This window comes from Pseudonocardia aurantiaca, from assembly GCF_039526725.1.
Taxonomy (GTDB): domain Bacteria; phylum Actinomycetota; class Actinomycetes; order Mycobacteriales; family Pseudonocardiaceae; genus Pseudonocardia; species Pseudonocardia aurantiaca.
The window spans coordinates 178,203-235,189 of the sequence record NZ_BAAAJG010000003.1; the positions used below are offsets into that span (position 1 = coordinate 178,203).

Below are 56,987 nucleotides of genomic sequence, written 5' to 3' on the forward strand. Positions count from 1 at the left end.
GCGCTCGGCGCCTACCTGCTCCTGCGCGCGGGGCTCGCCCTGAGTGCCATCGGCCTCGACCGCAGGCAGCCCGGCCGGGACGCGCTGGGGGCGGCCGGGCTCGCCGCGCTGATCGGCGTGCCCGGCCTCGGCCTCTACCTCGTGGCACAGGCGATCGGCGTCAGCGTGACGATCGCTCCGACGACCCTGACCGACACCTGGTGGCGGGTGCCCGTGCTCGTCGCCGCCGCGGCCGCGAACGCATGGGCCGAGGAGGTGGTGATGGTGGGCTACCTGCTCACCCGCCTCCGCCAGCTCGGCTGGTCGGAGAACCGTGCCCTCGTGGCCCAGGCCCTGCTCCGCGGCAGCTATCACCTCTACCAGGGGCTCGGCGGGTTCTTCGGAAACCTCGTGATGGGCCTGGTGTTCGGGCGCGTCTGGCAGCGCACGAACCGGCTGTGGATGCTCGTTGGCGCCCACACGCTGATCGATGTGGTGGCGTTCCTCGGCTACGCGGCGCTCTCCGGACGGGTGGGCTGGCTTCCCTGATCCGGGGCCGCCAACGCCTTGAACTCGGCCCACGCGATGCGCGGACGGGGGAGGTCGCGGCGGGCGAGGTAGCGCGCGGCCGTCCGGCGCAGGGTCATGATCCCGCGCATCAGGGCCAGCGGAGAGCTGTCCTCTCCGCCGATCGAGCGCGTGGGCTCGAACGTCCACGCCCCGTCCGCACCGCGCAGGTCACCGAGGAGCACCGTGCGGCGGAGGTTCCACAGCCGCTCGTCGTGCGAGTGGGCGAGCAGGCTCGCCGGGCCCGGCCGCACCTGGGCGCCGTCCGGCACCCCGACGGTGACGGCTTCGTCTGTGGCCGCGCCGAGGCCGACCCGCAGGAGCGTCGGCATGCCGTCGGCGTCGAGAGTGCCGAGCACCGCACTGGCGAAGCCGGCCAGTGGGCCCGCCGTGCTCGCGGCACCGGCCCGCAGCGGCGGGCGTGTGCTGATCGCCGTGGGCGTCGTGGTGATGTGCAGCCGCATGTAGTACCAGTCCATGAGCTGCCGGGACACGACGTTAGCGCTGTAGGCCCGGCTGGCGGGCTGGCGCTCGTACAGGCGTCGCCATAGCTCCTCCGCACCTGCCGGACCCGCCAGGATCTCGTCGGGGCAACTCGCCGTGCCCTGTACCAGCAGCTCGGGCGCCCCGTCGAGACCGCTCGCCGTCGGGTCCGAGAAGAGGAGCGCGACGCGCGGGTCGCGGCGGACGTTGAACGCCTTCTGCGGCAGCGCGATCGAGGTCGTGACGAGGAACGTGCCGTCAGGCTGTCGCAGCGGACTGAGTGGCCATGCGATCGGCACGCCCGCGCGGCTCATCGTGGCGAACTCGCAGGTGCGGTACCGCTCGACGACGGCGAGCTGGTCGGGATCGAGCGTCGGTACGTTCATCGTTGTGCTCCTCGGATCAGAGATCGGGCGGGCAGCATCTGCGATGACGATCTTGCCGGGCACTGGACGATGCGCACCAAGCCGGCGTCCAGCGATCGTCAAGCGGTCTGGCCACCGTCGTCACGACGGCCGGGAGCACCCGGCCACCGACGCCCGGAGCCCGGAGCCCGGAGCCCGGAGCCCGGAGCCGCGCACCATGCCCCACCGGCCAACTGCTCCTCCCCGGACAAGCAGCCGCCCCCGACGCGGCACGCTACCGGCCCAGCGTCCGTTGTGGACTACCTCAGCGTGACCTGCTTGCCTGCGAGGGCATCGCGGGCCCGCCGCTCGGCGTCGGTGAGCTGCGCCGTCTCGGCCAGCGCGGCGTCGAGCCGGGCGGCGAACGCGGCGACCGGCTCGCTCCACTCCTTGGCGTGCAGCTCGCGGTCGAGGTCCCACACCGGCACGAGCAGCCCGTGTGCGCGGAACGAACCCGCGTAGCGGGCATCGTCGCTGAGCCCGAGCTCGCCGCGGGCCTGCAGCCGGGCCAGCGCCGCGAGCAGCTCCTCCTCCGGCTCCGGCCGCACCCAGCGCAGGTGCGCCTTCGAACCCGTGTCCACCCAGTACGCGGCTCGCACCCCGGCCGCAGACACCGGCTCCGTCGGCAGGATCACGGCGTTCGCGCGCTCGAGCGACGCGGCAACGTCGGGCGCGGGCTCCGAGCCGTCCTCGGCCGGCGGGATCCACCAGCCGAAGTCCGGGTGCAGTGTCAGGTCCAACGTGGCGGCCGGGTCGAGCACGTCCTGGAGCCTGACGAGGTCGCCGCCGACACCGGGCCCGACGACGGGCAACGCCGTGCCCGGCACGGCCTCCTGCGCCCAGCGAAGGGCGCGGGCGAGGTCGGCGGACAGGTCGCCGGAGCGCGTCTGCACCTGCATGCCGAGCAGGATCGACCCATCGGGCCGCACGAGGGCGGCCGCGGCGCCGGGCAGCACCGTCGCGAGCGTGACGGCGACGCCGGACGGCTCGCGCAGCGGCAGCGGCGCTGTGGCCGACGGCAGGAACTCGCGCATCGCCACAAGGTCGCACTCGGCGACGAGCCCCTCGAACGGCCGGATGACGATGACGTCGTCGCCCGCACCGTGGCAGGCCTTGTACCGCTTGCCCGAGCCGCAGGGACAGGGGCGGCGGGGGTTCTCACCCGCCGGCGCCGCCGCTCGGCCGCTTCTGTCGCGTGTCTTCTTGGCCATGGTCCGACAAACGGTATCGGGTGCGGCGGGGAGACTATGGAGCAGGCACTACTCGATGTTGGGAGGCGCCCTGACCCCGTTCGACCCGCGCGACCCGGAGTTCCTGGCCGACCCCTACCCCACCTTCGCCGCGTTGCGGGCCCTCGGCGCGGTGCACTCCCACGACCTCCTCGACATGCCCGTCGCCGTCTCGCACGCCGCCTGCTCCGAGGTGCTGCGCGGTCGCGACCTCGGCCGGATCTGGGCCGACGCCGAGCCGGCGGCCGACTTCCCGGCGTTCAACCTGCTGCACCGCAACTCCCTGCTCGAACGGGAGGGTCCGACGCACGCCCGGCTGCGGGCGCTCGTGGCAGGCGCGTTCAACCGCGGCCACACCGCGCGCCTCGAGCCATGGGTGCGCCAGCTGGCCGACCGGCTCGTCGACGACCTGGTCGATCAGGTCCACGCGGACGGCGGCGCCGACCTGATCGCCGGCGTGGCCGCGTGGCTGCCTGTCGAGGTGATCGCGGAGCTGCTCGGGATGCCGGAGTCGGAGCGCTCGGCGCTGCGCGGCTGGTCCAACACGATCGTGACGATGTACGAGCCCGATCCCGGCCGGGTGCGGCGCGCGGCGGCCGAGCAGGCGGCGGCCGAGTTCGTCGAGGCACTGCGCGGGCTCGCGGCACACCGGGAGCGACACCCGGGCAGCGATCTCGTGACCGACCTCCTGGCCGCCGACCTCGGCCGGGACGAGCTGGTGGGCACCGCCGCGCTGCTGTTCATGGCCGGGCACGAGGCCACCGTCAACGTGATCGGCAACGGCGTTCTCGCGCTCTTACGCCATCCCGACCAATGGGAGCGGCTGCGGGCCGACCCCGGGCTCGACGCGACGGCCGTCGAGGAGCTGATCCGGTACGACCCGCCGCTGCAGCTCTTCGAACGAACGGCCGTGGTGGACACGGTGGTGGCCGGCCAGACGGTACCGGCAGGCTCGAAGATCGCGGCCTTGCTCGGCGCCGCGGCCCGAGACTCCCAGGTGTTCGACTGCCCCGACGAGCTGGACGTCGGCAGGTCGCCGAACCCGCACCTCGGCTTCGGCGCGGGTGTGCACTACTGCCTGGGCGCCCCGCTCGCCCGCCTCGAGGTGGCCGCCACCGTGGACGCGCTGCGCCGCAAGCTGCCCGGGATGCAGCTGGCGGCCGAGCCACCGCGCCGCCCCGACTTCGTCATGCGGGGGCTGCGGGAGCTGTGGTTGACGGACCGACCCGCACCAGCACCTCGCGCCTGCGGGGGGCCGACGGCGCCAGCAGCCGGGTGAGCAGCAGGACCACCCGCGCGGTGACCGCTGCGGTGACCGCGGCGAGCAGGTCGAGCACGGCGTGCAGCACCACCCCGTCGGCGCGGGCCTGCACTCCGGTGCGCAGGGACCACAACAGCACCACGACCGACAGCACCACCCCGCCCGCCCACAGCACCCACCACGCCAACAGCAGGCGGGACGGGCGCGGCCGCAGGCCGGGCGGCAGTCCGAGCGCGCTGTGCTCGATCTCGGCGAACACCGACCCGGGGACGGACAGGTTCAGCCCCGGCACGAGCCAGCCGGCCACGATCGCGCGCCTCGACCGGGCGGGGCGAACATCCGCCCGGTCCGCCGCAGCCTGGGCGGCCCGCACCGTCCAGAGGACGAGCAGCGCGCCGGACACCGCGGTGAGGACCGGCGCCACCGTGCCCGCCGACGCGACCAGCGCATCCGACGCGGCCACGGCCCCGGCCGACAACGCGCCGTCGCGGCTGGCCAGCAGCAGCACGTAACGCCACACCTCGGCACCCGCCGCTAGCAGCGCCACGGCCGATGTGGCCCACAGCAGCGGCACCAGCGTGCCGATCAGCGACCGGGCCGTCTGCAGCGGCCCTGGCGGCGCCGGCGCCTCGGAGCGGGCGGGGTCTTTCCACGCACCCAGCGGGAATCCCCAACGTGGCAGTACGCGGTAGCGCGGCGGCCCCGTGTACCTGACGTGGAGCCGGGCCGTGGCCGGCTCGCTCCCCGGTGTGCCGGGCGGCGGCTCGGCCACCCATCGCAGCGCGGCTAGGTAACGCCCGCAGTACGGGCAGAACGGCCCGCCGCCCACGGGAGCGCGGCGGGCACAGCGCGGGCACGGCGGCCCGGCCTGGGCCGCCAACGTCTCGGAGACCGGCGGGTGCACGCTAAATGATCTGCGGCGCGCTGCCGCCCTCGGCGACGACGTCGCGGCCCTGCGCGGCCCACAACTGCATGCCGCCCTCGACGTTGACGGCCGGGTAGCCCTGGCCCGCAAGGAAGGCCACCACCCGCGCGGAGCGCCCGCCGGAGCGGCACACGACGTAGAGCGGCTCGGCGTCGGGAAGCTCGGCGATCCGGCCGGTGAGCTCGGACATCGGCAGGTGCTGCGCGTTGGGAGCGTGACCCGCGGCCCACTCGTCGGACTCGCGGACGTCGAGAAGCGCGGCGTCGGCGGGGAGATCCGCCACCGAGACCGCCGGTACGGCTGGACCAGTCATACCTGAATCCTGCCACGGGGTGGCGTGACGAGCCGGTGAGCAGCGCGTCACGCGGTCGAGAGGATCCGCCGAGCGGAGTTTCAAGCGGCTGAAGGGGCCGACAAGGAACGCCTCCTCGCGGTGCACCCACCGGGCAGGGTAGATCTCCTCCGTTACGGTGAGTCCTCGTGGAGTACCGGGGCGGGGTCACCGCGGATTGGGCTGCTGCCGTCCTGCGCGGTGTCCACCGCCGGTCCCTCGACCTGCCGCCCCCGTCGATCGACGAGACGTGGCTCGACGCCGAGCTGGTGCTCTACGTCCGCTACCGGCTCGGCCGCAAGAAGCTCGCCGGGCGGTTCCGGCTGGACGTCGACCCTGAGTCCGGTGGGCCGCCGGTCGATTCCGACGGCCTCGCCGCGAGCCTTTTCCATGGCCTGGGCACCGCGCACACCGACGGGTTCGTCGACCGGGACGGCTACCGGTGGTGGGGCGACGAGCCGCCGGGCGCGAACTGGGCCGGGGCCCTGTTCGGCGTCCGGATCATGACGATCTCCTGAGACGCCGACCGGGGCGGGTCCATGGAGGACCCGCCCCGTTTCGGGGAACCGTCGCTTCTAGGGCGTGTCCGGTGGATCTTGTTCGATGAGAGCCGTGATGCAGGTGGTTCCTGGCGGCGCCGCCGGATCGCCCTCATACCGGGCGTATCCGGGCGATCCGGCGGTGTCGACAGGGGCCGCCTGGGCGCGGCTATCGCGGACGAAGATCCGCCGGACACGCCCTAGTGTGCGGTCGCCTTCTCGGAACCTGCGCCCGTGATCGCCCGGACCTCCATCTCGGCGAACTTGCCCTCCTCGGCGGGGCGCCGCCCGCCGATGTAGGTGCCGATGATGCCCAGGAGGAACGACGCCGGGATCGACACGAGGCCCGGGTTGTCCAGCGGGAACCAGTGGAAGTCCACGCCCTGGATCATCGAGGCGCTGCGACCGGTGGCCGGGGAGATCGGCTTCCCGGACACCGCAGGCGAGAAGATGATCAGCGCGATGCAGATCCCCAGCCCGCCGTAGATGCTGAACAGCGCGCCCGTGGTGTTGAACTTCTTCCAGAACAGCGAGTACAGGATCGTCGGCAGGTTCGCCGACGCCGCCACGGCGAACGCGAGCGCCACGAGGAACGCGATGTTCTGCCCGTTGGCGATGATCCCGCCCGCGATCGCCACCACGCCGATGACGAGCGCGGTGGTCCTGGCCACCCGCACCTCGGAGTCCGGCGTGGCCTGACCGTGCTTGATCACATTGGCGTAGACGTCGTGCGCGAAGGACGCCGACGCCGTGATCGTCAGGCCCGCGACGACCGCGAGGATCGTCGCGAACGCCACCGCGGAGATGATGCCGAGCAGAAGCTCCCCGCCGAGCTGGTAGGCCAGCAGCGGCGCTGCGCTGTTCTGCGTGGCCGAGGTGATCGTGCCCTCCGGCAGCAGGGCCGCCGCGCCATACCCGAGCACCAGCGTGAACAGATAGAACAGCCCGATCAGCCAGATCGCCCACACCACGGAGCGACGGGCCTCCTTGGCCGAGGGCACCGTGTAGAAGCGCATCAGGATGTGCGGCAGCCCCGCCGTGCCGAGCACCAGCGCCAGGCCCAGCGACACGAAGTCGATCGGATTCGTGTACTGCAGGCCGGGGGCGAGCACGGCTTCGCCGCGCGGGCTGTTCTCCGCTGCGCTCCCGAGCAGCGCCGAGAGGTCGAAGCCGAAGGCCCCGAGCACCCACGCCGTCATCACCGCGGCGCCGATGATCAGCAGCACCGCCTTGATGATCTGGACGTACGTGGTGCCCTTCATCCCGCCCACGAGGACGTAGACGATCATCAAGATGCCGACCACCGCGATCACGACGCCCTGGCCGAGCTGGTTGCTGGTGGGGATCTGCAGCAGCAGCGCGATCAGGCCGCCTGCGCCCGCCATCTGGGCGAGCAGGTAGAAGAACGAGACGACCAGCGTGGACGTGGCCGCGGCGGCGCGGACCGGCCGCTGCCGCATGCGGAACGCGAGGACGTCGCCCATCGTGAACTTGCCGGTGTTCCGCAGGAACTCCGCGACGAGGAGCAGCGCGACGAGCCACGCCACCAGGAAGCCGATGGAGTAGAGGAAGCCGTCGTAGCCGTTGAGCGCGATGGCGCCCGCGATGCCGAGGAACGACGCCGCGGACAGGTAGTCACCCGCGATCGCCACGCCGTTCTGCGGACCAGTGAACGCCCGGCCTGCCGCGTAGTAGTCGGACGCGGTCTTGTTGGTGCGGCTGGCCCGGTAGACGAAGAAGAGCGTGACGGCGACGAACACCAGGAAGATCGCGATGTTCAGCCCGACGCTGCCGACCGCCGTGGCGGCAGGTGGGGTAGGGGCCTGCGCGACGACGACCGGAATCATTCTGCCCCCTCGATCCGCTCCCGCAGCTTCTCCGCGGCAGGGTCGATGTGCTTGTTCGCGAACCGCACATACACCGTGGTGATCACGAAGGTGGTGACGAACTGCAGCAGGCCGATGATGAGACCGACGTTGATGTTGCCGAAGACCTTGATCGCCATGAAGCCGGGGGCGTAGGAGGCCAGGAGCACGTAGGCCAGGTACCAGACGAGGAAGGCGGCGCTCATCGGGAAGATGAAGCGCCGCAGGCGCGATCGCAGCTCGTTGAATTCCGGGCTCGCCTGCACTTGCTCGTAGACGGTCGCTGTAGATCGCTCGCCCGTGGAACTCACGGCGTCATCTCCCGTTCTCTCCGTACGCGCATCGGATCGTCGCCGCGCCTCCCGGGGCACAACGCCGCGAACGATAGTTCAGCTCTGGCCTGGCGCCGTAATACTCCGGAGGAGTGAACGCGAGCGTTGCGCAACGTAGGCGACAAGGCCCGGATCAGTGGTCGACTTGCCGCGACGAGTGGTCGATAGACGGCCCACGAACGGTCCATCGGATTCCTGTCGAGCGCAGCGTGATCCCGCCGTCACCCGATCGTTAGCGGCCTGGTACGCGCGTCCACAAGCGCTCAGCGGGCCGGCCGCTGCACCCGCTCGTCGAGCCGGTCTCGGCTCAGCCCGAGGCGCTCGGGGGCGTGCAGCCGCAGCAGCACCTGGGCCGCGTCGGCCGGGCGCTTGCTCGCCGTGAGCCTGCTGACCACGATCATCGCCACGAATGCAGCGGGCACGGTGACGATCGCCGGGCGGTAGAGCAGGACACCCATCCAGCCGGAGCCGCCGAGACCGGCGAGGCTCACCGCCACGGCCCCCGCCGACGCCACGCCGCCGACGAGCACCCCGACCAGCGCGCCGGGGGCGGTGAGCCCACGCCACCAGATGCCCAGCATGAGCAACGGGCAGAACGTGGATGCCGCAACCGCGAACACGAGCGCGACGGCCTCGGAGAAGTCCAGCCGCGTGACGGCGATGGAGAGCCCGAGCGGCACGAGTCCGGAGATCACCGTGGCGACCCGGAAGTCCCGGACGCGGCTGCTGCGCATCAGGTCGGTGGACAGCACACCCGCGATGCTCACCACAAGGCCGGACGACGTGGACAGGAAGGCCGCCCACGCACCCGCGGCCACCAGGCCGCCCAGCAGCGCCCCGGCCCATCCGCTGCCCAGGATGGCGCCAGGCAGCAGAAGCACGGCAGCGTCGGTGTCGCCGTTCACGAGCAGTTGTGGCGTGTAGAGCCGGGAGAGTGCGCCGAGCAGCGTGACCACCACGTAGAACCCGCCGAGCATCGCCAGCACGATCACCGCCGTACGGCGGGCGGCGCGGCCGTCCGGGTTGGTGTAGAAGCGCACCAGCACGTGCGGGAGCCCCATGGTGCCCAGGAACAGGGCGATGATCAGCGAGTAGGTGGCGAGGAGCCCGTGCTCACGGCCGGTGGGGTACGGCATGAGCCAGCTGGCGTCCGACGGCGGGGAGCCCGCCACGACAGGCACCGCCGAACCGCCGGGGAACACCAGCTCGCTGCCCGCGCGGACGGTGTGTGTGCCGGCAGGCCAGCGCAGCGACTTCCCGTCCAACCGCACGCCGTCGACGTCGCCTGTTGCCGTCAGCGTGACGGGAATCCGCACGTCGAGCAGCACGTCGGCCCGGACGTCCACGGCGGTCTGCTCGGGGAACTGCGGCGGAGCCTCCCGGTCGAACGTCCGCTCGTCGCTGAGGAAGAAGATCAGCGCGATCACCGCGGGCAGGGCCAGGGCCGTGAGCTTCAGCCAGTATTGGAAGGCCTGCACGAACGTGATCGAGCGCATCCCGCCCAGCATCACGGTGAGGACGACGACGACCGCGGCCCCCACCACACCTATCCACGAGGGCAGGCCGGTGACCGTGGTGACCGTGAGCCCGGCGCCCTGGAGCTGCGGCAGCAGGTACAGCCACCCGATGATGACGACGAAGACCGTGCACACCTTGCGCAGTGCCGGGGAGCGCAGCCGCGCCTCGGCGAAGTCCGGCACCGTGTATGCGCCCGAGCGGCGGAGCGGGGCCGAAACGAACAGCACGAGCGCGAGGTAGCCCGCGGTGAAGCCGACCGGGTACCAGAGCGCGTCAACGCCGTCACGAAGGATCAGCCCGGCGATGCCGAGGAAGGACGCCGCCGACAGGTACTCCCCGGAGATCGCCCCTGCGTTGGCGCTGGGGCCGACGGTGCGGGATGCCACGAAGAAGTCTGACGTGCTGCGGGCGAAGCGCACGCCGAGCGCGCCGATGACGGCTGACGCCAGCGCCACGAGACCCATGGCCACAAGCGCGATGAGGCTCGCCGTCGTCACCTGGTCACTATCGCAGGGGAGCCCGTCTTATTACCACACCAGTGATCTTGTCATCTCAGGTGGGTCGGCCGCGACGATCACTGGACAGACCGAGGCGCTCGGGCGCATGCAGCAGCAGGAGCGCCTTGTCGACGTCCGCGGGGATCTCAGAGCGGGTGAGCCGGCTCACCACGACCATCGTGAGGAACGCGGCAGGCACCGTCACGACCGACGGCCGGTAGAGCAGCATCCCCAGCCATCCCGGCGGCACCGCGCCGAACAGCGAGAGCCCGACGGCGACACCCGACAAGCCACCGCCCACCAGCACACCCGCGATCGCCCCCTTCGCCGTCAGCCCGCGCCACCAGATGCCGAGCACGAGCAGCGGGCAGAAGGTGGACGCTGCCACCGCGAACACGAGCGGGACCGTCAGCGCGAAGTCCAGTCTCGTGACGGCGAGCGCGAGCGCGAGCGGCGGCAGGGTGGCGATGACCGCGGCCAGCCGGAAGTCGTGGAACCGCCCCTTGAACACGTCGGTGAAGAGCACACCCGCGAGGCTCACCACGAGCCCCGAGGACGTCGAGAGGAACGCGGCGGCAGCTCCGGCCGCAGCCAGCCCGCCGAGCAGCCAGCCCGCCCAGCCCTGGCCCAGCGCACCCGTGGGCACCAGCAGCACCGCGGCGTCGGTGTTGCCACTCACGAGCAGCTGCGGGGTGTAGAGCCGGGAGAGCATCCCGACCAGCGTCACGAGCATGTAGAAGGAGCCGATCATCGCGAGCACCACCACGGTGGTGCGCCGCGCGGCCCGTCCGTCCGCGTTGGTGTAGAAGCGCACCAGCACGTGCGGGAGGCCCATGGTGCCGAGGAACCCGGCGACGAGGATCGAGTAGATCTCCAGCAGCTGGTTCGACGCTTCCCCGCTCATCGGCTCCAACCACTCGCGGTCGGTGGCCGGAGTGCCTGCGACGGTCGGCACCGGCGAACCCGCCGCGAAGGACAGGGTGGATCCGGACGTCACCTCGTACCGGCCCGGCCGCCACGCCACCTCGCCGTGCACCGGGCGGTCGTCGACCTCGCCGTCCACCACCACGCGTACCTGCTCCGAGACCTCGAGGACGACGTCCGTGCGGATCTGGACGACCGTGGCCTCGGGGAACTGCGGGGGCGCCTCCCGGTCGAACGACCGGGCGTCGGACAGAAAGAGCCCCAGCACGACCGTCACGAGCACGGCGACGGCGGTGAGCTTCAGCCAGTACTGGAACGCCTGCACGAAGGTGATGGAACGCATCCCGCCGCCGATCACCGTGAGGAGCACGATCACGCCCACGGCGGCGATGCCGCTCCAGGCCGGCAGCGTGGTGAGCGTCGTGAGGGCGAGCCCGGCGCCCTGTAGCTGCGGGAGCAGGTACAGCCACCCGATCACCAGCACGAACACCGTGCATATCCGGCGCAGCACCGTGGAGTCGAGGCGCACCTCCGCGAAGTCCGGCACCGTGTAGGCCCCGGAGCGCCGCAGCGGGGCCGCTACGAAGAGCACGAGCGCCAGGTAGCCCGCCACGAACGCGATCGGGTACCAGAGCGCGTCGGCCCCCTCCCGCAGGATCAGGCCCGCGATCCCCAGGAAGGACGCAGCCGAGAGGTACTCACCGGAGATCGCGCTGGCGTTGGAGACGGGCCCGACGGTGCGGGACGCCACGAGGAAGTCCGAGGTGCTGCGGGCGACGCGCACGCCGTAGGACCCGATCGCGGCCGAGGCCAATCCGACGAGCGCGATCGCGACGAGCGCGATGAGCGCCGGGGTGGTCACTGACGAAGCTCAGTCCTGCACGTGATCGGCGAAGCTCTGTTCGACGCGTTCCGCGAGGCGGGAGTGCCAGAGGCCCAGACCGAACAGGAACGGGTAGACGAGCAGGCCGAGCAGCAGCCACGGCAGGCGCAGGCCGAGCACCTCGATGCGGCCGATCTCGGGGACCATCGCGAACAGCAGTGGGAGCAGCCCCAGCGTGAGCCCCGCGCCCACCGCGAACCAGAGCGCGATTCCCAGCTGGGTCTTGATGAGGTCGTTGCGGAGGAACTCGCCGACACCCGTTCCCTCCTGGATGTCGACGACCGTGCGGACCGGCCGGGCCACGCCCTTGCGCTCTGCAAGCACGACCCGCACGCGCTTGTTCTCCAGGTCGTCCTGCTCGTCCGGTCGGCTGGGCGGACCGCCCCTCAAGTAGCCGGATCCACGCTGCTCCGGCACCTGCACGCCGCCGGGCCGGACCTGCTCGCGCTCGTGTGACCCTGGTTCCGGAGTGCGGGCGGTGAACACCGGGTCGCTGAGCGTCGGCAACGCCGGGACCACCGCGCTGCTGGGCTGGGTGGCCTGGTTGGACTGGATGGCCACCGCAGGTCCGACGGTGGCGGGCGGAGGGTGCTCCTCGGCCTCGTCCGCCTCGTCTGCCTCGTCAGCCTCGTCGCGCGCCGGGGGCGACGCCGGTGCAGGCGCGGGCGTCGAGGCAGGGGGCGAGCCCAGCCATGCCGGGCCGGACGTGGCCCGCCCGGGAACCGGACGGGGGCGGGGCCACGCAGGGACGGGGACCGTCTCGGGCGCCACCGGGTCCGACGTGCGCCGGCCCAACGTGCCCGCGCCGGCAGCCGCGTCGGCGTCCTCGGCCGGCGGGTCCGGCTCCGCGACGGCGGGCTCGGGCGCGACCGGCTGCGCGACCACGGCTGCGGCCGGGGCCTGGTCAGCGAGAGCCGCGGCGCTCGGGTCTCCGGCCGTCCTCTGCGCGGCCGGCGCGCTCGGGACGATCGGGCTGGGCGCCGTGGGGGTGTGCGCGGCCGGATGAGGTGGTGCGGCGGCCGGTCGGGGCCGCGGGGACGGCGAGGGCTGCGCACCAGCAGGCTGCGCGGTGGGCGATGGCCGAGGCTGTACAACCGGCACCGGGACAACCGGCACCGGGACAACCGGCACCGGGGCAGGGGCTGCCGGCGCGGTGGCCTCGGCCCGATCGGGAGGGGCGACGACCGGTGGCGCGCCGTTCGTGCCGGGGATGCGGCGCGGGAACGGGCTGGCGACGGTCGGCTGCGCGGTTGGCTTGAGGGTGGGCTGCGCGGTTGGCTGGGCGGTTGGCTGGGCGGTGGGCTGGGCGACGGGCTGGGCGACGGCGTCGGCACCGCCGTTCTCCTCCGGGGGCCCCGACGGGCCCGACCACGCCTCAGGCGCGGCGCCGGTGCGCTCACGCCGGAGCAGCCCGCTGGCGTGCGGCGACGGTGAACCTCCGACGGGGCCCGGACGCGGTGCGCCGGGGCCCGGGGTGGCTACGGAGTGGCGTGGCACGTAGCCGACCGAGCCGGGTGACGTGACGGTGTCGCGGCGGGCGTGCCGGCCCCCGCTGCGCGTACGCCCCTCGGCGATGCGGCGCTGGATCTCCTCGCGCAACCAGGACGAGTTGGTGTCCAGCGCGTCGTCGGCGTCCTCCCGCTGGGCGCGCCTGAGGCGTTCCGCTGGCGGACCCGAGCTGTCGTGCTCGGAGGCCACCGACGGCGGGGCGCCGTCGGTGGAGGTGGTCACCTCTGACTCCACGCCTGCTTCGTCGCCCGGACCAGCCGATCCTTGAGCTCACGGGTGTGGCGGCGGCTGACGGGCAGCTCGGCGCAGTCGGGGCCGGTACCCACGCGCACGACGTAGCCGGACCCGGACAGCCGCAGCTCGGTGACCAGCGGCAGCGACACCAGGAACGAGCGGTGGATGCGCACGAATCCCGCGTCGCGCCAACGGTCCTCCAGCACCGAGAGGGGGATGCGGACCAGGTGGCTGCCCTCGTGGGTGTGCAGGCGCGCGTAGTCGCCCTGGGCCTCTACGTAGCGGACGGCCGAGCGCGGCACGAGCTTGGTGGTGCCCGCCAGCTCGACGGGGATGACCTCGTCCTCGCTGCCCTGCTCCTGCACCGGCTCGGCCGCGGTGGCGGCGCGGTTGGCGAGGATGCGGTCGATCGACGCGGCGAGCCGCTCGGCGCGCAGCGGCTTGAGCAGGTAGTCGACGGCGCCGACCTCGTAGGCGTCGACCGCGCGGTCGTCATGGGCGGTCACGAACACCACCGCCGGCGGCACGGCCATCGACGAGAAGACCCGCGCGAGCTCGAGGCCGTCGAGCCCAGGCATGCGGATGTCGAGGAACACGACCTCGACATCAGTGCGCTCGGCCACGCGGGTGCCGGTCATGGGGTTGGCGAGCCCGCGGCTCGGCCCGGCGGACGCGGCCTCGCGTACGCCCTGGCGGCTGTTCAGGATGCGAAGCGCGTCGGTTGCGTCCGACGCCTTGAGCACCATCCCGACGCGGGAGTCCTCGCTCAGGAGGTAGGCCAGTTCCTCGAGAGCGGGCTCCTCGTCGTCCACCGCGAGAACGACCAGGCCGCCGGAGCTGTCGTTGCTATCCACGATCTCCTCATCCTGCATGTCCGGGGCTCGCGGGGCCGGGAAGCATCCAGCCCTGCACCGTCGACCATGGTGACGGCGAATCCGTGTGAGTGCCAGTGGCCAGCACCATTCGGGTTCGACCAGTCACACCGCGCTACAAACCGTACCGTGCCCAAACGGCGCGTATCTCAGCCGCCTCTACCACACCGAGCAGAGCGTCCGTGCTGATCAGCCCTGCTGCGGCGGGAGCGCCTGCGAGCCCGAGCCGCGCGAGGAGCGGCTTGCGGCTCTCCACCAGCACAAGCTCGGCCTCCGGGAAGCGTTCGGTGAGCACACCACGCGCGGTGCCGAGACCGTCGACGAGCCCGAGCTCGACGGCGCGCGCACCGGTCCAGACCTCGCCGTCGAAGAGCTCCGCGCCGGTGCGCAGCCGGTCGCCGCGGCGTGAGACGACCCACTGCTTGAACATCTCGTGCAGCTGGTCCTGCAGGTCGCGCAACCAGTCGACGTCCTCCGGCTTCTCCGGGAGGAACGGGTCGAGCCGCGACTTGGACATCCCGGCTGTGTAGAGCCTGCGCTGCACGCCGAACCGCTCGATGAGCCCGTCCAGCCCGAACCCCTGGCTGATCACCCCGATCGAACCGACGATCGAGGTGGAGTGGGCGAAGATCTCGTCGGCCGCGCAGGCCAACCAGTACCCGCCCGACGCAGCGACGTCCTCGCAGAACGCGAGGACCGGCACGCCCTTCTCGTCGGCGAGCCCGCGGATGCGGTCGGCGACCAGCGCGGACTGCGTCGGGGAACCGCCCGGCGAGTTGATCAGCAGCGCGACGGCCGACAGCCCCTCCGGCGCGAACGCGCGCTCGAGAGTCTTCTCCAGCGCGGCGGCGTTGATCACCGAGCGCGGGACGGGACCACTGGTGGGGGTGATGACGCCGTGTAACCGCACCATGGAAACGACGGCCCGGTCGCTGCGCTCGCCGAGCCTGCCGGGTAGGCGTGACACGAGCCGGTCGGGGATGCGGAGCGCGTCCATGCCGCCACGTTACAAGGGTCGGGCCGCACGGGGAACAAGATCAGCAACGCATCCCCGGAGTCGATCTCCTCAGACGCGGATGCCTGCGCGGAACTTGGGCACCCGCAGGGTGATCTTCATGCCTGCCCCTGGGGCGGTGTCCACCACCAAGCCGAAGTCGTCGCCGAACGTGGAACGCATGCGGTCGTCGACGTTGCCGAGGCCGACGTGGGCGCCGGACTGGTGGGCGTCGTCCAGGTCCTCGGTGAGCCGGGCCGGGTCCATGCCGATCCCGTCGTCCTCCACGATGATCACGCACTCCGCGCCGGCGTTCTCCGCGGTGATCGTGATCGTGCCGCCGTTGGGCTTGCTGGCCAGCCCGTGCCGCACGGCGTTCTCGACCAGAGGCTGCAGCGCGAGGAACGGCAGCACGACCGAGAGCACCTCCGGCGCGATCTGCAGCTTGATGTTGAGCCGGTTGCCGAAGCGCGCTTTCTCCAGCCGTACGTAGCGTTCGATGTTGTTGAGCTCGTCCTGCAGGGTCGTGTACTCGCCTGCGGTGCGGAACGAGTACCGCGTGAAGTCGGCGAACTCGATGAGCAGCTCACGGGCCCGCACAGGGTCGGTGCGGATGAACGACGCGATCGTCGTCAGCGCGTTGTAGACGAAGTGCGGAGAGATCTGCGCCCGCAGCGCCCTGACCTCGGCACGGTTGAGGCGGGCGCGCGACTCGTCGAGCTCGGCGAGCTCCAGCTGGCTCGATACGTACCGCGCCACCTCGGCGGATGCGCGCAGCAGTACCGGTCCGGTGGTGGCCGTGGTGAGGGCCGCGAGCGTGCCGACGATCGAACCGTCGGTCTCGAGCGGCACCACGACGATGCCACGCACCTCGCAGTTGGGGTGGTCGCACGACAGCGACGTGTGAGACATCAGCTGCTGGCGGCCGGTGGAGATCACCGTCTGGGCGAGCGCCCGGACGTCGGGCTCGTGCTGGTCGGAGTTGCCGTCCCAGCCGAGCGGGACGCCCCGGTTGTCGGTCATGGCCAGCGCGCACGTGTCGAGCAGCTGGCGCAGGTACGGCAGGGCGAACGCCACCGATGTGCGGGAGAGGCCCTCGCGCAGCGACGGCGCGGCGAGCGCCACGGTGTGCAGCGTCGCGAACGTGGCCCGCTCGAGCGGCGTGGCGAAGGTGTTGCGCTTGTTCCGGCGCACGAGGACGACGACCAGCACGATCATGACGACGATGACGCCGCCGAGGATCAGCAGGGCCGTCGAGGAACGGAGCAGCTCCCCCAACTTCAGCCCCCCACCAACTTGTACACGCCGGCTACCTCACCAGTCGGGACAACCGCCGGTCGGCGAGCGGCTTGCCGCCGGTCTGGCAGCCGGGACAGTACTGGAAGGACTTGCTGGCGAATGAAACCTCCCGCACGGTGTCGCCGCATACGGGGCACGGCATTCCGGTGCGGGCGTGGACGCGCAGACCCGACCGCTTCTCACCCTTGAGCTGCGCCGCGCCCTGGCCCACCGATCGCTCCACGGCGTCGGTCAGCACGGAGCGGGTGGCCGCGTACAGCTCGTCGACCTGCTCCGGCCGCAGCCGGCCCGCCACGGCGTAGGGCGAGATCTTCGCGGTGTGCAGGATCTCGTCGCTGTAGGCGTTGCCGACACCAGCGATGGTCTGCTGATCGACGATCAACGTCTTGATCCGCTCGGTGCGCCCGGCGAGCAGGGCGCCGAACTCGTCGCGGGTGAGCGCGAGCGCGTCCGGCCCGAGCCGGGCGATGCCCGGCACCTGCTGCGGGTCGGGCACGAGATACACCGAGAGCCGCTTCTGCGTGCCCGCTTCGGTGAGGTCGAACCCCGGTCCGCCGACGGTGTCGAGGTGAACCCGCAGCTCCAGCGGGCCCCGGCCCGGCTTGGGCGGGGTGGCGGCGGCGGAGTCGTGCCAGCGCAGCCAGCCGGCCCTGGACAGGTGTGTGATCAGGTGCAGAGGCTCGTCGGGCCGGTCGGCGAACTCCACGGAGAGGAACTTTCCGTAGCGTGCGGCGCCCGTGACGACCCGCCCGGCCAGCGCCGACACCGGCGGATCGAAGGTCTTGACCGCGCTCATGCTGGCCACGTCCACCCGCGCGACGGGCCGGTACAGGGCGTGCTCGCGCAGGTGGTGGGCCAGCGCTTCGACCTCAGGGAGCTCCGGCACGAGGCGCTCTCAGTTCACCGGTTGCAAGGGGCTGTCAGCGTGCCCCGGTGTGCCCTGGGTGCGGATCCTGCGCACGAGGATGCGTACCTCCTCCTTGGCCTTCGCGCCCCCGCGCACCAACCCTGTCCACCGCTCGGCGGGCAGGTCGTAGCTCCCGGCCGTCTCCGCGACGATCGTCCACGGCCTGCGCAGATACCACCGCACCGGGAAGAACAACACGATTATCGCGCCGACGACCCAGAGGTACCACGGTATGTGGACCTCGGCGGGCGCCCAGACGACGATGATCAGCCAGAACACGAACAGCGCCGAGAGGATCAGCACTGCCGCACCGCGACCGCCGTCGACGTCGTGCTCGAAGTCGTCGCCGGTGGCCGGGACGGACCACTCGATGTTGCGGCGCACCGACCACATGCGTCCGTCGACACCGGCCACCGTCTTAGTCGCCATCGTTCCCCGTTGTCATGCGCTGCGAAGACCTTGAAGTACTCGTCCACTTTCCCACAAAATCCAGCCTGGGAGGGCGGTCAGCAGGCGGGTTCGACGACCTCGTCCTCCGGGGCGCCGGGCGCGAGCAGCTGCGTGACGACGAGCTCGGCGGGCACAGGTCCATCGTTCCGCACGACGTGCGGTTCGGCGTCGCCGACGAACACCCCGTGGCCCAGCGAGTAGCGCAGCGGCTCGCACTTGTCGCCGCGCTGGACCGTCACCTCGCCGGAGCGCACGAGCGACAGCTCGGTGCCGGGGTGGCGGTGCCACGGCGTGCTCTCGCCCGGCCCCAGCACCATGATCTCGACGGAGAACTCGGCGGGGCCGGCGCTGCGCATCGACACCCGCTCGTCGACGAGCCCGCTGCTCAGCAGGCCTGCGGCAGGCGACGCCTGGACCTGCTCGGACAGGCCGAGCGGCGCTCCTGCGGGCGCCACGGGGGTCGATGCAGGCTCCGGCCCGGGCAGTGCGGCAGGCAGCGGATGCCCGAGCTGGCCGGGTTTGGCGCAGCCGGCCAGTCCCACGACCGCCAGCACCATCACGACCAGTACGCGAACGCCGGTCCCCGGCCCTGTCATCACCCGGCGGAGGGTATCGACGGGCATCGGCGGCCGCGCAGTCGCTACCAGCGCAGCGGCAGGCGCGTGATGCCGTTGATGAAGTTGGACACGAGCCTGCGCGGCTCCCCCGCTAGCTCGACCTGCGGCAGCTTCAGGAACTCGGTGAAGAACGCCCGCATCTGGAGCCTGGCGAAGGCCGCGCCGAGGCACAGGTGCGGCCCTTGCCCGAACGCCATGTGGTCGTTCGGATCGCGCTCCGGGTCGAACCGGAAGGGGTCGGGGAAGCGGCGTTCGTCGTGGTTGGCCGAGACGTGGTAGACGACGACCTTGTCGCCCTCGGCGATCCGGGTGCCTGCCAGCTCCACGTCCCGGGTGGCGGTGCGCCGGAAGGTCAACACTGGCGGGTGCACCCGCAGCATCTCCTCGATCGCGGACGGCAGCAGGGCCGGATCCGCGCACAGCCGCGCGTAGGCGTCCGGGTTCTCGACGAGCGCCAGCACCCCGCCGGGCAGCGCGCTGCGCACCGTGTCGTTGCCCGCGATCACCAGCAGGAAGAAGAACATCTTCAGCTCGGCGTCGGTGAGCCCATCACCGTCCACCTCGGCGCTGACGAGCGCGGTCATCAGGTCGTCGGCAGGCTCGGCGCGCTTGCGCTCGGCGAGCTGCTCCGCGTAGCCGAACATGTCGGCGAGCATCGCCGGGGAGCGCGGGTTGACCGGTCGCCCGTCCGCGCCGATGACGACGTGACCGTGCTCGGGGTCCTGGTAGCCGATGACGCGGTTGGTCCACTCCAGCAGGAGCGTGCGGTCCTCCGCCGGCACCCCGAGCAGGTCGGCGAGGTTCTGCAGCGGAAGGTCGTCGGTGACCTCGCGCGGCAGGTCGCAAGACCCCGTGTCGACGACCGCGCCGAGCAGAGCGGCCGCCCGCTCGCGGATCACCCCAGCGAAGCGTTCGAGCCGCCGCCGGGTGAACGCCGCCGTGACGATCCTGCGCAGCCGGACCTGTTCCGGCGGGTCCATGTTGAGGATCATCCGACGGATGAAGGGCAGGTCAGCCGGGTCGGGGTCGCGGATCTGCGTGGCTCCGAGCGACGAGGAGAAGTCGCCGGGCGTGCGCAGCACCTGCCGGACGTCGTCGTAGCGCGTCACGGCCCAGAAGCCCGGACCGGCGGGCCAGCTGCCCACCTCCGGCTCCGCCTGCCAGCTCACCGGCTGGGTGTCGCGGAGGTGGCGGAGGACGTCGTGCGGCACTCCGCGCGCGAACGTGCGGGGATCGAAGACGTCGGCGTCGGGCATGGCTCGTGCCTACCTCGTCACAGCCGGTGTGGTCCAGGGCCCCGTCCTGGCGCGCTGGCCCCGCGGTGTGCGGGATCACGCGCCGCGGAGGCCTATTCAGCTTGCCGATGTTCTCCAGCCTGGCGCATGCTTGAGCCACGCAAGTGATTGCGTGTTACATGCAAAGCGTGAGTAAACACCCGAGACTGGGCGAGGAGGGCGAGATGGACAACGACGACCGCAGCCTGCTCCTCGCCGCCGACCGCATCGGGCAGGAGATCGGACGGCTGGTCCGGGCCCTGACCCACTTGAAGCGCCACCAAGCCGACCTTGCCGCGGCGCACGTACTCGCGCACCTCGCCGAGACGGGCCCGCAGCGCGTCGGAGCCATCGCATACGCCGTCGGTACCGACCCGTCCACCGTGAGCCGGCAGGTCGCCGTGCTCGTCGCTGCCGGCCTCGTCGAGCGCCGCGCCGACCCGGACGACGGCCGCGCGCAGATGCTCGCCGTCACCGAGGCGGGCCTGCGGTGCTGCGAGGAGGGGCGCCGCAAGCGGGCCGAGTTGCTCACCGAGGTGCTGTCGCGCTGGCCCGACGAATCCCGGCAACGACTGGCCGAGCTGATCGGCCGGTTCGCCGACGACGTGCAAGAACTGGACCGGCAGGTGACCAGCCGGTCAGGAGGAGAGACCTGATGTCCACCGAAGTCGCCACTGCTCCGCCACCGACCACGACAGCGTCACCGCCGGCGGCGCCGTCACGCGAGCTGAGCCACCGCCAGGTGGTGACGATCCTGGTCGGGCTGATGCTCGGGATGTTCCTCGCCGCCCTGGACCAGACCGTCGTCTCCACTGCGATCCGCACCATCGCCGACGACCTCGGCGGGTTGAGCCTGCAGGCCTGGGCTACCACGGCGTTCCTGATCACCGGGACGATCACCACCCCGCTCTACGGCAAGCTGTCGGACATCTACGGCCGCAAGCCGCTGTTCATGGCCGCCATCTCGATCTTCGTCATCGGCTCGGTGATGTGCACGTTCGCCACGTCGATGTACGAGCTGGCGGCGTTCCGCGCGGTGCAGGGCCTCGGCGCCGGTGGCCTCTTCTCCCTGACCCTGACGATCCTCGGAGACATCGTGCCGCCGCGGGAGCGGGCGAAGTACCAGGGCTACATCCTCGCGGTGTTCGGCACCTCCAGCGTGCTCGGCCCCGTGATCGGCGGCGTCCTGTCCGGTCAGGCCAGCATCGCGGGCATCTCCGGGTGGCGCTGGATCTTCCTCGTGAACGTCCCGATCGGTATCGCGGCGCTGATCGTCGTGGCGCGCGTGCTCAACGTCCCGCACGTCCCGCGGCCGCACCGCATCGACTGGCCGGGTGCGCTCGCACTCGTGATGACGCTCGTGCCGCTGCTGATCGTGGCCGAGCAAGGCCGCGAATGGGGTTGGGACTCCACGCGCGCGATCGTCTGCTACGTCATCGGTGCTGTCGGCCTCCTGCTGTTCGTGCTGGCCGAGCGCGCTTACAAGGACGACGCGCTGCTGCCGCTGCGGCTGTTCCGCACCGGCGTCTTCAGCCTGTCGAGCGTCGCCGGCATCGTGATCGGCGCCGGGATGTTCGGCGGCATCGCACTGCTCCCCCAGTTCCTGCAGATCGTGCACGGTGCCACCCCCACCGAGGCGGGTTTCCTCATGCTGCCGCTGGTCGGAGGGATCATGGTCGCCTCGATCATCTCCGGGCAGGTCACCTCGCGCACCGGGCGATACAAGATCTTCCCGGTGGTCGGCACGCTGATGATGGTCGGCGCCGTGCTGCTCCTGCATTTCCGGCTGACCGTCGACATCCCGCTGTGGGAGCTCGACCTCTACATGGCGATGTTCGGCCTCGGCCTCGGCTCCACCATGCAGACGCTGGTGCTGGCCGTGCAGAACGCCGTGCCGCCGCGCGACATGGGGGTGGCGACCGGATCGTCGACGTTCTTCCGCCAGCTCGGCGGCACACTCGGCACCGCGATCTTCCTGTCGATCGTGTTCAGCACGGTCACCGACAACATCTCCGGGCAGTTCCGCGCCGCCGCCGGCACGCCCGCCTTCCAGGCGGCTCTCGCCGACCCGGCGGTGCGGGCGAACCCGGCCGACCAGCCAGTGCTCGCCGCGTTCGCGGGCGGCGGCGGCGACGGCCTGGCGTCCAGCATCCTCAACGACTCGTCCTTCCTCCAGACGATCGACCCGCGGCTGGCCCGGCCGTTCCTCGCCGGGTTCACCGACTCGATGACGCTGACGTTCCTGGTCGTCGCTTTCGTGCTGGCGGTCGCGTTCATCGTCGTTCTGTTCATCCGCGAGCTCCCGCTCCGGACCATGTCCGGCGCGCAGGCGAGGGCGATGGAGGACGCCGGACTCGCGGAGATGGGCCCGGCAGGTGCAGCGGTGGCTGCCGAGGCCGCCCTCACCACCCCGATGCCGGCGGTCGCAACTGCTCCCGCCGCCGCGACCGGCCAGCCGATCGGACGGCACGCGCTCGCGCAGTACGAGCCCGAGCCGCACCCGGTCGGCAACGGCAATGGCAACGGCAACGGCAACGGGCACAGCGCCCAGGCACTCCCACCCGCCGCGTTCGCCGCGACCGGGCAGCCGGAGGCCCGCGGACCCGTCAACGGGCCAGCGGTGCTCGGCACCGTCACCCGCGGTGACGGGACTGGGATGGCCCAGGTCGTCGTCACCGTCGCCGACCCCACGGGGCGCCAGGAGGCCCGCACCAGCACCGGTCCCGACGGCGACTACCGGGTGCTCCTGCGCACCGGCGGCACCTACCTCGTGGTCGCGGCCGCGGCGCCCTACCAGCCGCACGCGGCGCTCGTCGCCGTCGCGGACGGGCCGACCCGGCACGACATCGCACTCGCCGGCACGAGCGGTGTGGTCGGCAGGGTCGCCGCTCCGGACCGGTCGGGCACCGCGTACGCCGTCCCGGGGGCCGCGGTCGCCCTGATCGACGTGCGTGGCGACGTCGCCGCGACGAGCGTGACCGACGCGGGCGGGCGGTACCACCTGACCGGCGTGCCGGACGGGAGCTACACCCTGACCGCCGCGAGCCCCGGGCACCAGCCGGTGGCCGTGAGCGTCCGGCTCGAGCTCGGCACGACCGTCGAGCGCGACCTGGAGCTGCCGCACCGCTCGCGGCTGGTCGGCACCGTCACCGCCGCGAGCAGCGGGCTCGCGGTGGCCGAGGCCATGGCCACACTCGTGGACCAGACCGGCACCGTGGTCGGCTCGACCACCAGCGGCCCCGACGGGACGTTCGTGTTCGAGGACCTCGCCGAGGGCACCTACACGCTCACCGCGAGCGGCTACGCCCCCGTGGCGCAGGTCGTGCATGTGGCGGCGGGCGCACAGACGGCCACGACCGTGGAGCTGGGCAGGTCGCCCGTGCCCGCGGCACCGCCCGTCGAGGCACTGCCGGCCGAGGCGGGAGGCCTGCGGTGAGTGAGCTTGCGCGCGAACCATGGACACAGCGCCTGCGCGAAGCGCTGGCCGAGCCCAGCGAGGCCGAGCAATGAGCGCGGTGACGGGCCAGCTCGTCACACCGGACGGCTGGCCGGTCACCGGAGGCACCCTGACCGCCGTGGACGCGACCGGCGTGCAGCGCGGCCGCGGAGCGAGCGGGGCGGATGGCCGGTTCGTGCTGGACAGGCTGGCCGCCGGGCCCTACACCGTGATCGTGGCGGCGCCGGGGCACGTGCCCGCGGCCCGCAGCGTGACGGTGGGGGCCGCGGCGGCCACCCCGCTCGGCGTGCTGGAGCTTGCCCGCGAGGGCGGTGATGTGCTCCCGGCGCCCGGGGTGTGGGTGATCGACCCGGCGCACTCCAGCATCCGGGCCGCCGCGCTGCACATCGGGATGAGCCGCGTCCACGGCAGGATGCGGCGCTTCAGCGGGCAGGTGCAGGTGGCCGACCCGCTGGAGAACAGCTCGGTGGAGGTGACCATCGACCCCACGACCGTCGATACCGACGACGGCACGAGGGACGAGCACCTGCGCAGCGCCGACTTCCTGGACGTGCTGCGGTACCCGGAGATCCGCTACAAGAGCGACGGGCTGCGCCGTGTCGACGCCAAGCACTGGGTGGTGGACGGCGTGCTCACGCTCAAGGACCGGAGTGCGCCGGTGGCGCTGCAGGTGGAGTACCGCGGCACCGCGCCCGACCCGTTCGGCGGGGTGCGGGTCGCGTTCGCGGCGACGGCCGAGGTGTCGCGGGACGACTTCGCGATGGACTGGAACCAGTCGGTGCTCGCCGGCCTGCTCACCGTGGGCCGGACGCTGCGGATCGACATCGACATCCAGGCCGTCCGCGTCTGAGCGGCCCCGACCTGCGTTTGCCTCACCCCGACCCGAAATCGAGGGCCGGGGTGAGGACGCCCTCCAGCGCGAGCAGCCACTCCTTGGTGGCCCGGCCGCCGCCGAACCCACCCAGCCCGTCGGAACCGAGCACGCGATGGCAGGGCACCACCACGGGGAGCGGGTTGGACCCCATGATCGAACCGACCCCGCGCGCCGCCGTGTGCGCCCGCCCGAGCCCGCTGCGGGCGGCCAGCTCGCCGTAAGTGACGGTGGTCCCGAAGGGCACGGTGTCGTACAGGGCCTGCAGCACCTTCCGCTGGGACCCTGCCGTGAGCCGCCAGTCCAGCGGCACGTCGAACGCCCGCCGCTCGCCCGCGAGGTACTCGGCGAGCTGTACCGCCGCCGCCCCGCCGTAGCCGTCGACCAGTGGCTCCCCCAGCCGCGCGGCGGCCCGTTCGGCCGCCTCGGGGTGGTGGCCGAAGCCGACGAGCGCCAGCCCGGCGTCGGTGACCCCGAGCGTCAGCACACCGATCGGCGCCGGAGCAGGAAGCGCGCAGCGGACGAAGCTCACGCTCCGAGTGTGCCCCCCGTCGCCGACAGTTCGGGCGCGTCCTTCAGCCCGGCCGGCGGAAAGAGGTCCGCGGCGAGGTGGGCGGCCACCCACTCGGCCCACTCGGCCGTCGCCCAGCCCTGGCCGACCACCAGCAGCCCGTAGCTCTCCGGGGACAGCAGCGCTGCGACGATCTCCGTGGCCCGCTGCACGGTGATGCGGGTGGTGAAGCCCGAAAGCTCGGAGAGCTCGTCGACAGCCACGGCGTGCAGGGCGAGCGCGGCCTTGCGCGTGGTCTCGAGCAGCTCACCCGGCTCGGGATCGGCCGCGGCCGCCCGGAGCACCGCGTCGAGCGGGTGCCGGCGCTCGATACGCATCGCCGTTGCCGCGGTGTAGCTCCGTAGCGCGGAGCGGCCGTCCGGCTCTGCCGCCAGCCGCGTGATCCACTCGTCCGGTTCCCGTTCGGCCTCTGCGCCGAGCGCTGCCTCCAGCACGGCGACCTTGCTGCCGAAGGAGAGATAGAGGGTCTGCACGGCGACGCCGGCCGCGCGAGCGATGCCGGCCATCGTGGTCTCGAGGTATCCGTGCTCCACGAAGAGGGGCACGGCCGCCGCGACGATGCGGGCGCGGGTGGCGGCGGCACGTTCGGCTCGGGCCGCACGGGCGGTCCGTGTGTGGGTCGGCAACGCTGGAATCCTTCACTGGAATGATGTTCCAGTGAGACGCTACATGATCACGTGCCAGGATGATCTTCCAGCCGGAAGATCGCCGTGGATCAGGCCTGTTCCGGCGTGACCCCGGTGCCGACCGGGCAGCTGACACCCGTGCCGCCGATGCCGCAGTAGCCGTTGGGGACCTTCGCGAGGTACTGCTGGTGGTAGTCCTCGGCGTAGTAGAACGCCCGCAGCGGGGCGATCTCCGTGGTGACCTCACCGTAGCGGGCGCCCTTCAGTGCGTCGCCGTAGGTCTTGGCCGTGGTCTCGGACTGCTCCCGCTGCGCGTCGTCGGTGTAGTAGATCGCGGAGCGGTACTGGGTGCCCATGTCGTTGCCCTGGCGCATGCCCTGCGTGGGGTCGTGGCCCTCCCAGAACAGCTTGAGCAGCGTCTCGTAGCTCACCTGCTCCGGGTCGAACACCACGAGCACGACCTCGCTGTGGCCAGTGAGGCCGGAGCAGGTCTCCTCGTAGGTGGGGTTCTCGGTGAACCCGCCCGCGTAGCCCACGGCCGTGGAGTACACGCCGGGGGTCTGCCAGAAGATCCGCTCCGCGCCCCAGAAGCACCCCATGCCGAACACCGCGGTCTGCAGGCCCTCCGGGAACGGGGGCTGGATCCGGTTGCCGTTGACGTAGTGCGTCTCCGGCACGCTCGGCAGCGGGGTGGACCGGCCCGGCAGCGCGCGGTCGGCGGTGATCATCTGCGACTTGCTGCGTCCGAACAGAGCCATGGCCCAAGGCTACGCGGGTGGGGTCGCTCCGGAACCGTTATCGAGGACGGTGTGCGAACCCGACAGACCGCCGTCCTGAAGGGCTGAGCGCAGCATGGCGAGCGCGGGAACGCGTGCGCGTTCTCGAGTCACCGGGGCGGTCGCCGCGCTCTCAGAACGCGGCCGCGGCACCTGACCCGCTGCGCTGGTCCGCGGCGGCACGCAGCAGCTCACCCTCGCCCCGCCCCACCGCGCAGAGCCGTCCGAGCGCCCACGCCCCGCCGTCGGTGACCACGTGACCGCGGCGGCGCAGCTCCTCCAGCGTCTGCTCGCCGAGCCGGGACTCCACCACCAGCCCTGCGGGCTCCCAGCCCCGCGGGGCGAACGACGAGGGGAACGACGTGGTGTGCCACGTCGGGGAGTCGATGGCGGCCTGCAGGTCGAGCCCACCCACCGTGTGGGCGAGCCAGAAGCAGAGCTGCCATTGGTCCTGCTGGTCACCACCCGGCGTGCCGAACGCGAGCCGCGGCTCCCCGTCGCGCAGCGCCAGCGACGGGCTCAGCGTCGTGCGCGGACGCCTCCCCGGCACCAGCGATGACGCGAGCCCGTCCTCCAGCCAGAACATCTGCGCCCGCGTGCCCAGACAGAACCCGAGCGCCGGGATCGTCGGGGACGACTGCAACCAGCCGCCGGACGGCGTCGCGGAGACCATGTTGCCCGCGGCGTCCACGACGTCGACGTGCACGGTGTCGCCGCGGGTCTCGCCGGTCGGGCCGACCGTCGGCTCCCCCGTGCCGAGGCCGCTGACCCCGTCGCCGATCCCGGTTCCGGGCCGCAGCGCGTATGCCGGGAGCCGGGGATCCAGCCCGTCGGGGCTGCCGGGGCGCAGCTCGGCGGACGCGGTGTCGCCGATCAGGGCACGGCGCGCGGCGGCGTACTCCGAGGACAGGAGCGCCGCGAGCGGCACCGGCGCACTGTCGCCGTACCAGGCCTCGCGGTCGGCGAACGCGAGCTTCAACGCCTCGGCGGCGCGGTGCACGGTGTCGGCCGAGGCGACGCCGTCGGCGTAGCGCAGTTCGGAGTCGCGCAGCAACTGGAGGGCCTGCAGCAGCACCGGGCCCTGCGACCACGGGCCGCCCTTCGCGACGGTCCAGCCGTCGCCGACGTCCGCGGTGACCGCGTCCTCGTACGTGGCCGACCAGTTGGCGAGGTCGTCAGCGGTGAGCAGTCCGGTGTGGTCGCGGCCGGTCTCGTCGCGCACGGGGGTCTTGCTGAACCGATCGACCTCCTCGGCGACGAACCCGCGGTACCAAGCGTCGCGGGCGGCGTCGATCTGGCGCTCCCGGTCGCCGCCCGCCGCTGCACCGGCGTCCAGGAGGCGCCGCCAGGTGGCTGCCAGCACGGGAAGCCGGTGTACCGACGTCGGCACCCTGTTATCGGGGAGCCAGGTGGCGGCTGAGCTCGGCCAGTGCGCCCGGAAGTGTTCGGCGACGGTCTCGATCGTCGTCGGCACGCGCGGGACCAGCGGGAACCCGTTCGCTGCGTAGCCGATCGCCGGTTCGAGCACCTCGGCGAGCGACATGGTGCCGTGGTCGCGCAGGAGCGTGAGCCAGCCGTCCCACGAGCCGGGGACCGCCGGGGCGAGCAGGCCGGTGCCGGGGACGACCGTCAGTCCGAGTTCGTCGCGCAGCAGCGCGGTGGTTGCGGCGGCAGGTGCTGTGCCCTGGGCGCACAGAACGCGCGGTGTCGGGTCGCTCGCGGTGACGAATACCGCGGGCAGGTCACCGCCCGGCCCGCAGAGGTGCGGCTCGACGACCTGCAGCACGAAACCGGCGGCCACTGCGGCGTCGAACGCGTTGCCGCCGCGGGCGAGCACAGCCATCGCGGTTGCGGTGCCGAGGTAGTGGGTGCTGGATGCGGCGCCGTGCGCGCCCCGCTGCTCGTGCTTCGTCGGCGACATGCCCCGATCTTCGCTGGCGCGTCAATAAAACGGGGGCCGGGGCGGCGCGGATCACGCTCTCCGTCTTGTGGCGGCTCAGCGGCGACCGACGCCCACCCAGCTGATGCCGGCCCGGCGCAGGACGTCGGAGTCGAGAAGGTTGCGGGTGTCGACCACGACCCGGCTGGTCAGTGCCCCGGCCACGGCGGCCCAGTCCAGCGAGCGGAACTCCGGCCACTCGGTCAGCACCACGAGAGCGTCGGCGCCTTTGGCCACGAGCAGCGGCTCGTCGACCACCGTGACGGCATCGGTCATGCCGGGCACCGCGTGCGGGCAGCCGGGGTCGTACGCGGTCAGCTCCGCGCCCTCGCCCCGCAGCAGCCGGGCCACTGCGAGGGCCGGGGAGTCGCGCAGGTCGTCGGTGCCCGCCTTGAACGTGAGCCCGAGCAGGCCGAGCCTGCGCCCGGCGAGGCTCCCGCCGACGGCTGCCCTGATCTTGTCGAGCATCAGCCGCTGTTGCCGCTCGTTGGTCTCGATGCTCGCGCTCACCAGCGGGACGTCGATGCCGGCCGCGGCCGCCACCTGCACCAGCGCCTGCGTGTCCTTCGGCAGGCAGGACCCGCCCCAGCCGGGGCCGGGGCGCAGGAAGGCCTGCCCGATCCGCCTGTCGTGCCCCATGCCCTCGGTGACGTCCCCGACGTCGGCGCCGAGCACGTCGCACAGCTCCGCGAGGGCGTTGACGTAGGAGAGCTTCATCGCGAGGAAGCAGTTGGCCGCGTACTTGACCAGCTCGGCACTCGCCGCGTCGGTGAGCACCGTCGGCGCCCCCAGCTTGGAGTAGAGCGCCGCCACGCGCTCCGCGGCGTCCTGGGCGTCGCTGCCTACGACGATCCGGTCGGGGTGCAGGAAGTCCTGCACGGCGCTCCCCTCGCGGAGGAACTCCGGGTTGCTGACGACGGCCACATCCCGCCGGTTGAGCAGCCTGCGTGTGGCCTCCGCCGTGCCGACCGGCACCGTCGACTTGTTCACCACCACGCAGCCCGACGGCAGCAGGTGCCGCACCTCCTCCGCGACGGCCCGCACCGCAGCGAGGTCGGCGGCGCCACCCACACCCATCGGAGTGGGCACACAGAGGAACACGACCTCGACCGGATCCCCGTCGCCGCCGCCCACCGCCTCGCGGGCGCCGACAACGAACTCCAACCTGCCGGCCGCCCGGTTCTCCACCACCAGGTCGGCGAGCCCGGGTTCAAGGATGTCGACGACCCCCTCGCGCAGCCGCTCGACCTTGGCCGAGTCGATGTCGGCGCACACCACCCGGTGGCCGAGCGAGGCGAGACACGCCCCCGTGGTGAGACCCACGTAGCCGGAACCGATCACCGCGATGCGCCGAGCGAACATGCCGGTCACGGTCGCTCCACCCGGTGAAGGGTGGCTGGATCAGCGGCGGCTGCCGGATGAAACGCCGACGGCGGTTGCGCGCGGCTGGGAGCGTGCTCCTAACAGCGCCCTCCTAGAGCTCAGCTGCGAGCGGCACCTTTTCGATGTCGGGCGAGGTCATCCACTCCCGCAGGGCCCGGGTGGCCGCGACGTCGTCGGCGTTGTACTCCAGCAGCCGGGAGCGCTGGCGGGCATCAGGCGGCGAGCCGTCCATGCCGACGGCGTCGCGATACCAGCGCATGGAGTTCTCCCCGCCCGCCTCAGGGTCGTGCCACGCGAAGCCTGCGGCCGGGGCGATGCGCTTGAGGCCCTTGCCGCTCGCGCACAGGAACCAGTCGCTGACCACCGCGAACAGGTCGACCCAGCACTCGTCGGCGATGAACTCCTCCACCTCGCTCAGCGGCGGGATGCCGGGCAGCCCGGCGAACCGGTCGGCCGAGGCCAGCAGCCAGCGGTTCTCCGCCTGCTCGTTGTAGCAGTACGCGGCGAACGTGCGGCCGGTGGCGGCGGCGCGACGGCGCACGCCGCTCAGCCAGCCCCAGAACTCGGCGAACGACCGGGCCTCGTCGTCGGTGGGCACGGGATCCCAGGTGGCGAACGCCCGGTAGCCGTCGGGCTCGTCGCCCGGCAGCGCTCCTCCCGGGTGGCGCAGCAGCGCCCCCCACAGGTAGGCCCCCGCCTCGCCGAAGCTCTCCATGTCGACGTCCACCTCGACGTCCGCGCGCAGCACGGGCACGCTCGGCACCCGCCGCACGACGGCCAGCCCGCGCATCCGGGCCCTCGCCAGTGCGATGACGTCGGGGAACGGCACCCCCGGCTGCGGGATCGGCGGCTCGGCCGCGGGGTCGAGCGCGGCGAGCTGGGCAACCGTGCGAACACCGACCTCGCGCAGAGCCACAGCCATCTCTCCGCGCACGACGAGGCTGACGTCCTCGGCGCGTTCCAGCTCTACTTCACAGGTGGGCCACCACGGGCAGCGCTTGCACTCGGTGATGCGCAGCGGTTCGGCGAGCGCGGGGGCACCGCTGGCGGCGGCGGACGCCACCGCGATGCGGTCGGCGAACCGCACGTCGTACTCCGCCAGCGTGGAACGGCCGCCGGGCCAGTGGCCCGAGCGGAGGTCGTGCCACACGACGACGTCGGCGTCCATGCCGATGACTCCGCCGTGGTCGCCGTGCTGGAGCTCGGGAGCGGCGGCCCAGCCGGCGGCGTGCAGCATGCGGTTGAGGTGGGCGAGGCGCAGCAGGTCGCGCGGCTGCGACCGCACCTTACGGTCGGGATCGGGCCGGGCGCGGCGGGGCCACGGCTCCAGTACCGGGGTGGTGAAAGCACCGGCGCCGGGGTCGGTGATGCGGTGGCGCACGACGATGACCGGCAGGTAACCGCCACCGGGCAGGCGCACCAACAGCTCGGCACTGCCCCGGCGGCCGACGGCGCGATCGGTGGGAAGCGCGGCTCCCCAGATGAGCGGGGCACCGGCAGCCACGGCCGCCGTGGTGGCCGCGACACGATCAGACCCGGGCAGGTCGGCGGGGACGCTGTGCAACTCGGCACCGGTGGCCGCCCTGAGCTGCTCGCCGATGCGCTCCCGGTGGGCACCCGCGTCGGCCCAGCGCTGCTCGAGCGCCGGATCGGGCAGCGCGCGCGGGGCCGTGACCGCCGCCGGATCGTGGTCAAGGTGCACCCGGCGCCTACAGCGTGTGGTGACGGCGGCGTCGAGCAACAGCCCCGGCCCGCCGGTGGACTCCACCAGCGTCAGCCGGTTCTCGATCGCTGTCACGGTGCCGAGGGTAGTGACCGGTACCGACAGTCGTGGATGATCCCGGGATCCCGGCCGGGTGGTGCCGCCCCGCCAAGGTGACGGCCCACGTGTCGGCGGCACTCCCCGAGGCTGCGCCACTAAGCGCCACTAGGCTGACAACCAGCCCCGTCAGCAGGCGCGGGCTCGAGGAAGGGGAGCGGATGGGCCTCCGGCAACGCACGTCGACCACCGACGGCGCCACGGCTGCGGCGGAGGCCACGGACAAGCGGACGACGGGCCTCGCCCGGCTCGTCGGCGGACCGCTCACCGTGTCCCGGGCGAAGCGGCTGATCGGCGTGAGCAAGGCGGTTGCGCCCCTGCTGGCGCCCTACGCGCTGGCGGCCGCGGGTGTCGCCCGCGCCCGCTGGGACGCCCATCGGGCCGCCCGCCTCGGTGTGGAGCCGGGCCAGCTGGGGGCCTACGCCGGGCCGGGCGGGGCGCTGCACGCGCGGCTCTCCCGGATGGCGGAGGCGCTCGACGAGCTGGACAGCCGCTCGACCGCGGCCACCGCCCGCGAGTTCACCGCTGATACCCGTCCGCGCCTCGCCGACCTGGCCGTGGCCGTCCGCGCGGCAGAGCAGATGCCGGCCGGCCGCAGGCGCACGGCGTACCGGGCGATCGGCGGCGAGCTGGACCGGTTGGAGGAAGCGCTCCTGCGGCACCTGGGCATCGACACCGCAAGCCGCAGCCGCTGGGAGAGTCCTGGACAACTCCGCCCGTAGCGAGCGACGTCCAGGTGGGTGCATCGCAAGGCGGACGATCGGGCCGATACCGCTGTTGTATCGGCCCGATCGTCCAACGCCGCGAGGTGCCCGCCTGGGCGTCGCGCAGTAGGGCCGAGTTGTGCAGGGCGCTCCTCTAGACACGCGGGTAGCGGCAGTACGCCCCACCTAGGGGGGCGGGACCACCCGACTTACGGGAGGCGGGCACGGTGTTGCTTGCGAACTGCTGCAGCTACCGTTTTGCCCCGTGGACGGCGACCGGCGCGAAGGGCACCTGCGTGCCGCAGTGCTTGCCGCGCTGAGCGCGCTGGTCACGGCCGTCGGGCACACCGCGGGCGGCGGAAGCGTCCCTGATCTCGCGGTGCTGGTCGTGCTGCTGCCGCTACTTGCGGGTGTGTTCACCACGGTCGCCGGCCGATGCCGCGGCGCTGCCGGCACCATCGCCGTGCTCGGCACGGGGCAGTTCGCGCTCCACCACCTGATGGAGCTGCTGCACCCGACCCAGCACATGGCAGGCGCGGGGCTCGCGGGCTGGCAGATGTTCGCCATGCACGCCGCGGCCACCGTCGCGATCGCGATCGCGCTCGGCCACGCCGACCGTGCCGTAGCCGGGCTGACGGCAGCGCTGCGGCGAGTGGTGCGCCGCAGGCTCGCCCCGCTGCCCGTCCACCGGCCGCTGCCGGTGTGCGCGGTGCCCGACCCCGACATTCCCGCGCGGCTCGCCCGCGCCCTCGCCGTCGCCCACGTCCGGCGCGGCCCTCCGGTGGGGTGCTGATCAGCCCTTCCACCCACACCTCACCCGGAGACCACCCATGTCCTCGTCCGTTCGTCGGCGCGCGCTGCGCGCCGGAACCGTCGCCGCGGTCGCCGCGGCCGCCGCGCTGGTCGGCGCCGCACCCGCCCTCGCCCACGTCACCGCCCAGCCGGGCACCGCAGAACAGGGCAGCTACAGCGTCGTCTCGCTGCGCGTGCCCACCGAGTCCGACACAGCGGGCACCGTGAAGCTGCAGGTGACGCTGTCTACCGACCACCCGATCACATCGGTCCGCACCGCCCCGCAGGCAGGATGGACCGCCGCGATGACGAAAACCCCGCTGAACCCGCCGGTCGATGTCGACGGCCGTACTGTCACCGAGGCCATCAGCGCCGTCACCTGGACCGCGGACCCGGGTGTCCGGATCGGGCCGGGCGAGTTCGCGGACTTCCCGCTGTCGCTGGGCCCGCTCCCGACCGGCATCGATCGGCTCGTGCTGCCGACCGTGCAGACCTACGACGACGGCGAGGTCGTCGCGTGGGACCAGCAGCCCGCGGCTGACGGGTCGGAGCCCGAGCGGCCCGCCCCTGTCGTGACGCTGACCCCCGCGTCCGACGGCGAGCAGGCAGCACCGGTCGTGCTGGCTTCGGCCGGTAGCGCGCCCGGCAGCGGAACCGACACCACGGCCCGCTGGCTCGGCGGCGCCGGGCTGCTCGTCGGGGCGCTGGGTCTGGGCTTCGGCGCCGGTGCGGTGCTGCGCGGCCGCCGCGGGGCAGGTACGGGCTCATGACGACCCGCCTCCGGCGCGGTGTCGCCGTCGCGCTGCTCGCGGGTCTGGCGTTGCTGCTGGGCGCCGCACCCGCGTTCGCCCACGCGCGGCTGGAGAGCACCGACCCCGCCGATGGTGCGAGCCTCGCCACCGGGCCGGAGCGGGTCTCGCTGACCTTCTCCGACCCGATGTCGGCCGACTTCAACACGATCACGGTCGTCGGCCCGGACAACGCCCGCTACGAGACGGGGTCCATCACGGCCCAGAACAACACGGTGAGCATCGGCGTGGGGCCGCTCGGCCCGGCGGGCCGCTACGAGATCGGCTACCGCGTCGTGTCCGAGGACGGGCACCCCGTCACCGGCAGCGTCGCCTTCACCCTCACCGCCGCGGGACCCGGCGCGGCACCGGCGGCCGCGGCATCGGCTCCGGCCGCCGGGCCCGCGGCTCCCGAAGCGGCGTCGCCCGCCCCGGCCGCTGCCGCGTCGAACACCTCCGACAGCGGGGGCGCGCCCGTGTGGCCGTGGATCGTCGGCGCCGTCGTGCTGGTCGGCGGCGGGGTCGTTGCGGCGCTGAGGCTGGGTCGTTGACGGGCAGGGACAGCTGATGTCGACGCCGACCGCGCGCCCGCGCCCGGCCGACCGGTTCCGGCCGGTCGGCTGGGCCGGGCTCGCAGTCGGCGTCGCCTTCCTGGCGAGCGTGCTGTCGGGGGCGCTCGCCGGGTCGACGCTCCCGGTGCTCGTCGGCACGTCCGTCACACGCTCCGGGAGCGACGTCGCCGGAGTGGCGTGCACCGGGCTGATCCTGCTCCTCCTGATCCTCCCGACCCCGGCGAACGTGCCCGGCTCCGCCCTGCGCGACCTCGGGCGGATCCGGGCCATGGTCGACCGCGCGCTTGTCGTGCTGGCCGGGACGTGGCTCGTGCTCGTGCTGCTCGGCCTCTTCTTCCGGACCGCAGATGCGTTCGGCCGGCCGGTCACGCAGATCTCGGCAGGCGAGGTCGGGCGCTGGGTGGGTGAGCTGTCGGCCGGGCGTGGGATGGCACTCACGGCGGCCTGCGCCGCCGTAGTGCTCGGCTGCGCGGTCGTGCGGCTGCGCGACCCCGCACTCGTCCAGGCGCGCATCCCCCTGATCGCCGCGTTGCTGGGGCTGATCACCCCCGCCGTGACGGGCCACGCGGGCTCCGCCCCGGACCACCAGCTCGCCGTGATGACGATTGGCGTGCACGTCGGTGCCGCCGCGCTGTGGGTCGGCGGGCTCGCCGCGCTGCTGGTGCTGGTGGCGCGGCAGCGGCCGCTGCTCGACGTGGTGCTCCCCCGGTTCTCCCGGATCGCGGGGGTCTGCCTCGTCGCCCTCACCCTCACCGGCGCGCTCAATGCCGTGGTCCGGCTCGGGAGCTGGGACGCGCTCGTCAGCACCGGTTACGGGTGGCTCATCCTCGCGAAGACCGGATGCCTGGTGCTCCTCGCCTGGCTCGGCCGGCTGGCCAGGAGCCGGCTCGCCGCCGGCCGTACGCCGGTGCTGCGCTGGGCCGGGTTCGAGGTCACGCTGATGGCCGCGACCCTCGGCCTCGCGGCCGCCCTCGCCCAGGCCGCCTGACCCTGCTCACCCCGCCTCAGCCGGGCGTGCGATAGGCCTCCAGCAGCCGCAGCCACACCTCGCTGATCGTCGGGTACGCCGGCACGGCGTGCCAGAGCCGGTGCATCGGCACCTCACCGACGATCGCGACGGTGGCCGCGTGCAGCATCTCTGCCACGTCCTGGCCAACAAAAGTCATTCCGACGAGAACTCCACGGCCCTCGTCCACCACCATGCGCGCCGCGCCGTCGTAGCCGTCGGCCTGCAACGACGAGCCGCCCACAGCGATCGGCAGGTCGACGACCCTGACGTCGAGCCCGGCCGCGCGGGCCTGCGCCTCGGTCAGTCCGGCGGAGGCGACCTCGGGGTCGGTGAAGACGACCTGCGGCACGGCGCCGTGGTCCGCGGTGGTGACGTGCTCACCCCACGGCCGCGTGTCGAGCTCCTCGCCGATCGACCGCGCGCCGATCACCGTGCCGGTGATCCGTGCGGCGTACTTGCCCTGGTGGGTGAGCATCGCCCGGCCCGTCACGTCGCCCGCGGCGTAGAGCCACTGCCCGTCGACGCCCTGGACGAGTCCAGTGTCGTCGATCTCCAGCCGCTCGCCGGGCCGCAGCCCCACCGTTTCCAGGCCGACCGAGTCGGTGTTCGGGCGCCGCCCGGTCGCAACGAGCAACTCGTCGACGGCGATCCGCTCGTCCCCGACGCATATGACGACCGCGTCGCCTGCCGGCTCCACCCCGTCGAGGGCATGGCCCAGCCGCACGTCGACACCCCGGGCGCGCAGGGCGGCGGCCACCCGCTCCCCGGCGAACGGCTCGAACGGCGGCAGCACCCGCGGTCCCTGCTCCAGGAGCGTGACCTGCGCGCCGAGCCGCTGGAACGCCTGGGACAGCTCGCTGCCGACCACCCCGCCGCCGAGCACGCCCAGGCGCGCCGGGATCTCCTTCGCCGATGTCGCGTCGCGTGAGCTCCACGTGCGGACGGTGTCGAGCCCGGGAACCGGCGGCCGGACCGGGACGCTCCCCGTGCACACCACCACGGCGCGCCGGGCGGTGACCGTCAGCGGCCCGGCGGGGCCGTCGACCTCGACGGTCCGCTCGCCTGCGAGTCGGCCGACGCCGCGCACCACGTCGATGCCTGCGCTGCGCGCCCACTCCACCTGGCCCTCGTCGTTCCAGTTGGACGTGAACCGATCGCGGCGGGCGAGCACGGCCGCCGGGTCGAAGTCGGCGGTGGTGCCAGGCAGCCTTTGCACGGCAGCGACCGCGTGCCCGGTGCGCAGGAGGGCCTTCGACGGCATGCACGCCCAGTAGGAGCACTCGCCCCCGAGCAGCTCGGCCTCGACGATCATCGCCGACAGCCCGGAGCGCACGGCGTAGTCGGCGGCGTTCTCCCCGACCGCCCCGCCACCGATGACGACGACGTCGACCTCTCGGGCCATGACCCTCCCCGGTTCCCGCGCCGCCGTCCGACGGGCTCGGCTCGAACCTATCCCGCTCCGGGGCGAGCCGCCGGGACGCGGGAACAGGTAGCCCGCTACGCATGACGGCTCGGCGGGGACCGATGACGCTGCGGGCATGCCGATCGCTCGGTCCTACGTCACTCCCGGATTCGATCCGTCCGGCTTCGATCTGTCCGACCTCGACACGTCCGGTGGGGCCGAGGGGGTGTCACCGGGCGTCTCGAGGTCGGAAGCGGCGGGCTGAGGGGCGGCCGGCCGCGTCACCCTGCGAGCGGACGGGCGACGATCGCCGCGAGCTCCGACCGGCCGGCCGCCCCGAGCTTCGTGCATGCCCGGTCGACGTGGCCCTCGACGGTCCGGACCGAGATCCCGAGCCGCTCGGCGATCTCCCGGTCGGATAGCGCCGCCGCAGCGGGCGTGGCGACCTCCCGCTCCCGCTCGGTGATCGGCAGGAACAGCTCCTGGAACCGGCCGCTCAGCCTGGCCGAGAGGCGCTAAACGATCGCCGCGACGGCTTCGTGCACGTCCTGGTCGCCCTCGCGCAGCTCCAGCACCTTGCCTGCGGTCCCCGGCGCGTCGAGCAGCGCCGCCAGCACGGCAGCGGTGTCGTCGCGGGTGACGTCAGCGCGGGGAACGGGTGGCGGGGCGAGGAGCACCCGCCCGGTGCCGGGGTCGTCGGTGAGCCGGCCCGGCCGCAGGACCGTCCAGTCCAGGTCGTCACGGGAGGTGATCTCCTCCTCGGCGGCCTTCTTCGCCGCGACGTAGGCGGCCCAGACCTCGTCAGCGTCCGGCGCGAGCGGCTCGTCCACCCCCGTCGAGGAGATCAGGAGGTAGCGGCGCACCCCGGCAAGGCGCGCGGCATCGGCGAGGAGCACGGCAGCGGCCCGGTCGACCGTGTCCTTGCGGGACGTGCCGCTACCCGGGCCCGCCCCCGCTGAGAACACGACCGCGTCGGCTCCGGTCACGGCCGCGGCGAGCTCGCCGGCGGTGGCCGACTCGAGGTCGAGCACCACCGGCGTGGCACCGGCCCGTTCCAGGTCGGCGGTGTGGGCGGGGCTGCGCACAACCCCGGTGACCACGTCGCCCCGCCCCGCCAGCAACGCGACCAGGCGCAGCCCGATCTTTCCGTGTGCTCCTGCGATGACCACCTGCACGGGCGGGACGGTAGTCGCGACGGCCCTCACGTGCCCGGCGGTGACACGATGGGGTGCCTATCGGTTGGGGCGGAGCGTCCAGACGACGGTCATCCGGGTGGTCTCCCGGCCGCTCGCGTCGGTGATGGTGACGTCCACCGCGAACTCGGGGCGTTTCCCCTCATCGAGCTCGGCGAGCACGTCGGCGGCGGGGCGGTCGAGCACGGCCTCGGCGCTGAGCGGTCCGCGGGCGAACTTGAGGTAGTGGACCTCCGACCGCACGACCAGCGGCGTGGCGCGCTCCATCGTCGCGCCGAACGCGGCGAGGCTGAGCGCGCCGGACGCCGTCTCGCCGAGCCCGAAGATCATGGCGGCGTGCGGGCCACCGACGTGATTGTGCACCTCGGCGGCGTCGGGCAGGTGGGCCACCGCACGCTCCGGGGTGGTCTCCCCGAACTCAACGCCCGCCGACTTCACCCAAGGAACGCTCTGCTGCATCGCCGAGCCGACCCAGCCCGTGTCCGTCGTCACAGGACGGATGTTACTCGCTGGTAGCACTCCTCGTAAGAGGGGTGCCAGGCCCCGGCGAACCGGAGGAGTGAGCCCCGTCCGCGCTGGTCACGAGCCACTTACCTCATCCGGAGGGCCGGCTTGGTGTCCGTTTTATCGATCGGCGGAATCGGGGCGGTTGTGACCGCCAGCACCCCGGATTGGAATCGGAAGCCAGGGCAACGACCGCCAGGAGGTACGCCGGTGAAGGCCGTCCGGGTGCACGAGTACCACTCCGACCCGAAGATCGACGACATTCCGGAGCCGAAGCTCGCCGGCCCGCTCGACGTGATCGTCAAGATCGGTGGGGCCGGAGTCTGCCGCACCGACCTGCACATCCTCGAGGGGCAGTGGGCCGACGCGATGAACCCGGAGCTCCCCTACGTCATCGGCCACGAGAACGCGGGCTGGGTGCACGAGGTGGGCGAGGGCGTCACCAACGTCGCGGTCGGCGACACGGTGATCCTGCACCCGCAGCCGTCGTGCGGGCTGTGCCTGGCCTGCCGGGCCGGGCGCGACATGCAATGCGAGAACGCGTTCTTCCCCGGACTGTCCAACAACGACGGGGGCATGGCCGAGTACCTGCGCACGACGGCACGGGCGTGCGTCAAGCTCAACCCCGACACCAACCCGGCGGACGTGGCCGCGCTCGCGGACGCCGGGATCACCGCCTACCACGCCGTGCGCAAGGCCGTGCCCGACCTCTACCCGGGCACGACCGCCGTCGTCCAGGGTGCGGGCGGGCTCGGGCACATCGGGATCCAGGCGCTGGCCGCCCTCACCGCCACCCGCATCATCGTGGTCGACCGGAACCCGGAAGCGCTGGCGCTGGCCAAGCAGATCGGTGCCGACGAGACGGTGCTCGCCGACGGCAACCACGTCGACGCGGTGAAGGACCTGACCGGCGGGAACGGCGCGAACGTCGTGTTCGACTTCGTAGCCGAGCAGGGCGCCGAGAACGACGCCTGGCAAATGACCGCGCCCGCCGGATACCAGTACGTCATCGGTTACGGCGGCCAGTTCACCGCCCCGACACTCGATTTCGTGGCGGGGGAGAAGAACGTCATCGGCAACATCGTCGGGACGTACAACGATCTCGCCGAGCTCATGGTGCTGGCGCAGGCCGGAAAGGTCACGCTACACACGAAGCAGTACCCACTCGACGCGGCACTCGAAGCGATCCACGATCTCGACGCCGGTCGGGTCCGCGGTCGCGCGATCCTCGTCCCTTGATCTTTCTCCCAGGTAACCGCACCGACGCGAAGGGCCCACCACATGTATGAGAAGGACGGCGAGAAGTACTTCATCGTCGATTCCCACAGCCACTTCTGGGACGCGAGCCGGGAGAACTGGAAGCCGGGAGCCGAGCAGTACGCGAAGGGCTGGATCGACTGCTTCTACGGCTACCACCAGCTCGGCCCGCCCGAGACCCACTGGGACTACGAGCACTACCTCAAGGTCTCGCCGGAGGACTTCGAGCGGGACATGTTCATCGAGGGCCACGTCGACCACGCGATCTTCCAGTCGACGTACCTCAAGGAGTGGTACACGACCGGCTTCAACACCGCCGACCAGAACGCGCAGCTCCTGGAGCGGTGGGGCGACCGGCTGATCGTCAACGGGCGGTTCGACCCGCGTGAGGGCGACGAGGGCCTCAAGCAGCTCGAGGCGGACGTCGCGAAGTACCACCACAAAGGCGTGAAGCTCTACACCGCGGAGTGGTACGGCGACTCGCGCGGCTACAAGCTGACCGACCCGGAGGCGTACCGGTTCCTGCAGGCCGCGCAGGACCTCGGGATCAAGAACATCCACGTCCACAAGGGCCCCACGATCTGGCCCCTGGACAAGGATGCATTCGACGTGGCCGACGTCGACCACGCGGCCACCGACTTCCAGGACCTCAACTTCATCGTCGAGCACGTCGGGCTGCCGCGCATTGAGGACTTCTGCTTCATGGCGGTGCAGGAGCCCAACGTGTATGCGGGCCTCTCCGTGGTGATCGGCGGCCTGATGCACGCCCGGCCGAAGTTCTTCGCGAGGGTCATCGGCGAGCTGATGTTCTGGGTCGGCGAGGACAAGATGCTCTACGGCGGCGACTACAACATCTGGACGCCGAAGTGGCAGGTTGAGGGATTCGTCGACTGGCAGATGCCCGATGACGAGGCCTTCACCGACTACGCGAAGCTCACCACGGCCACCAAGAAGAAGATCCTCGGCCTGAACGCCGCGCGGCTCTACGACATCCCGGTGCCGCCGGAGTACCGGCTGCCGACGACAGCGGACGAGCCCATGCAGCCCGGCGAGGAGCTCGTGGAGGGCACCGCGGGGGCGCAGGCCTGATGGTCCTGCGCTCAGGGCTCGCAGGAGCCGTGTGGCGCGCGTTGGAGACGGTGCTCGACCCGGAGCTGGACGAGCCCATCACGGACCTCGACTTCGTTGAGTCGTGCACCGTCTCCGACACCGGTACCGCCACGGTGGTGCTGCGGCTGCCGACGTTCTTCTGCGCGCCGAACTTCTCCTTCCTCATGGTCGCCGACGCCTACGACGCCGTCGCGGCCGTGCCAGGGGTGGAGCGGGCCGACGTGACGCTCGCCGACCACCACGCCTCCGCCGAGATCAACGGCGGGGTGGCGGCGCAGGCCGGGTTCGTCGGGACCTTCTCCGGCGAGGCCACCGCCGAGCTGGACGAGCTGCGGGCGCAGTTCTTCCGCAAGGCGGCCCTGGCCGGGCAGGACCGGGTCGCGCGGCCGCTGGTCGACGCGGGTGCGGGGCCTGAGGAGCTGGCGGAGGCGACCCTCGGGTCGGTGCCCCCGTCGGCCGACCTGGACCGGCTCCGGGAGCGGCGGGCGGCCCTCGGGCTCCCGCACGGCGACGACGCACCGCTGCTGATCCACGCCGACGGCACCCGGCTCACGTCCGAGCAGGTGCCGCTGCACCTGCGGCGGGCGCGGCTGCAGCGGATCGGGATCGAGACGAACGGGGAGTACTGCAAGAGCCTGCTGAAGACGCGCTACCCGGAGACGGCGACGCGCTGAGTCGGGATCCCGGGATGACAGCGTTCGGGCCCGCCCTAGAGTCGCCCTGTGGATGTCCGTGCGCTTGTGTTCGACGTGTTCGGGACCGTGGTCGACTGGCGCTCCGGCGTCGCCCGCGAGGTCGGGCGGCTGCTCGGCGACGTCGTGGACGCCGAGTCGTTCGCCGACGCCTGGCGGGGGCGGTACGTGCCGTCCATGGACCGGGTGCGCCACGGCGAGCAGCCGTGGACGGACCTCGACGGGCTCCACCGGGCATCGCTCGACGAGCTGCTCGCCGAGCACGGGTTGCCGGACACTCCCGAGGACGTACGGGCCGAGCTCGTGCTCTCCTGGCGCCGGCTCGACCCGTGGCCGGACTCCGTGCCAGGGCTCACCCGGCTCAAGCGCCGGCACGTGATCGCCTCGCTGTCCAACGGCAACGTAGCGCTGCTGGTCGACATGGCCAAGTACGGCGGCCTGCCATGGGACACCGTGCTTTCGGCGGAGCTGTTCCGGCACTACAAGCCCGACCCGGAGGTGTACCTGGGCGCTGCGGAGCTGCTGTCGCTCGCGCCGGAGCAGCTCCTCATGGTGGCGGCGCACGTCGACGACCTGGTGGCCGCGCACAAGTGCGGCCTGCGCACCGCCTACGTGCACCGGCCCAGCGAACGCGGCCCGGCCGTTGCCGATGCCGACATCAACGTCAGCGCGCTCACGGACTTGGCCGACCGGCTGGGGGCCTGACCGCCAGCACCACCCGAAACAGGTTCTCGAGCCGGTAGCCGCCCTCGTCGGTGCGGTGCGCCGCGATCCGGTCGAGCACGGCCTTGCGCACCGCCCGCTCCCCCGCCCTGGACACCGCCATCCGCCCGACGCCGGAGGCGAGCAGCGGCGCGAGGAGGGCCTCGGCGTGGGGGTAGGCGAACGGGCACCGGACCTCGGCCGTCGCGGCGACGTCCAGCCCGGCGAGCCCGGCGAGTTTCTGCAGCCGGGCCGGGTCGGTCACCGGTGGCGGCCCGGAAGGCGCCCGGCGCGGTGGCAGCCATGCGGCGAGCGCCTCGCCGAACGCCCGGACGTCGCACTCGTGGTCCTGGCCCCACACCGTGACGACGATGGCCGGGCCGGCCTGCCCGGCCGCGCGGAGCACCACAACGGGGTTGGCGACGTGCTGGAGCAGCTGCACGGCCGCGACCACGTCGAACGGACCCGGCGGCGGGTCGTGCGCGTCGCCGACGCGGAAGAGCGCCTCGGGCACCGCGGCCGCCGCCGCCGCGACGGCGGCCCGGTCAACGTCCACCCCGGTGACGGCGGCCCCGCGGCCGGCCGCGGCCCGCGCGAAGTGCCCGGGTCCGCAGCCGAGATCGAGCAGCCGGGTGCCCGGGCCGACGCCCGCCAGGTCGAGCGCCTGCGCGTAAAGGGGCTCACCCCACCCGGCGGGACCGTCGTCGGACACGCCGGGCACGCTACGCGCCGGCTCAGCCCCAGACGTCCTGCGCGACCTGCACGACCAGCCGCAGCTTGGCGACCTGCTCCTCCATCGTGATCGCGTTGCCCTCCACCGTGGAGGAGAAGCCGCACTGCGGGGAGAGGGAGAGCTGGTCGAGCGGCACGTACTTCGAGGCCTCGTCGATGCGCCGCTTGAGGTCGTCGGGATCCTCGAGCTTTCCGGTCTTGGTGGTGATGAGCCCGAGCACCACCTGCTTGCCCGGCGGCACGAACCGCAGCGGCGCGAACCCGCCGGAGCGCTCGTCGTCGAACTCGCAGAAGAAGCCGTCGACGTCCAGCTCGCCGAAGAGCGCCTCGGCAACGAAGTCGTAGCCGCCCTCGGCGGCCCACGACGAGCGGAAGTTGCCACGGCACATGTGGGTGGTGATCCGCATGCCCTGGGGGCGGCCGGCGATCGCCGCGTTGATCTGCCGGATGTAGCGGATGTGCTGCGCGTCCGCGTCGTCACCCTTCGCGGCGAGCTCGGCCCGCTGGGCCGGGTCGTTGAGGTAGGCGAGGCTGGTGTCGTCGAGCTGCAGGTAGCGGCAGCCCAGCTCGCCGAGCGCGCGCACCTCGTCCGCGTAGGCGGCGGAGAGGTCCGACCAGAACTCCTCGACGTCGGGATACACGGAGCGGTCGATCGCCGCGGTGCCGCCGCGGTAGTGGACCATGCTCGGCGACGGGATCGTCAGCTTCGGCACGGCGGTGGTGGTCTGCTCCGCGAGGTACCGGAACGCGTCGGCGAAGATCGGCTCCCGGAGCGTCACCTTGTCGTTGATCGCCAGGCCGGCCGAGGTGAAGGCGCCCTCCCCCTCGGCGTTCACCATGCGCACGCGGATCTGCTCGTCGGTCTTGGTCACGCCGCCGAGCTGGTAGATGAAGTCCATGTGCCACGACGTGCGCCGGAACTCGCCGTCGGTGGCCGACTGGAGGCCGATCTCCTCCTGCATCGCCACCGCATCCGTGATCGCGGCGTCCTCGGCGGCGCGCAGGCCCTCCGCGTCCAGCGTGCCTGCCGCGAACTGCTCGCGCGCCGTGCGGAGGGCAGGCGGCCGCAACAGGCTTCCGACGTGGTCGGCCCGGAACGGCGGTTCGCTGCGTCGATGCATGCGCGGAAACCTATAGCCGTTGCCCGAAGCCAGCGGCCGCCCTTTCCACAAGATGGGAAGCGAGGTTTCCCGGCCGCATCGCGTGGAAGCCTGGCCGTGTGCAGCATGCCGTGGTGACCTTCCTCACCGACAACGGGATCGACGGGCGCGACCTGGCGAGAGCCGTCGAGGACCGCGGGCTCGACGGGTTGTTCCTGTGCGAACACACGCACATCCCGGTGCGCCGGGAGACGCCCTACCCGACCGGCGGGGACCTCCCCATGTACTACGCGCACACGCTCGACCCGTACGTCGCGCTCACGGCCATGGCCGTCGTCACCGAGCGGATCGCGCTGGGCACCGCCGTCTCGCTGGTGGCGCAGCACGACCCCATCGTGCTGGCGAAGACGGTCGCGAGCCTCGACCAGTACGCGGAGGGCCGGGTGGAGCTCGGCGTCGGGCCGGGCTGGAACAAGGAGGAGATGGCTGACCACGGCGTCGACCCGCGGCGGCGTACGGCCCGCATGATCGAGCACGTCGAGGCCATGCGCGAGATCTGGACGCAGGACGAAGCCGAGTTCCACGGCGAGTTCGTCAACTTCGACCCGATCTGGTCGTGGCCGAAGCCCGTGCGCGTTCCGCCGGTGCTGATCGGGGGCGAGGGCCCGACGGTGCTGGACCGGGTGCTGATGCATGGCGACGGCTGGATCCCCAGAGCCCAGGGTGGCGAGGCCGTTCCGGAGCTTGCCCGCCGCGTCGCGGAGCTGCGCAGCCGGGCGGCCGAGAGCGGGCGCGGGCACCTCGACGTGACCGTCTTCGGCGCCGAACCCGACCCGCAGATCCTCGCGGCCTACGCGCAGGCCGGGGTGGACCGGGCACTCTTCCTCCTCTTCCCTGACCTACCCGCCGGCGAGGCGCTGCGCGTACTGGACGGGTTCGCCGCCCTGCCCAGGCACAGCGGGAGCTGAGCCCTGCTCCTAGAGCTGGGGCCTCAGGGCGAGAGGCCCGCCCTGCGGTCGGCGTCCGGGGCCAGCGTTGCGGCCCGTGCGGCGGCGCGGCGCACGAGCCGCTCCAGCTCCCAGCGGCGGGCGACGAACTCGGCTCGCGACACCGACACCCCGAGCGCACCCGCCGTCTCGCCACCCGGGCCGGGCACGGGTGCAGCGACCCCCGCCACTCCTGCCTCGTACTCCTCCACCTCGACGGCCGCGCCGTCGGAGCGGACGCGCATGAGCTCCCGGTCGAGAGTGCGCCGGTCGGCGACGGTGAACGGGGCGAGCTGCGGCATCCCGGTGCGGCCGATCAGCTCGGCCAGCCGCCCGGGGCGCATGCCCGCGAGGACGACCTTTCCGCCTGCCGTGGCGTGGGCCGCGGTGGGTTCGCCGACCCGCATCTGCTCGGGGCGAGGGTGGTCGGTGCAGTCGTCGACGTGCGCCACGACGATGTCGACGTCGCGCGGCACGGCCAGGTAGGCGGCCGCTGCCGCTGAGGTGTGCACCTCGTGCAGCAGCGCCCGCACAGCCGCGGTCGGGCGGACCTGGTCGGTGAGGCTGCGATGCAGGTCGCCGACGCGGTAGCCGAGCCCGTAGCCGCGCACGTCGTGCAGCCGGACGAGGTAGCCCTCGTCGACGAGCGTGCCGAGCGCCCGGTACACCGACGGGAGCGGGACGCCGAGCCGGCGCGCGATCGCCTTCGCGGTGACGCCGTCGCCCGCGGCGGCCACCGCCTCGACCACCCGCAGCGCCCGGGTGACCGAGGTGCCCGTGGTGCGCCCCGGTGCCACGCATCCAGTGTCGGGTACAACGTCCGGGGAAGGCACCTCTCCGATCGGACGGATGAACCATGAACGACGACGAGCTGCACCGCCGCATCGACGAGCTCGTGACCGAGGAGCACAAGCTGGAACGCGCCCACGTGGGACAGGCGCTGTCGGAGGGCGAGCAGCAGCGGCTCGCAGACCTCGGCGTTCAGCTGGACCGCTACTGGGACCTGCTGCGCCAGCGCGACGCGCGCAGGCGCGCCGGCCTCGACCCGGACGACGCCGAGGAGCGATCGGCCGACGTGGTGGAGCGCTACCGCCAGTAGCGGAGCCGGGATCGTGAACGTGCAGGTCACCCCGATCAGCCCGGAGCGGCTCGCCGACGAGGTGACCGGCCTCGTGATGAGCCGGGCGGGGCGGGTCCGCCTCGCCATCGACGGACCGCCCGCCGCCGGACCGCAGGCACTCGCCGATCGTGTCGGTGCCCGGCTGCGTGAGCGGGGGCGTGCGGCTGTGGTGGTGTTGGCGGCCGACTTCCTGCGCCCGGCGTCAGTGCGGCTGGAGTACGGCCGCGAGGACCCGGACGAGTTCCTCGACGGCTGGCTCGACGTCGGCGGCCTGCGCCGCGAGGTTCTCGACCCGGCCGCACCGGAGGGCTCGGGCCGTGTGCTGCCCCGGCTGTGGGACGCGACCGCCGACCGCGCCTACCGCGATCCCTATACAACCCTCCCCGCCGACGGGGTGGTGGTGCTGGCAGGCGCCCTGCTGCTGAATCGGGGCCTCCCTGTCGACCTCACGGTGCACCTGCACATGACCCCGGCCGCCCTGGCGCGGAGAACGGCGGACGAGGCCCGCTGGACCCTCCCGGCCTACGCCCGCTACGAGCGGGAGCACACCCCGTCCGAAACGGCGGACCTACTGGTCCTGACCGACCACCCCGACCGCCCCGCCCTCCGCCACTGACACACGGCGCAGTTCGCCCGCAAGATCAAAGCGCCGAGGAACCAACCCCCAGAGCCCAACCGTTCCCCCACAACACCCCAACGCGGGACGCCCGACCGCGAACAACCCACCACAACAGGAGGGAAACCCAGAGGAATACTGCGCACCCGCAGAATCAAGAAACCCTGAGCATGCCGTTGGGAGATGCCCCGGGGTTGACCCCCGGTCACGAGGAGACCGGAACGGGGAGCAACAACACCAACCACGTTGCAGCAGGTGGTTGGGGGGTGCCGGGGGGCGAAGCCCCTCCGGCCGGGGGTCCGGGGGCTCGGCCCCCGGTGTAACGACGAGATCTGAGGGGAAGCCGTGCGAAGCGCGGCGAACACCGAAACCCACAGATCGAGCGTGGGCGAGGAGGGAGTTGAACCCTCACGTCCTTTCGGACACACGGACCTGAACCGTGCGCGTCTGCCATTCCGCCACTCGCCCTGGCAGAGGGAAAGTTAGCACGGGGCCCGTTGGGCGCAGTGAGCGACCCCCAGCCTCGCCAGGGCACCACGAAGTTGGCTAGCACAGATACGATCGGTGCTGCCAGCAACACGCCGATGCGAACGGAGGGATGATCGGTTGGGCCGCGTCGACAGGTTCGAGCGCCGTCTTCAGGGACTGGTGGGCGACGCCTTCGCGCGGGTCTTCGGTGGCAGTGTCGTTCCCCAGGAAGTTGTGCAAGCACTGCTCAGGGAAGCCGAAGGCCGTATCGAGGAGCTCGCCGGAGGGCGCCTGTTGGCGCCGAACCGGTTCACAGTGCTGCTCAGCCCGTCCGATCTCGATCGCATGGGCGGTGACCGAGCGGAGATCGTGAACTCGCTGTCCGCCTCTGTCACCGAGCAACTCGCCGACCAGGGGTGGGACACCTACGGCGAGGTCGTAGTCTTCCTGGAGCGCTCCGATGCGCTGCACACGGGACAGTTCCGCACCCGCTCGTCCGTCGACCCCGACGCTTCCCGTCGGGACGCCGTCCGAGCACGCGACGCAGGAGAAGCACCCATGAGCCAGCAACCGGGCCACCCCGAGGAGAACGGGCAGTACGGCTACGACCGTGGTGCCCCCGGCGGATACGGGCAGCAGACGTATGCCCCTCCCGCCCAGGACCAGCGCCAAGGGGGGTACGACCAGCAAGGCGGTGGTTACCCGCAGCAGGGTGGCTACGGCCAGCAGGGCTACGACCAGGGCTACGGCGGCCAGCAGCAGGGCGGCGCCGGCTACGGCGGCCAGCAGCAGGGCGCCGGCTACGGCGGCCAGCAGGGCGGGTACGACCAGGGCTACGGCGGCCAGCAGCCTGGCGGCGCCGGCTACGGCGGCCAGCAGGGCGGATACGACCAGGGCTACGGCGGCCAGCAGCCGGGTTACGGCCAGCAGCCCGGCTACGGCGGCCAGCAGCAGGGCGGCTACCAGCAGCCCTACGAGCAGGGCTACGGCCAGCAGCAGGGCGGCTACCAGCAGCCCTACGAGCAGGGCTACGACGCCGGCTACGACCAGGGCTACGGCCAGCAGGGTTACGGCGGCTACCAGCAGGGCCTGTCGGCCTCGTTGAGCCTGGACGACGGCTCGGGCCGCACCTACGACCTGACCCAGGGCAGCCACGTCATCGGACGCGGGCAGGACAGCTCGTTCCGGCTCCCCGACACCGGCGTGTCGCGGCGGCACCTGGAGATCAGCTGGGACGGTCACACCGCCACGCTGACCGACCTGGGTTCGACGAACGGCACCACGGTCAACGGCAACCCGATTCAGACCTGGCAGCTGAACGACGGCGACGTGATCCGGGTCGGGCACTCCAGCCTCGTCTTCCGCGCCCAGTAACACCTGGGTCAGCTACACCTTGGGTCCGGAGAACCGGGCCCAGAACCACATCGGAGAGAACGGAGTTCGCCGCGAGTGCCGGAGTTGGTGCTGCAGCTGACCAGGGCGGGCTTCCTCGCCCTCCTCTGGCTGTTCGTGCTGGTCGCGCTCCGGGTGGTGCGCTCTGATCTCTACGCAGCGTCGGGCCTGCGCGCGCTCGTCCCCGGCGGGCGGACCACCGCCCGCACCGGGCGCGGACGTACGGCCCGCCAGCTGATCGTCACACAGGGGGCGTTGTCCGGTACGCGGGTGTCGTTGGACTCCCGGCCGATCCTGATCGGCCGGGCTGACGACTCCACGCTGGTGCTCGACGACGACTATGCGTCGACCCGGCACGCGCGCATCGCATTGCAAGGCGAGGAGTGGTACGTCGAGGACCTCGGGTCGACCAACGGCACGTACCTCGACCGGGCTAAGGTCACCGGACCCACCCGGGTCCCCCTGGGTGTCCCTGTCCGCATCGGCAAGACGGTGATCGAGCTTCGGTCATGAGCCGACGCACGCTGCACCGCACCCCGGCGACAGCCGCCGGGGTCGGCCGCGTCGGCCGATCTGCCCCTGAACGTATTGGCGGAGCGCTGAGATGACGCTGGTCCTGCGCTACTCCGCCCGCAGCGACCGCGGGCTCGTCCGGCAGAACAACCAGGACGCGGTCTACGCCGGCCCCCGGCTGCTCGCGCTCGCCGACGGGATGGGCGGCCATGCCGCGGGCGAGGTCGCGTCGTCGCTGGTCATCTCCGCGTTGGCGCAGCTCGACGAGGACGACCCCGGCGACGACCTGCTCGCCGAGCTGCGGGACGCCACGGTGGAAGGCAACGCCGCCATCACGCGGCACGTCGCCGACGCTCCGGACCTCGAGGGAATGGGCACCACGCTCACGGCCATCCTCTTCGCCGGCTCGCGGCTCGGGCTCGTCCACATCGGTGACTCCCGCGCCTACCAGCTACGCGAGGGCGTCCTCACGCAGATCACGAAGGACGATACGTTCGTCCAGTCGCTGATCGACGAGGGCCGCATCACGGAGGAGGAGGCGCACACGCACCCGCAGCGGTCGCTGCTGCTGCGCGCCATCACCGGGCAGGACATCGACCCTGCGCTCACGATCCGTGAGGCCAGGCCGGGCGACCGCTTCCTGCTGTGCTCCGATGGCCTGTCCGGCGTGGTGAGCGACGAGACGCTCGCCGAGACGCTGTTGACCTACCGCGACCCCCGTGAGTGCGCCGACCGAATGATCGAGCTGGCGCTGCGCGGTGGCGGACCGGACAACATCACCTGCATCGTGGCCGACGTCGTCGACATCGACTTCGGCGAGGACGCCCCGATCATGGGCGGCTCGGTCGGCGACGGCAGCGAGGACAGCCCACCCCCGGACTCGGCCGCCGCCCGCGCCTCGGCCACCACACTCACCCGCGCCGCTCCCCAGCGCGTGGTGCAGCCGGTGCACACACCCGCGGCGAAGCGCCGCTCCAAGGCGCGGATTTTGCTCGCCGTAGCCGTGGTGCTCGTGGTGCTCGTCGGTGGTGCTTTGCTGGCGCGGATGTGGGTGCTCCAGCAGTACTACGTCGGGGCCGACGCCGCCGAACAGGTCGTGATCTTCCAGGGCGTCCGGGGTGAGGTTCTCGGCCTGCAGCTGCACCAGGTGGCCGAGCGCAGCGACATCGCGCTGAGCGACCTCCCCGAAACCGAGCGCAGCCAGGTGCGCGACGGCATCATCGCCACTGAAGGGCTCGAGGGCGCCCGCGGTGTCGTCGAGCTACTACGCGGCCGGATGCTGGCCCCGTGCCCAGCGCCTACGCCGGAGCCGCCGCTCGCGTTCGACCCCGCGCTGCCGCTCCTCCCGCCCCTGGACACCACTCCACTGCCGACGCCGACACCCGAACCCGGAACCACTTGCCGGTCGGTGAGCTGATGGCGGTTCCCGACGTGAGCGCCGGGCCGTCGCCCGCCACACCCGCGCCCGCTGCGCTGCCCACAGGGCGCGGCATCGAGTTGGTGCTGCTGGCGTTCGCGGCCGTGCTCGTCACGGGCGCGCTGGTCCTGGTGGAGGCAAACCAGGAGCAGGAGCTGACGAGGGTACTGATCTTCGTCGGGCTCGCGTACCTGGGTCTGTTCACGATCGCGCACGTCGCCGTCCGCCGGTTCGCCCCGTACGCCGACCCGCTGATCCTGCCCTGCGTCGCGCTGCTCAACGGCCTCGGCCTGGTGATGATCCACCGGCTCGACCTGGCCGAGGCCGACCGCGCGCAGGCGCTCGGCCGGGAGGCGCCCACCGAGCTGATCTCCCGCCAGATCGCGTGGACGGCCATCGGCCTCGTGCTTTTCGTCGCGGTGCTGTGGATCGTGCGCGACCACCGCACGCTCTCCCGCTACGCCTACACCGCCGGATTCGCCGGGCTCGTCCTGCTCGCGCTGCCCGGCCTGCTGCCGTCGTCAATCTCCGAGGTCAACGGCGCGAAGCTGTGGATCAGGATCGGTCCGGTCGGCATCCAGCCCGGTGAGTTCGCGAAGATCCTTCTGATCGTGTTCTTCGCGGCGTTCCTCATGCAGAAGCGCGACCTGTTCACCACGGCGGGCCGGAAGTTCCTCGGCATGGAGCTTCCCCGCGGCCGTGACCTCGGCCCGCTGCTGCTCGCCTGGGGCCTGTCGGTCGGCGTCCTGGTGCTGGAGCGCGACCTCGGTACCTCGCTGCTGTTCTTCGGCATCGTGCTCGTCCTGCTCTACGCCGCCACCGAGCGCGTGTCCTGGATGCTCATCGGCCTGTCGTTCTTCCTCGGCGGGTGCCTGATCGCCTACCAGCTCTTCTCGCACGTGCGCGTGCGCGTGCAGGTCTGGCTCGACCCGTTCGCGGACTTCGCGGGCACGGGCTACCAGATCGGGCAGGCTCTGTTCGGGCTGGGCACAGGCGGGGTCGGCGGCACCGGGCTGGGCGCGGGCCGCCCCGACCTCGTCCCGTACGCGGAGAGCGACTTCATGCTCTCCTCCCTCGGTGAGGAGCTCGGCCTGATCGGGCTCGCCGCGATCCTCGTGGTCTACCTGGTGCTCATCACTCGTGGGCTGCGCAGCGCGCTCGCGGTGCGCGACAGCTTCGGCAAGCTGCTCGCCACCGGTCTCGCGTTCACGCTCGCGCTGCAGGTCTTCATCGTCATCGGCGGGGCTTCGAAGCTCATCCCGCTCACCGGTCTGACCCTGCCGTTCCTGTCCTATGGGGGCTCGTCGCTCGTGGCGAACTACGCGCTCGTGGCGCTGCTGCTGCGCGTCTCGAACGCCGCGCGCGCCCCGCTGCCTCGCCGACCGGCCGCCCCGCTGCCCCCGCTCGCCGACGCCGGCACCGAACTGGTGGAGCGCCCACGATGAACACCCCAGTACGCCGGATCGCGATCGCCGTGATGGTGATGATCCTCCTGCTGATGGCCAACCTGACGTACGTGCAGGTCGTGCAGGCGGGCGACTACCGCGCCGACCCACGTAACCAGCGCGTGCTGCTGGCCGAGTACTCGCGCAAGCGAGGGCAGATCAGCGCTGCGAGGCAGATCGTGGCCAGCAGCGTGGAGACCAACGACCGGTTGCGCTACCTGCGCCAGTACACCGATGGCCCGATCTACGCGCCGATCACCGGCTACTACTCGCAGACCTACAGCTCGAGCGGGGTCGAGCGGGCGGCCGACTCCGTACTCAACGGCAGCGACGACCGGCTCTTCAGCCGCAGGCTTTCCGACCTCATCACCGGGCGCGACCCGAGCGGCGGCAACGTCGTGCTGACGATCGACCCGAACATCCAGAAGGCGGCCTACGATCAGCTGACGCGGAAGGGCTACACAGGTTCTGTGGTCGCGCTGCGGCCGCAGACCGGCGAGATCCTCGCGATGGTCTCCACGCCCTCCTACGACCCCAACCCGCTGGCCAGCCACAACTCGGAGGAGCAGATGGCGGCCTGGCAGTCCTACAACGCGGCCGACCCGCCGGTCCTGGTCAACCGCGCGATCTCCGAGACCTATCCGCCGGGGTCCACGTTCAAGCTGATCGACACGGCCGCAGCACTCAGCAGCGGCCGCTACACCCCGGACAGCCAGCTCACCGCGGCGCCGTCCATCACGCTGACGGGTACCAACACGGACCTGAGAAACTTCAACGGCAACGCCTGCGGCACCTCTCAGACCGCCAGCCTGCGCGACGCGCTGCAGCGCTCGTGCAACACCGCGTTCGCCCAGCTCGCCGGTGACCTCGGCGAACAGGCCATCCGCCAGCAGGCGGAGGCCTTCGGAATCGGCAAGACGGACCTGACGATTCCCATGCCGGTGGCGATGTCCACAATCGGCGACATCCCGGACAAGGCCGCGCTCGAGCAGTCGAGCATCGGGCAGCGCGATGTCGCGCTCACCCCGCTGCAGAACGCGATGGTCGTCGCGGCCATCGCCAACGGTGGCCAGGTGATGGCGCCCCACCTGATCAAGGAGATCCAGAGCCAGGAGCTGGACCCCGTCGAGACCACGCAGCCGGACCGGATCGGCCCGGCGGTCACCCCCGCTGTGGCTCAGACGCTGACCGACATGATGGTCAACAACGAGAACAGCTACCAGAGCATCGGCAAGATCACCGGGGTGCAGATCGCGGCGAAGACCGGTACGGCCGAGCACGGCTCCGACCCGAAGAACACGCCGCCGCACGTCTGGTATGTCGCGTTCGCCCCGGCGCAGAACCCCCAGGTCGCGGTCGCGGTCATGGTGGAGTCCGGCGGCGATCCGAACAACCTCGCGGCCACCGGCGGCGCCGTCGCCGCCCCGATCGGGCGCGCGGTCATCGGTGCTGCCCTGGGCGCTGGACGGTGATCGGGCCATGATGATGAACGTGCTCGCCGCCGGGCAGAAGATCGCCGACCGGTACCAGCTCGACCGGCGCATTGCCGTCGGCGGGATGGGTGAGGTCTGGGAGGCCTCCGACATGCGCCTCGGCCGCAGCGTCGCGGTGAAGGTGCTGCGCCCCGAGCTGTCCGACGACCCGGAGTTCCTGCACCGGTTCCGGATCGAGGCACGCACGGTCGCGTCACTCGACCACAGCGGCATCGCGGCCGTGCACGACTACGGCGAGGACGACGGCCCCGGTGGCAGGCGCACCGCTTACCTCGTGATGGAGCTGGTGCGGGGCGAGCCGCTGTCCACGCTGATCGCCCGCGGTCCCATCGAGACGGACGAGACCCTGCGGCTGATCGAGGAGGCCGCCTGGGCGCTGCAGGCGGCTCACGAGCGCGGTTTCGTGCACCGCGACGTGAAGCCGGGCAACATCCTGGTCCGCACCGACGGCCTGGTGAAGCTCACCGACTTCGGGATCGCGAAGGCCGCCGACGCCGTGCCTGTCACGCGGTCCGGGATGGTGATGGGCACCGCGCACTACATCGCCCCGGAGCAGGCGAGCGGGTCGGAGGCCGGCCCTGCCGGCGACGTCTACTCGCTGGGCATCGTCGGCTACGAGTGCCTCGCCGGGCACCGGCCCTTCCGGGCCGAGAGCGCCGTCGCCGTCGCGATGATGCAGGTCCGGGACGAGCCCCCGCCGCTGCCCACCACGGTCCCGGCCGCGGCCCGCACGCTCATCGAGGCCGTGCTCGTGAAGGACCCGACGCAGCGGTACGCCACCGGGGGCGAGTTCGCGCTCGCCGTCGGTGCCGTCCGGCGCGGCGAACCCATCCCGCCGCCTGCGTCGATCAGCGGGGAGACCCCCGTCATCCCGGCTCGCCCGCCGGCCACCCCGGCGCGGCCGCGCCCCTCCATCACCGTCACCGCACCCCCGTCCGCGCCACTCCCCTATGCGCCCGCCCCCCACACGCCCGGCCCCCACGCTCCCGTCGCCGAGGCCCACCCCGCCGCCGCAGCCCGCACCGAGGTGCACTCCTCCCGTCCGGCCCGGCAGCGCACCTCGGTCCGGCAGGCGCGCCGCGCCGCGCCGGAGCGCGCCGCGTCACCGCTGCCCACCGAGCCCCTGCGTTTGCAACCCAACGCATCCGGCCGCACGCTGCTACTCGTGCTGTTCGTGCTCCTGACACTCGCCGCCGTCGCAGTCGGGGTGGTGGTGTACGGCGGTCTGAGCGCGGACGGCACACCCGATCAGCCCCCGCAGAGCGCGGGAACCGGTACGGTCTCGGGCTGGGAGGGCATCCTGGCCGGACCGGCGGTACCGGGTGGGCCGCTCGGCCCGGTGAGCGTAACGGGGAGCGTCCGGTGATCCCGTCCAGTCGACGGTCCGGCGCTCGGGTGGCCGAACGGCCATCCCATCGGGCAAAGGGGCCCGGCATGATGTCCAAATCATCCATGACTCCCAGGAACCGGCACCGATGACCACCCCCCGGCTGTTGTCCGAACGCTACGAACTGGGCGAAGTGCTCGGTTACGGCGGCATGTCAGAGGTGCATCGCGGGCTCGACACCCGGCTCGGCCGCGATGTCGCCGTGAAGGTGCTGCGAGCCGATCTGGCCCGTGATCCACAGTTCCAGATGCGGTTCCGCCGCGAGGCACAGAACGCCGCCGCCCTCAACCACCCGGCCATCGTCGCCGTGTACGACACGGGCGAGGTGCAGAGCGAGTTCGGCCCGCTGCCCTACATCGTCATGGAGTACGTCGATGGGCAGACGCTGCGCGAGATCGTCAAGACCACGGGGCCGATGACCCAGCGGCGGGTCATCGAGGTGATGGCGGACGTCTGCGCCGCTCTTGACTTCAGCCACCGCCACAGCATCATCCACCGCGACGTCAAGCCCGCCAACATCATGATCAACCGTGCCGGCGCGGTCAAGGTGATGGACTTCGGCATCGCCCGCGCGCTCGGCGAGGGCCAGAACGTCACGCAGACGGCGGCGGTGATCGGCACAGCGCAGTATCTGTCCCCGGAGCAGGCGCGCGGCGAGGCCGTCGACGCGCGCTCCGACGTGTACGCGGCAGGCTGCGTGCTGTTCGAGCTGCTCACCGGCGAGCCGCCGTTCACCGGCGACACGCCCGTCGCCGTGGCATACCAGCACGTGCGGGAGGAGCCACGGCGGCCGTCCGAGCTCAACCCGAGCATCCCCGCCTCGCTCGACGCGGTCGTGCTCAAAGCGCTGTCGAAGAACCCGCTCAACCGCTATCAGTCGGCCGCCGAGATGCGGTCGGACCTGGTGCGGGTGCGCAGCGGGCAGGCCCCGCTGGCGCCTGTCGTGATGAGCGAGGACGAGCGCACCGCCATGCTCGCGGCGAGCCCGGCCACGGGCGCCACCAGGCGCATCAACGGTGGCCGGCACACCCAGCCCCCGCCGCCTGCCGACTACGACGACTACTACGACGACGAGGGGCCGCGGCGGGGCCCCGCCCGCACGATCGGCATCGTCGCGGCCGTGGTCGTCGCACTCGGGTTGATCGGTTTCGTCGCCTACCAGGTGTTCAGCGGGCCGCCCCCACCCCGGACGGTGGCCGTCCCCGCGGTCACGAACATGCTGCAGCAGGACGCCACCAATCAGATCATCGCCGCCAACCTCCGTGTCACCGTGATACCAGTCGAGTCGACTGTGCCGCAGAAGGGGCTGGTCATCTCCACCGACCCGGTGCCCGGCAGCCAGGTGCCGGAGCGGACCAACATCAACATGAGCGTCGGCAGCGGCCCGGCCAACGTGCGAGTTCCGCTTCTCGAGAACATGACTGTGGCACAAGCCAAGCAGGAGCTGGAGGCGAACGGACTCACCCTCGGCCAGGCGACCACGCAGGAGACCGACAACTCGAGCGACATCGACCGGGTCATCGGGTCCACGCCCCGGGCGGGCGAGAACGCGCAGGGTGGCAGCCCGGTGGCGGTGGTGGTCGGTGCGCAGCGCACGACGAGACCCGTGCCAGACGTGCGCAGCATGGACGCCGACAACGCCGAGCAGGCACTCCGCCAGGCCGGCTTCCAGGTCTCCCGCCAGAACGTCGACGGCAGCGGTGACGAGGGTTCTGTCATCGGCACCAACCCGCAGGCCGGCACCCAGGTGCAGCCTGGTTCGCAGGTCGTTCTGCAGATCTCGCGCGGCAACGCGATCGAGATGCCCGACGTCACGGGACTCCAGCCCCGGGATGCCCAGGACAAACTGAAGCAGCTCGGAATCAACAACGTCGGGCTCAAGACCCAGCAGGTCGACAATGAGGAGGACGACAACCGGGTGATCGAGCAGTCGGTCAGCCCGGGCGAGACGGTGTCCCCCGACCAGCAGATCACCCTGACATTCGGCAGGTTCCCCGGCGGGGTGTTCGGCTAAGCACAAGACGTACGCTCGGGCCGTCAGGGAGACTGGGTCCATGCGCGTGCTCGTCATCGACAACTACGACAGCTTCGTCTACAACCTGGTCCAGTACCTCGCTCAGCTCGGCGCCGACACCACGGTCCGGCGCAACGACGAGGTCGACCTCGACGAGCTGGCCGAGGTAGACGGGGTACTGGTCAGCCCCGGCCCCGGCACGCCGGAGCGGGCCGGTGCGAGCATCGAGGTGATCCGGCGCGCC

General features: G+C 72.2%; 55 protein-coding genes and 1 tRNA gene (2 of these 56 cut by a window edge). 26 read left to right on the forward strand and 30 right to left on the reverse strand.

The window, feature by feature from the left end; genetic code table 11:
• Window positions 1-528: the 3' portion of a CPBP family intramembrane glutamic endopeptidase gene (locus ABD143_RS05365; protein ID WP_343972034.1), read on the forward strand. It extends 231 nt beyond the left edge of the window; the window shows 528 of its 759 coding nt (coding positions 232-759); the start codon falls outside the window, past its left edge; its stop codon occupies window positions 526-528.
• Here ABD143_RS05365 and ABD143_RS05370 read toward each other — a convergent pair.
• Together ABD143_RS05370 and ABD143_RS05375 are read right to left on the reverse strand one after the other, a co-directional pair.
• Window positions 489-1,415, reverse strand: coding sequence for a pyridoxamine 5'-phosphate oxidase family protein (locus tag ABD143_RS05370; RefSeq protein ID WP_343972037.1), 927 nt, complete (start codon window positions 1,413-1,415; stop codon window positions 489-491). The genes ABD143_RS05365 and ABD143_RS05370 overlap by 40 nt on opposite strands.
• A gap of 278 nt (window positions 1,416-1,693) precedes the next feature.
• A complete protein-coding gene (locus ABD143_RS05375) occupies window positions 1,694-2,644 on the reverse strand; it encodes a DUF5926 family protein (RefSeq protein ID WP_343972039.1) in 951 nt (316 codons plus the stop codon).
• 55 nt (window positions 2,645-2,699) lie between these two features.
• On the opposite strand from ABD143_RS05375, the gene ABD143_RS05380 reads away from it, so the two are divergent.
• Window positions 2,700-3,941, forward strand: coding sequence for a cytochrome P450 (locus ABD143_RS05380; protein ID WP_343972041.1), 1,242 nt, complete (start codon window positions 2,700-2,702; stop codon window positions 3,939-3,941).
• Here the strand turns inward: ABD143_RS05380 and ABD143_RS05385 are convergent.
• Window positions 3,850-4,827, reverse strand: coding sequence for a DUF4328 domain-containing protein (locus ABD143_RS05385; protein ID WP_343972044.1), 978 nt, complete (start codon window positions 4,825-4,827; stop codon window positions 3,850-3,852). The genes ABD143_RS05380 and ABD143_RS05385 overlap by 92 nt on opposite strands.
• A gap of 1 nt (window position 4,828) precedes the next feature.
• The gene (locus ABD143_RS05390) at window positions 4,829-5,161 is read right to left on the reverse strand and encodes a rhodanese-like domain-containing protein (RefSeq protein WP_343972047.1); all 333 of its coding nucleotides are present in this window, start codon (window positions 5,159-5,161) and stop codon (window positions 4,829-4,831) included.
• Between the two features lie 167 nt (window positions 5,162-5,328).
• Between ABD143_RS05390 and ABD143_RS05395 the strand changes: the two genes are divergently transcribed.
• Window positions 5,329-5,697 carry a hypothetical protein gene (locus ABD143_RS05395; RefSeq protein WP_343972050.1) on the forward strand — a complete coding sequence of 123 codons (369 nt, stop codon included), beginning with the start codon at window positions 5,329-5,331 and terminating at the stop codon, window positions 5,695-5,697.
• Window positions 5,698-5,918: 221 nt separating this feature from the next.
• Here ABD143_RS05395 and ABD143_RS05400 read toward each other — a convergent pair whose 3' ends face one another.
• The 12 genes from ABD143_RS05400 to ABD143_RS05455 form a co-directional block, all read right to left on the reverse strand.
• A complete protein-coding gene (locus ABD143_RS05400; protein ID WP_343972053.1) occupies window positions 5,919-7,565 on the reverse strand; it encodes a solute symporter family protein in 1,647 nt (548 codons plus the stop codon).
• On the reverse strand, window positions 7,562-7,894 hold the full coding sequence (locus tag ABD143_RS05405) for a DUF485 domain-containing protein (protein ID WP_343972056.1): 333 nt from the start codon (window positions 7,892-7,894) through the stop codon (window positions 7,562-7,564). Before ABD143_RS05405 ends, ABD143_RS05400 begins: the two co-directional genes overlap by 4 nt.
• A 284-nt stretch (window positions 7,895-8,178) precedes the next feature.
• Window positions 8,179-9,930 (reverse strand): sodium/solute symporter, encoded by a 1,752-nt coding sequence (locus ABD143_RS05410; RefSeq protein WP_343972059.1) that lies wholly within the window; start codon window positions 9,928-9,930, stop codon window positions 8,179-8,181.
• Between the two features lie 55 nt (window positions 9,931-9,985).
• Complete coding sequence (locus ABD143_RS05415; protein WP_343972063.1) at window positions 9,986-11,716, reverse strand: sodium/solute symporter; 1,731 nt, start codon at window positions 11,714-11,716, stop codon at window positions 9,986-9,988.
• Window positions 11,717-11,725: 9 nt separating this feature from the next.
• Window positions 11,726-13,468 carry a PT domain-containing protein gene (locus ABD143_RS05420; RefSeq protein WP_343972066.1) on the reverse strand — a complete coding sequence of 581 codons (1,743 nt, stop codon included), beginning with the start codon at window positions 13,466-13,468 and terminating at the stop codon, window positions 11,726-11,728.
• A complete protein-coding gene (locus tag ABD143_RS05425) occupies window positions 13,465-14,334 on the reverse strand; it encodes a LytR/AlgR family response regulator transcription factor (RefSeq protein WP_343972069.1) in 870 nt (289 codons plus the stop codon). The genes ABD143_RS05420 and ABD143_RS05425 overlap by 4 nt, the downstream gene beginning before the upstream one ends.
• A gap of 133 nt (window positions 14,335-14,467) precedes the next feature.
• Window positions 14,468-15,349: a S49 family peptidase gene (locus ABD143_RS05430; RefSeq protein ID WP_343972072.1), complete on the reverse strand. Its 882-nt coding sequence runs from the start codon at window positions 15,347-15,349 to the stop codon at window positions 14,468-14,470.
• A gap of 69 nt (window positions 15,350-15,418) precedes the next feature.
• Window positions 15,419-16,624, reverse strand: a complete 1,206-nt coding sequence (locus tag ABD143_RS05435; protein ID WP_343972075.1) for a sensor histidine kinase — start codon at window positions 16,622-16,624, stop codon at window positions 15,419-15,421.
• A 31-nt stretch (window positions 16,625-16,655) separates the two neighbouring features.
• Window positions 16,656-17,531, reverse strand: a complete 876-nt coding sequence (locus ABD143_RS05440; RefSeq protein ID WP_343972078.1) for an Fpg/Nei family DNA glycosylase — start codon at window positions 17,529-17,531, stop codon at window positions 16,656-16,658.
• Window positions 17,532-17,540: 9 nt separating this feature from the next.
• On the reverse strand, window positions 17,541-17,981 hold the full coding sequence (locus tag ABD143_RS05445; protein ID WP_343972080.1) for a hypothetical protein: 441 nt from the start codon (window positions 17,979-17,981) through the stop codon (window positions 17,541-17,543).
• 77 nt (window positions 17,982-18,058) lie between these two features.
• The gene (locus ABD143_RS05450) at window positions 18,059-18,598 is read right to left on the reverse strand and encodes a cupin domain-containing protein (RefSeq protein WP_343972084.1); all 540 of its coding nucleotides are present in this window, start codon (window positions 18,596-18,598) and stop codon (window positions 18,059-18,061) included.
• 44 nt (window positions 18,599-18,642) lie between these two features.
• Window positions 18,643-19,875, reverse strand: coding sequence for a cytochrome P450 (locus ABD143_RS05455; protein ID WP_343972087.1), 1,233 nt, complete (start codon window positions 19,873-19,875; stop codon window positions 18,643-18,645).
• A gap of 203 nt (window positions 19,876-20,078) precedes the next feature.
• On the opposite strand from ABD143_RS05455, the gene ABD143_RS05460 reads away from it, so the two are divergent.
• The 3 genes from ABD143_RS05460 (at window position 20,079) to ABD143_RS05470 (ending at window position 24,200) form a co-directional block, all read left to right on the forward strand.
• Window positions 20,079-20,549, forward strand: coding sequence for a MarR family winged helix-turn-helix transcriptional regulator (locus ABD143_RS05460; RefSeq protein ID WP_343972090.1), 471 nt, complete (start codon window positions 20,079-20,081; stop codon window positions 20,547-20,549).
• Window positions 20,549-23,329: an MFS transporter gene (locus ABD143_RS05465; RefSeq protein ID WP_343972093.1), complete on the forward strand. Its 2,781-nt coding sequence runs from the start codon at window positions 20,549-20,551 to the stop codon at window positions 23,327-23,329. The genes ABD143_RS05460 and ABD143_RS05465 overlap by 1 nt, the downstream gene beginning before the upstream one ends.
• A gap of 70 nt (window positions 23,330-23,399) precedes the next feature.
• A complete protein-coding gene (locus ABD143_RS05470; protein WP_343972095.1) occupies window positions 23,400-24,200 on the forward strand; it encodes a YceI family protein in 801 nt (266 codons plus the stop codon).
• 22 nt (window positions 24,201-24,222) lie between these two features.
• Here the strand turns inward: ABD143_RS05470 and ABD143_RS05475 are convergent, their stop codons facing one another.
• The 6 genes from ABD143_RS05475 to ABD143_RS05500 all read right to left on the reverse strand — a co-directional run bounded on the left by ABD143_RS05475 (window position 24,223) and on the right by ABD143_RS05500 (window position 31,314).
• Window positions 24,223-24,753: a methylated-DNA--[protein]-cysteine S-methyltransferase gene (locus tag ABD143_RS05475; protein WP_343972098.1), complete on the reverse strand. Its 531-nt coding sequence runs from the start codon at window positions 24,751-24,753 to the stop codon at window positions 24,223-24,225.
• On the reverse strand, window positions 24,750-25,418 hold the full coding sequence (locus ABD143_RS05480) for a TetR/AcrR family transcriptional regulator (RefSeq protein WP_343972101.1): 669 nt from the start codon (window positions 25,416-25,418) through the stop codon (window positions 24,750-24,752). Before ABD143_RS05480 ends, ABD143_RS05475 begins: the two co-directional genes overlap by 4 nt.
• 89 nt (window positions 25,419-25,507) lie before the next feature.
• The gene (gene msrA / locus ABD143_RS05485; protein ID WP_343972104.1) at window positions 25,508-26,176 is read right to left on the reverse strand and encodes a peptide-methionine (S)-S-oxide reductase MsrA; all 669 of its coding nucleotides are present in this window, start codon (window positions 26,174-26,176) and stop codon (window positions 25,508-25,510) included.
• 151 nt (window positions 26,177-26,327) lie between these two features.
• A complete protein-coding gene (locus tag ABD143_RS05490; protein ID WP_343972107.1) occupies window positions 26,328-28,115 on the reverse strand; it encodes a gamma-glutamyltransferase family protein in 1,788 nt (595 codons plus the stop codon).
• A 75-nt stretch (window positions 28,116-28,190) separates the two neighbouring features.
• The gene (locus ABD143_RS05495; RefSeq protein WP_343973356.1) at window positions 28,191-29,495 is read right to left on the reverse strand and encodes a UDP-glucose dehydrogenase family protein; all 1,305 of its coding nucleotides are present in this window, start codon (window positions 29,493-29,495) and stop codon (window positions 28,191-28,193) included.
• A 112-nt stretch (window positions 29,496-29,607) separates the two neighbouring features.
• Window positions 29,608-31,314, reverse strand: coding sequence for a TM0106 family RecB-like putative nuclease (locus ABD143_RS05500; RefSeq protein ID WP_343972110.1), 1,707 nt, complete (start codon window positions 31,312-31,314; stop codon window positions 29,608-29,610).
• 182 nt (window positions 31,315-31,496) lie between these two features.
• Between ABD143_RS05500 and ABD143_RS05505 the strand changes: the two genes are divergently transcribed.
• The 5 genes from ABD143_RS05505 (at window position 31,497) to ABD143_RS05525 (ending at window position 35,179) form a co-directional block, all read left to right on the forward strand.
• The gene (locus tag ABD143_RS05505) at window positions 31,497-32,057 is read left to right on the forward strand and encodes a DUF6474 family protein (protein ID WP_343972113.1); all 561 of its coding nucleotides are present in this window, start codon (window positions 31,497-31,499) and stop codon (window positions 32,055-32,057) included.
• A gap of 247 nt (window positions 32,058-32,304) precedes the next feature.
• Window positions 32,305-32,832: a hypothetical protein gene (locus ABD143_RS05510; RefSeq protein ID WP_343972116.1), complete on the forward strand. Its 528-nt coding sequence runs from the start codon at window positions 32,305-32,307 to the stop codon at window positions 32,830-32,832.
• 37 nt (window positions 32,833-32,869) lie between these two features.
• Window positions 32,870-33,601 carry a YcnI family copper-binding membrane protein gene (locus tag ABD143_RS05515; RefSeq protein WP_343972120.1) on the forward strand — a complete coding sequence of 244 codons (732 nt, stop codon included), beginning with the start codon at window positions 32,870-32,872 and terminating at the stop codon, window positions 33,599-33,601.
• Window positions 33,598-34,170 carry a copper resistance CopC family protein gene (locus ABD143_RS05520; protein ID WP_343972123.1) on the forward strand — a complete coding sequence of 191 codons (573 nt, stop codon included), beginning with the start codon at window positions 33,598-33,600 and terminating at the stop codon, window positions 34,168-34,170. The genes ABD143_RS05515 and ABD143_RS05520 overlap by 4 nt, the downstream gene beginning before the upstream one ends.
• Window positions 34,171-34,186: 16 nt before the next feature.
• Window positions 34,187-35,179, forward strand: a complete 993-nt coding sequence (locus tag ABD143_RS05525; RefSeq protein ID WP_343972126.1) for a copper resistance D family protein — start codon at window positions 34,187-34,189, stop codon at window positions 35,177-35,179.
• 16 nt (window positions 35,180-35,195) lie between these two features.
• Here the strand turns inward: ABD143_RS05525 and ABD143_RS05530 are convergent, their stop codons facing one another.
• The 4 genes from ABD143_RS05530 to ABD143_RS05545 all read right to left on the reverse strand — a co-directional run bounded on the left by ABD143_RS05530 (window position 35,196) and on the right by ABD143_RS05545 (window position 38,287).
• Window positions 35,196-36,602, reverse strand: coding sequence for a dihydrolipoyl dehydrogenase family protein (locus ABD143_RS05530; RefSeq protein ID WP_343972129.1), 1,407 nt, complete (start codon window positions 36,600-36,602; stop codon window positions 35,196-35,198).
• A 281-nt stretch (window positions 36,603-36,883) separates the two neighbouring features.
• Window positions 36,884-37,102, reverse strand: coding sequence for a response regulator transcription factor (locus ABD143_RS05535; protein ID WP_343973358.1), 219 nt, complete (start codon window positions 37,100-37,102; stop codon window positions 36,884-36,886).
• Window positions 37,103-37,117: 15 nt separating this feature from the next.
• Complete coding sequence (locus ABD143_RS05540) at window positions 37,118-37,777, reverse strand: NAD(P)H-binding protein (protein WP_343972132.1); 660 nt, start codon at window positions 37,775-37,777, stop codon at window positions 37,118-37,120.
• Between the two features lie 57 nt (window positions 37,778-37,834).
• Window positions 37,835-38,287: a DUF4442 domain-containing protein gene (locus ABD143_RS05545; RefSeq protein WP_343972134.1), complete on the reverse strand. Its 453-nt coding sequence runs from the start codon at window positions 38,285-38,287 to the stop codon at window positions 37,835-37,837.
• 222 nt (window positions 38,288-38,509) lie between these two features.
• Here ABD143_RS05545 and ABD143_RS05550 point away from each other — a divergent pair, with 222 nt between their 5' ends.
• The 4 genes from ABD143_RS05550 to ABD143_RS05565 are packed head-to-tail and all read left to right on the forward strand — an operon-like array spanning window position 38,510 to window position 42,063.
• Entirely contained in the window at window positions 38,510-39,538 is a 1,029-nt protein-coding gene (locus ABD143_RS05550; RefSeq protein ID WP_343972137.1) for an NAD(P)-dependent alcohol dehydrogenase, read from the forward strand.
• 42 nt (window positions 39,539-39,580) lie between these two features.
• Entirely contained in the window at window positions 39,581-40,645 is a 1,065-nt protein-coding gene (locus ABD143_RS05555; protein ID WP_343972140.1) for an amidohydrolase family protein, read from the forward strand.
• On the forward strand, window positions 40,645-41,340 hold the full coding sequence (locus ABD143_RS05560; RefSeq protein ID WP_343972143.1) for an iron-sulfur cluster assembly protein: 696 nt from the start codon (window positions 40,645-40,647) through the stop codon (window positions 41,338-41,340). Before ABD143_RS05555 ends, ABD143_RS05560 begins: the two co-directional genes overlap by 1 nt.
• A gap of 48 nt (window positions 41,341-41,388) precedes the next feature.
• Complete coding sequence (locus ABD143_RS05565; protein WP_343972146.1) at window positions 41,389-42,063, forward strand: haloacid dehalogenase type II; 675 nt, start codon at window positions 41,389-41,391, stop codon at window positions 42,061-42,063.
• On the opposite strand, the gene ABD143_RS05570 is transcribed toward ABD143_RS05565, so the two are convergent.
• A complete protein-coding gene (locus tag ABD143_RS05570) occupies window positions 42,032-42,772 on the reverse strand; it encodes a class I SAM-dependent methyltransferase (protein ID WP_343972149.1) in 741 nt (246 codons plus the stop codon). The genes ABD143_RS05565 and ABD143_RS05570 overlap by 32 nt on opposite strands.
• Window positions 42,773-42,794: 22 nt before the next feature.
• Complete coding sequence (locus ABD143_RS05575; RefSeq protein WP_343972151.1) at window positions 42,795-43,913, reverse strand: 5-methyltetrahydropteroyltriglutamate--homocysteine S-methyltransferase; 1,119 nt, start codon at window positions 43,911-43,913, stop codon at window positions 42,795-42,797.
• 113 nt (window positions 43,914-44,026) lie between these two features.
• Here ABD143_RS05575 and ABD143_RS05580 point away from each other — a divergent pair, with 113 nt between their 5' ends.
• On the forward strand, window positions 44,027-44,860 hold the full coding sequence (locus ABD143_RS05580; protein WP_343972154.1) for an LLM class F420-dependent oxidoreductase: 834 nt from the start codon (window positions 44,027-44,029) through the stop codon (window positions 44,858-44,860).
• 23 nt (window positions 44,861-44,883) lie between these two features.
• On the opposite strand, the gene ABD143_RS05585 is transcribed toward ABD143_RS05580, so the two are convergent.
• Complete coding sequence (locus ABD143_RS05585; RefSeq protein ID WP_343972157.1) at window positions 44,884-45,675, reverse strand: IclR family transcriptional regulator; 792 nt, start codon at window positions 45,673-45,675, stop codon at window positions 44,884-44,886.
• Between the two features lie 59 nt (window positions 45,676-45,734).
• On the opposite strand from ABD143_RS05585, the gene ABD143_RS05590 reads away from it, so the two are divergent.
• Window positions 45,735-45,977, forward strand: a complete 243-nt coding sequence (locus tag ABD143_RS05590) for a DUF2630 family protein (protein WP_343972160.1) — start codon at window positions 45,735-45,737, stop codon at window positions 45,975-45,977.
• Between the two features lie 13 nt (window positions 45,978-45,990).
• Window positions 45,991-46,614, forward strand: a complete 624-nt coding sequence (locus tag ABD143_RS05595) for a nucleoside/nucleotide kinase family protein (protein WP_343972163.1) — start codon at window positions 45,991-45,993, stop codon at window positions 46,612-46,614.
• Window positions 46,615-46,999: 385 nt separating this feature from the next.
• Here ABD143_RS05595 and ABD143_RS05600 read toward each other — a convergent pair.
• A tRNA-Leu gene (locus tag ABD143_RS05600) sits at window positions 47,000-47,082 on the reverse strand.
• Window positions 47,083-47,220: 138 nt separating this feature from the next.
• Between ABD143_RS05600 and ABD143_RS05605 the strand changes: the two genes are divergently transcribed.
• From ABD143_RS05605 to ABD143_RS05640, 8 genes are all read left to right on the forward strand, one after another.
• Entirely contained in the window at window positions 47,221-48,456 is a 1,236-nt protein-coding gene (locus ABD143_RS05605; protein ID WP_343972166.1) for an FHA domain-containing protein, read from the forward strand.
• A gap of 75 nt (window positions 48,457-48,531) precedes the next feature.
• Window positions 48,532-48,987: an FHA domain-containing protein FhaB/FipA gene (locus tag ABD143_RS05610; protein ID WP_343972169.1), complete on the forward strand. Its 456-nt coding sequence runs from the start codon at window positions 48,532-48,534 to the stop codon at window positions 48,985-48,987.
• 91 nt (window positions 48,988-49,078) lie between these two features.
• Window positions 49,079-50,404, forward strand: coding sequence for a PP2C family protein-serine/threonine phosphatase (locus tag ABD143_RS05615; RefSeq protein ID WP_343972172.1), 1,326 nt, complete (start codon window positions 49,079-49,081; stop codon window positions 50,402-50,404).
• Window positions 50,404-51,849: an FtsW/RodA/SpoVE family cell cycle protein gene (locus ABD143_RS05620; RefSeq protein ID WP_343972175.1), complete on the forward strand. Its 1,446-nt coding sequence runs from the start codon at window positions 50,404-50,406 to the stop codon at window positions 51,847-51,849. Before ABD143_RS05615 ends, ABD143_RS05620 begins: the two co-directional genes overlap by 1 nt.
• Window positions 51,846-53,321 carry a peptidoglycan D,D-transpeptidase FtsI family protein gene (locus tag ABD143_RS05625; RefSeq protein WP_343972178.1) on the forward strand — a complete coding sequence of 492 codons (1,476 nt, stop codon included), beginning with the start codon at window positions 51,846-51,848 and terminating at the stop codon, window positions 53,319-53,321. The genes ABD143_RS05620 and ABD143_RS05625 overlap by 4 nt, the downstream gene beginning before the upstream one ends.
• 7 nt (window positions 53,322-53,328) lie before the next feature.
• On the forward strand, window positions 53,329-54,708 hold the full coding sequence (locus ABD143_RS05630) for a serine/threonine-protein kinase (protein ID WP_379659603.1): 1,380 nt from the start codon (window positions 53,329-53,331) through the stop codon (window positions 54,706-54,708).
• Window positions 54,709-54,817: 109 nt separating this feature from the next.
• On the forward strand, window positions 54,818-56,743 hold the full coding sequence (gene pknB / locus ABD143_RS05635; protein ID WP_343972182.1) for a Stk1 family PASTA domain-containing Ser/Thr kinase: 1,926 nt from the start codon (window positions 54,818-54,820) through the stop codon (window positions 56,741-56,743).
• 40 nt (window positions 56,744-56,783) lie between these two features.
• On the forward strand, window positions 56,784-56,987 hold the 5' portion of the coding sequence (locus ABD143_RS05640) for an aminodeoxychorismate/anthranilate synthase component II (RefSeq protein ID WP_343972185.1). It continues 432 nt past the right edge of the window; only the first 204 of its 636 coding nucleotides appear in the window; the start codon lies at window positions 56,784-56,786; its stop codon lies off the right edge, out of view.

Bases quoted from the DNA above. Each gene is read 5' to 3' on its own strand.
- ABD143_RS05370 (WP_343972037.1), bottom strand. From the start codon at position 1,415: ATGAACGTACCGACGCTCGATCCCGACCAGCTCGCCGTCGTCGAGCGG.
- ABD143_RS05375 (WP_343972039.1), bottom strand. From the start codon at position 2,644: ATGGCCAAGAAGACACGCGACAGAAGCGGCCGAGCGGCGGCGCCGGCG.
- ABD143_RS05380 (WP_343972041.1), top strand. From the start codon at position 2,700: ATGTTGGGAGGCGCCCTGACCCCGTTCGACCCGCGCGACCCGGAGTTC.
- ABD143_RS05390 (WP_343972047.1), bottom strand. From the start codon at position 5,161: ATGACTGGTCCAGCCGTACCGGCGGTCTCGGTGGCGGATCTCCCCGCC.
- ABD143_RS05400 (WP_343972053.1), bottom strand. From the start codon at position 7,565: ATGATTCCGGTCGTCGTCGCGCAGGCCCCTACCCCACCTGCCGCCACG.
- ABD143_RS05430 (WP_343972072.1), bottom strand. From the start codon at position 15,349: ATGGACGCGCTCCGCATCCCCGACCGGCTCGTGTCACGCCTACCCGGC.
- ABD143_RS05445 (WP_343972080.1), bottom strand. From the start codon at position 17,981: ATGGCGACTAAGACGGTGGCCGGTGTCGACGGACGCATGTGGTCGGTG.
- ABD143_RS05450 (WP_343972084.1), bottom strand. From the start codon at position 18,598: ATGACAGGGCCGGGGACCGGCGTTCGCGTACTGGTCGTGATGGTGCTG.
- ABD143_RS05455 (WP_343972087.1), bottom strand. From the start codon at position 19,875: ATGCCCGACGCCGACGTCTTCGATCCCCGCACGTTCGCGCGCGGAGTG.
- ABD143_RS05460 (WP_343972090.1), top strand. From the start codon at position 20,079: ATGGACAACGACGACCGCAGCCTGCTCCTCGCCGCCGACCGCATCGGG.
- ABD143_RS05465 (WP_343972093.1), top strand. From the start codon at position 20,549: ATGTCCACCGAAGTCGCCACTGCTCCGCCACCGACCACGACAGCGTCA.
- ABD143_RS05470 (WP_343972095.1), top strand. From the start codon at position 23,400: ATGAGCGCGGTGACGGGCCAGCTCGTCACACCGGACGGCTGGCCGGTC.
- msrA (WP_343972104.1), bottom strand. From the start codon at position 26,176: ATGGCTCTGTTCGGACGCAGCAAGTCGCAGATGATCACCGCCGACCGC.
- ABD143_RS05490 (WP_343972107.1), bottom strand. From the start codon at position 28,115: ATGTCGCCGACGAAGCACGAGCAGCGGGGCGCGCACGGCGCCGCATCC.
- ABD143_RS05495 (WP_343973356.1), bottom strand. From the start codon at position 29,495: ATGTTCGCTCGGCGCATCGCGGTGATCGGTTCCGGCTACGTGGGTCTC.
- ABD143_RS05505 (WP_343972113.1), top strand. From the start codon at position 31,497: ATGGGCCTCCGGCAACGCACGTCGACCACCGACGGCGCCACGGCTGCG.
- ABD143_RS05515 (WP_343972120.1), top strand. From the start codon at position 32,870: ATGTCCTCGTCCGTTCGTCGGCGCGCGCTGCGCGCCGGAACCGTCGCC.
- ABD143_RS05520 (WP_343972123.1), top strand. From the start codon at position 33,598: ATGACGACCCGCCTCCGGCGCGGTGTCGCCGTCGCGCTGCTCGCGGGT.
- ABD143_RS05525 (WP_343972126.1), top strand. From the start codon at position 34,187: ATGTCGACGCCGACCGCGCGCCCGCGCCCGGCCGACCGGTTCCGGCCG.
- ABD143_RS05530 (WP_343972129.1), bottom strand. From the start codon at position 36,602: ATGGCCCGAGAGGTCGACGTCGTCGTCATCGGTGGCGGGGCGGTCGGG.
- ABD143_RS05555 (WP_343972140.1), top strand. From the start codon at position 39,581: ATGTATGAGAAGGACGGCGAGAAGTACTTCATCGTCGATTCCCACAGC.
- ABD143_RS05560 (WP_343972143.1), top strand. From the start codon at position 40,645: ATGGTCCTGCGCTCAGGGCTCGCAGGAGCCGTGTGGCGCGCGTTGGAG.
- ABD143_RS05575 (WP_343972151.1), bottom strand. From the start codon at position 43,913: ATGCATCGACGCAGCGAACCGCCGTTCCGGGCCGACCACGTCGGAAGC.
- ABD143_RS05590 (WP_343972160.1), top strand. From the start codon at position 45,735: ATGAACGACGACGAGCTGCACCGCCGCATCGACGAGCTCGTGACCGAG.
- ABD143_RS05615 (WP_343972172.1), top strand. From the start codon at position 49,079: ATGACGCTGGTCCTGCGCTACTCCGCCCGCAGCGACCGCGGGCTCGTC.
- ABD143_RS05620 (WP_343972175.1), top strand. From the start codon at position 50,404: ATGGCGGTTCCCGACGTGAGCGCCGGGCCGTCGCCCGCCACACCCGCG.
- ABD143_RS05625 (WP_343972178.1), top strand. From the start codon at position 51,846: ATGAACACCCCAGTACGCCGGATCGCGATCGCCGTGATGGTGATGATC.
- ABD143_RS05630 (WP_379659603.1), top strand. From the start codon at position 53,329: ATGATGATGAACGTGCTCGCCGCCGGGCAGAAGATCGCCGACCGGTAC.
- pknB (WP_343972182.1), top strand. From the start codon at position 54,818: ATGACCACCCCCCGGCTGTTGTCCGAACGCTACGAACTGGGCGAAGTG.